This window comes from Pseudalkalibacillus salsuginis, from assembly GCF_021646685.1.
Taxonomy (GTDB): Bacteria; Bacillota; Bacilli; order Bacillales; family Fictibacillaceae; genus Pseudalkalibacillus; species Pseudalkalibacillus salsuginis.
The window spans coordinates 461372-518686 of record NZ_JAKJHW010000003.1 but is presented as its reverse complement, the minus strand read 5'-3'; the positions used below and the strand labels follow the sequence as shown (position 1 = coordinate 518686).

Here is a 57315-nt window from a genome sequence, read left to right as displayed (position 1 = left end):
CGTATGATCACCTTGCAGGAGCGTTTACGCAAATGGATTGATACGCATTCCTCCTCATTGGAAAGGGAAACAAAATAATCATTCAATCGAAAAAAAGGGGACAAGTAGGATTGTTCTTCAAACCTTTTTGAAAACAAGTGAATAAGACCGTTGATTTGCATTCTCTTCTCCCTCACTTATCAAAAGTTCCAAAAAAGATGATTCTGTATATAAATATTTTCTATAGATGTAACCAATTGTCCTTTCATAATCCTTCGACAGTTTCTCGCGCAAGTTTCGATAATTATTTAACTTTTTGGGGAATAATTTATGTTTTAGATTGTGGATTTCCATGTCTTATCCAACTCCCCATACTTTCAATGGATACAAAAAAAGCCAGACCTCCATCAATAAAGGAGCTTGTCTGGCACTTCATCTATTCGGCTATTATGTATAAACACTACAAAGTGTCATGGTTTTTTACCATGACTGCCTTTTTTATGTTTATCTTGTTGAGGATGTATTTTATTCTTTTCCGATTTCCCATTGCCTTTTGAGTTCTCATTGTTTTTTGAGTTTCCTTTGTCTTTTGAGTTCCCATTGGCATTGAAAATATTGACTTGCAGGCTTTCGATTAACCTCAATTCCCGAGGTGATAAATCCTCTTTATCCACTCCCCGAAGATTTGATTTAATTTTCACCTGCAAATCATCTTCATCGTCATTTTTTTCAGAAGTCTTTCCTTTGTCGGATTCACTTCGGCTTTCTTTCTCGTTTTCTTTTTTATTTTCCTCTTTAGAAGGAACTGTATTTTTTGCTGGTGGTTCGTTCAAAGGTTCTGTTAAGGATGCATTCTTTTCTTCTTCTTTTTCATCAACGGTCCCGGCCGTAGAATCCATTTTTTCTTTGATACCCCCAGTATCCTTAGCTGCAGGTTCTACTTTATCTTCTGTATCAGAAGTCTCTGTATTTGTTGTATTTGTGTAGGGGGGATTTTTAGTATTACTTGTGTGTTGAATAGACTTAGGACTATTATTAGTCTCTAAGACTTTCTCTGGATTTTCAGCGTTTTCAGCGATGTCTCTGTCTTTTGACATCAACTTTTTCAATTCAGAATAAGAGAATGAACCGGCCTGTTGGATCGTGAGTGTATCATCCTTTTTCAAAACATCTTTAAATACAAGAAATTTCCCCATGGATAAACCATTTTTCCTGGCATCATTTCTTGTCGCTTCCGTAGTTTCCAATACGGATAGAATAACATCTGTATTTTCGATATATTTGCTGGATTTAAGTTTCTCGATGGAATCTTCTAATCGCTTATGCATTTCAGGTGATACGTAGTCCTCATCTAAGGATGACGCGATCAATAAATCATCATGAGTATCGAAGTAACCGTATTCTTTCAATATTTTAAATAATGAATCAGAAAATAACAATAAAGACGAGTTTTCATAGTCAGTTGAATCATCAAACAGGTTTTGCGCATCTTCATTCAATGTTCGAACCTTGATGACATTCATTTCTTTATCAACTACTACTTCTATACTTGGATTAATATCGAAACTCACGTATGCTGCTGCCGATGCTTTATTTTGTTCGAAAGGCATGCCGCCGGCAAATAACACGAATACGATGATTGCTACTAAAGAAATAGAAAATGAAGGTATTAGTCCCTTTTTTGGTTGGAAATGGGCATCACAAACTTCGGGCGGACATATATATTCCTGTCCAACCTCAGGCTTTTCCCCTTTTTTCAAACGGACACGCTCAAAGCTGCCATCTTTTGTCAAAATTACAGCTTCTCGCCTGGAAACTTTCATGATCAAGCCGCGTTTCACTCATTGGTCCCTCCCTTCATAGGATATCAGGAGGGCTCAATGTAAGATCTAAGCGATGTATACCCTCCAATATAAATCAATGCAATCGCTATTATATACTTTCGATTTCGTTCAATCGTTTTACGACTGCAAGAGACCATATTTAATAAATCTTTTATCGGCAGTTGCTTCTTCTCCGTTAAATATCCAGCCAGCTTCTCGTCTTCTGCTAAAAGTTGGGCGATCTGCTTTGCATTTTCGCGAGCATCAATATGTTTTGGACAGTTCTTGCTCAGGACTTTGAAAGTAATGCCATAATCTTTGAGCAATTCTTGATACTCTTCGATTTCATACACACGATTCTCAACTTGCAACTGCTGATCATAGTGGCTGATTGCGGCTTGCTGCTCGGCAAAACTGTCTTCGAGACGACCTTCTTCATCGGTTTCCTCAGGCTCGAGAAAGACATACCTGTTTTGTCGAGCTTCCTTCCGGATAAAATCAATCACACGTCGGCGGATGACCATATCTGCGAATGTGAGGAACCTGCTCCCTTGTCCTTCTTGATATTGATTGATTGCTTCGTTGAAGGCCGTCAATCCTATACTGTATTCGTCACGAGAGTGATCAATATATTGGTTACAAACTTTAGACGTCACTTTTTTGATAAATGGTTGATAATCTTCAAGTAATTCGTTCCGGAGGTCTTCATCACCTCGCGCAATCCTTTTTACCTTATCTTCTATCGTAACTGTTTTGTTTGCCACTGTTTTATTGAATTTTGGTTTAATTAGTAAATTCATGTTCATAGATGTCATAATTGTATCCACCTCACTACGGACAAGTATTTTATACTTTTTTGTTTGAGGATATCCAAACGGAATATATATCAAAAGTTAGAATTTTTTATGCAAGGACAAGAAATCCATAACTCATTTATATCATTATTTCAGCTGTTTGGAGGATACAATTTGATAACAATGTTACAAGCTCTTTAATAATTGTAACATAACTTTATTCTGACTGACTTAACTAAACTTTCAATCTTTTTCAAGTTGAGCCCGGTTCATTCGACAATTGTCTCCATTATTAGAGTGTAAGCGTTTCCTGCATGTTTTCCAGTAAAAAAACTTATCTCTAGCCCTTCAGAGATAAGTTCGGCTTTGAAATATAACAGGGAAAATTAACCAGACAAAAATTAGTGTTATTTATAAAATTTTTTTATTTCTTGATAAATATAATCCACAGAACGGAACGAATAAAGCTTTTTCACCATTTTTCCATCATCTAAAAATGCCAGGCACGGGACGCTTTGAACCCTCCATTGCTTTGCAGCAGCTGGCATTTGATTGATATTGCAAGAAATGACATCTAATTTTTCAGGAACAGGGAAGACAGCTAATGCAACGTCTAACATTTGATTGGCTAGTTTACATGTTCCACACAGCGGGGTGTAGAAAAAAATGACCGTCCGCTCCCTTTTAAAAATACGTTCGGTCAATTGTTGATGGTTCACTTCTTGTATCAAATCCAGATTCCTTTCTTTAAAATTACTCTTTAAGTTGGAATTTTAATAACCGATCGTCTTCAGGTTCCGGATTACCCCTTCCATCCCGATTGTTGGTAATCGCATATAAGGACCCATCCACGATTTCTACATCTCTCATTCTGCCATATCCATCTGCAAAGGTTCGGCTTCCCTTTTCAGCAAAATCGAATTCCCTGATTTGCTTTCCTGCTAGAAAGGCCACATAAATCTTTGAGCCTGATATTGCTATACCAGAAGGGGCCCACGTATTCTCACCAGAATGGAATAAAGGCTTGATCATCCCTTCCTGTTCTTCATCACCCTGAATGACCGGCCAGCCATAATTTCCTCCTGCTACAATTTCATTGATTTCATCATGACCTGTAGAGCCATGTTCCGCACTGTACATTTTCCCATCTTCTGTCCAGTCGATCCCTTGTGGATTCCGGTGTCCATAAGAGTAGACGGGAGAGTCTGGAAATGGGTTATCAGCCGGAACGGATCCATCCAAATTCAAGCGTAATATCTTACCTGCCAAACTCGAGCGATCTTGTGCAAGGCCTGATTCACCTGCATCCCCTGTCGTTATATATAGCTTTTCGTCAGGTCCGACCGCTAAACGACCACCATCATGGATCGGTCCACCTGGGATCCCCTCAATAAGGATATCGGTTTCCTTCCAAGTCGATCCTTCCTGTTGGACTTTCACTACACGGTTAAGAAGCCTTCCTCCTTCTTCATATGTATGATATAAAAAAGCTTCTAACGGCTCTCGACTCCCATCTATAATATGAAATCCAAGTAATCCACTTTCCGTTTCCGAGACAACGTCTTTAGTAAGATCCACTGTTTGGGTTTCTTTAGAGTCCTCCTGGATCCTTATGATTTCGCCTGGACGGCCAGACAAATAATAGACAGTATCTTCAACGATATTGATTTGCCAGGGGACATCCAATTGTGTAGCCAATGTTTCAACCACTCGGTTTTGGTTGACAGGTTGGGATGAGGGATCGGTTGTCTTCTCATCAGGCGTTGTGGAGTCCTTATCCGTACAGCTAAATAACATTAGTATAGATAAGACGGGTATCAATAATTTCATGTGGTACCTCCATTCAATAGATAGCCACGGTTGATTTCAAAATTAGCATTCATTAGTATTTTGGCAAGGTACATATACGGGGTTTCTGACACTTCCTTATAAATGCTCTGGGTATAGAGATGCCTTGCATTCGGAAGTTCTCTTTTCAAAGTTTTTCTAAGCTTATGACCCGCATCATCTTCATCCACCAGTATATAGATATCCCTATGTTCAATAGATTCGATAAGCTCTTCAAGTTTATCAAAGCTAATCGTCCCATGTGTACAGATGATTTCAACAGGCTCATCCAAAAGTTCCCTTACTTTTTCACGGTCCGTTTTCCCCTCGACAATCAGTACTTTTGTATCTCTTTCCATTTGTTATTCCCACCTGTTCACATATCGTATAGCCATTTTAAATTTTGGATTTTTTTACATCTTGATATTGATTTAAAGAACATTTCTTTTAGAAAAAATTCGCGGCACTACTGCGGGAATAGAGAGCTAGGTGAGACCCCGCAGCGATTTAAGGAACCTCGACTAACAACCACCACGTCCCAGCATCCTGTGCAGTCAGCGAAGAGACTTGCGGATCGTCCATGGTAAGGGAGTGAATTCCGCCGGATATCCACAATGAAGAATAACAAAGCCTATATTATAGAAAAGCGGAAGCGCCCCTGGTCAGCCACCGGATTCAAAAAGTAAAGAAAAAAGCAGCGGATCACAGTGGACCGCTGCTTAGCACCAACCAAATTCACAATCATCAACAAGCTGCTGATTTTGAGCAGGCGGGTTCGAATCATGACGATAGAACTTGTCCGAGTCAAACTCGAAACCATCTCCCATTTCGTACAGATTGCCTTGATTAGTGAACGTGATTTTACCGATCTTATCTTTGTGCAAGTACAGAGACATAGAACCCTGGTCCATCTTCCCATAAACCTTATCCGTAATATCTGTTCTACGAATATCTTGGCCCAAACAGATCACACCCTTCTAAAATTTGTAGAAGTTATGCATCATTGTTATGTTCTGTCACTGTTGAAAAACTATTCTTCACTAACCATCTTTTGATAGTCATCAGCTGACATCAATTTCCCGAGCTCTGATTCATCAGAAAGCTCTACAACGATCATCCATGCTTTTTCATATGGTGATTCATTGACAAATTCAGGATTATCCTCAAGATCTTCGTTAACCTCTAAAACTTTTCCGCTGACTGGTGCATATAACTCAGATACAGTCTTGACGGATTCAACACTACCAAATGGCTCGTCCACTTCGATTACATCATCAACTTCAGGAAGTTCAACGAAAACGATATCCCCAAGCTCATCTTGTGCAAATGCTGTAATTCCGATAAAAGCTTTGTTTCCTTCAACTCTTACCCATTCATGCTCTTCTGAGTAACGTAGTTCCTTTGGATATTCCATTCTTATCCCTCCATAAATTTCATCTAAAGTTAGTTTCTAAAACGATTCTAATGTAATAGTAATATAAAACAGTTTGTTCGCGCAATTGTTCTATATCCAAGTTTGTTCAAACTGATCTTCTTTAAAACCGACTGTCACCTTTTCACCATCTGTTACAATCGGTCGCTTGATCAACATTCCATCTGATGCAAGCAATTCCAATAATTCTTCCTCAGAAGCAGTCTTCATCCGGTCCTTCATCCCAAGTTCCCGGTATTTTTTCCCGCTCGTGTTGAAGAATTTCTTCAGCTCAAGTCCGCTTTTTTGATATAAAGTTGTCAATTCTTCTTTTGAAGGGGTGTTCTCCACAATATGTACGTTTTCGTAAGAAACACCTTTTGCATCCAGCCATTTCTTTGCATTCTTGCATGTTGAACAGCTTGGATATACATAAACTGTTAGCGACAATAGGGACACTCCTTACTCTCAAATTCTGTATCTTCTGAAGAGCTCAGTTCTATTCTATCACAAGTCATTCGCGGACAAACGTAAAAAGCTTAATTTATAGGATCTGTTTCAGGCTTAAATAAATTCGTGCAAATAACTGTATTTGTATGAATTTATTTGAAAGTGATTCTTCTTAAACCTGACTATTAGCAAACATAACAAACTTTTCACCTTAAAAAACGCCGGGTTTTTAAGTAAAAGAGGCCCTCATCAGCATTGAGGACCTCTTTTGAGAGAGTGTGTTTTTATCTGGAAAAGAGAGTTTTAGTGAAAGAACAGTGACCATACATAAGTTTGAATAGGATTTGAACTTCTTATCTAAACGACGTATTTTTCTTCTTTTAACAAAACAGCAGCAACTTCACGTTTCTTTTTGACAACATTGATTGGAGTATAACGGGTCAATTTCTTTAGTGCTGAAAGCATCATACGGAGCTGGTCGCCGTCTTCAATCGCGACGATGGACTCTTTTGCGTGCGCTTCAATGCGCTCGAATGCTTCCTGACAATAAATTTCTGCCAATCGGATTTTTTGGGCAGCCTTTTCTGCACCTTTTTGTTGAATCGCCTTTTCTGTTCTCAAGACGACAGATTCAATTGCATAGGCTTCACTCACAATATCCGCGACATTCGAAAGGATTTCTTGTTCATGTTCGAGTTTTTCTCCGTATTTCTGGACAGCAAGACCGGCAATCATCAAGAAAATTTTCTTCGCATTTTTCACAAATTGCTTTTCTTGTGCGAGCGGCTCATCACTAAGCTCTTCCGGCATAAGCATCATCAGCTCGTTTTGAAGCTCTGTTGCTTTTTGGAGAAGCGGCAATTCACCTTTCATCGCTTTCCGAAGAAGTGTGCCTGGCACTAACAAACGGTTGATTTCATTCGTTCCTTCAAAAATACGGTTGATCCTTGAGTCACGATACATGTTTTCAACTTCATACTCAGACATGAAGCCATAACCACCATGGATCTGCACAGCCTCATCGACAACATGATCAAGGACTTCTGAAGCGAATACTTTATTAAGTGAGCACTCAATGGCATATTCAGCAATCCCCTTTGCAAGGAGCGAGCCATCTTTTTGCTCTTCCGGTGATAAGGCACCTAAGCGGTCTTCATACATTCCGACTGTGCGATAGACGGAGCTCTCGGATGCATACGCTTTTGCAGCCATCGTCGCCAGTTTTTCTTGGATGAGGGTGAAGCGTGAAATCGGCTGCTTGAACTGTTGGCGTTCATTTGCATATTTGATCGACACTTCAAGCGCACGTTTAGCTGCCCCTACACAACCGACCGCAAGCTTATATCGACCAATGTTCAAAATGTTGAACGCAATGACATGCCCTCGACCTGCATCACCTAAAAGGTTTTCTTTCGGAACCAACGCATCTTCAAGGATGAGAGTACGGGTAGATGAGCCTTTGATCCCCATCTTCTTCTCCTCTGGTCCGGTGGAAACACCTTCGAAATCACGTTCTACGATGAACGCTGAAAATTGCTCGCCATCAATCTTGGCATAGACTACGAACACATCTGCAAAAGCAGAGTTCGTGATCCATTGCTTCTCACCATTCAAAACATAGTGAGTTCCGACGTCATTCAGCTTAGCGACCGTTTTAGCCCCTAATGCATCAGACCCTGACCCTGGCTCAGTCAGCGCGTAAGCCGCAATGCGTTTTCCTGTCGCAAGGTCAGGCAGGTATTGCTGTTTCTGCTCTTCGTTTCCAAATAAGACGATCGGCAAGGAACCGATACCAACATGGGCACCATAGCTTAATGAAAACGATCTTGCTCTTGAAAACTTTTCCGTGATGAGAGAGGAGCTGATCTTGTCGAGAGCAAGACCGCCGTATTCCTCTGGGACATCGGCGCCTAAAAGCCCTAACTCCCCTGCTTTTGTCAACAGGTCTCTTGAAATGTCGAACTGATGGTTTTCAATTTTCTCAAGCTGTGGAACGACTTCTTTTACGACGAAATCTTCTGTTGTTTTCCCCATTAAAATCTGTTCCTCGTTAAAATCCTCTGGTGTGAAAACGCTTTGCGCCTCAACTTCTTCTATAAGGAAGCTTCCACCTTTGGCTGCTTTCTTATCAACACTGCTAGACATGCCTTTTACCTCCTTCTTATGAATGGATCAGTTCAAATACTCCAGCGGCTCCCATACCCCCGCCAATACACATGGTGACAACTCCGAACTGCTCATTTCTCCGTATCATTTCGTGCATTAGCGTTAATGTCAGTTTTGCACCACTGCAGCCAAGCGGGTGACCTAATGCAATCGCACCACCGTTTACATTGACTTTTTCTTCATCCAGGCCAAGCTGGCGGATGACCTGCAACGATTGTGATGCGAATGCTTCATTCAGTTCGAACAATCCAATGTCAGATTGCTCAAGACCAGCAAGCTTCAATGCTTTGGGAATGGCTTCGACCGGTCCGACACCCATGATTTCAGGTGCGACTCCCGCAACAGCGAAGGAACGGAACTTCAAGATCGGCTTCAAACCTTCTGCTTCAGCTTTTTCACGATTCATGACGAGCACAGATGCTGCTCCGTCACTCATTTGGGATGAGTTACCTGCTGTTACAGTTCCCTTTTCAGAAAACGCTGGTTTCAGTTTACCGAGAACTTCAAGTGAAGTATCTGCTCGTATTCCTTCATCCGTGGTGAAGGAAGTCTTTTTTTCTTGTAATTTATTGTTTTCATCAACCCAGCGCTTCGTTACCTCTACAGAAACGGTTTCATCCTCAAATTTACCTTCTTGGATGGCTTTCGCCGCTTTTTGGTGGCTTCGCAATGCAAATTGATCCTGCTCTTCACGTGTAATCCCGAATCGGTTAGCTACTTCTTCAGCCGTATAGCCCATCCCCATGTAGTACTCAGGTCTGGAATCCAGAAGGGCTGTATTCGGCTTGACGACATGTCCGGGAACAGGGACAAGACTCATGGATTCTGCTCCTCCGGCAAGGATCGCTTCAGCATGACCGAGCATGATCCGTTCAGCCCCATATGCGATACTCTGCAATCCGGATGAACAATAGCGATTAATCGTGATAGCTGGAACATTATCCGGCAATCCAGCGAGACCACCGATCAGGCGGGCCATGTTCATCCCCTGTTCTGCCTCAGGAATCGAACAGCCGATGATCAAATCATCGATAGGTCCTTCATAGCCTCCAGCACGCTTCAAGGTCTCTTTCACAGTCAATGCCCCAAGATCATCAGGCCTAACATTAGCGAGCGTCCCTTTTTTTGCTTTTCCGACAGGTGTTCTTGCACCTGCTACAATTACTGCTTCTTGCATCTTCACCCCTCCTTAGTTGCGTAGTGGTTTTCCTTTGACGAGCATATGCTGCATACGTTGTTGTGTCAGCGGTTCACCTGCAAGGCTCAAGAATGCTTCACGTTCAAGATCCAAGAGGTACTGTTCGTCAACGAGTGTTCCTTCAGGTACTTTTCCCCCAGCAATGACATACGCTAATTTTTTAGCAATTTTCAAATCGTGGTCGGAAATCAAATTCCCGAACTTCATCGTCTGAGCCCCGAGAAGCATCGTCGCATAACCCGCTTCACCTGGTACTGGGATCTTCTTACGTTGAGGCGGACGATATCCCCGGTTATATAAGGATAGTACTTGTTGTTTCGCATCATAGATGAGATGGTCAGCATTCACACTGATGCCATCCTGCGGTCGTAAAAATCCAGTTTCCTTCGCTTCATGAGCAGATGATGAAACCTTCGCCATAGCAATCGATTCGAATGTCTGGATGGCGAGCTTCTGAAGATCTGGCTTCATATCTTTCGGAACCTGTTCTAATAGGCGAGTATATAATTCCTTGTTGCCGCCTCCGCCTGGAATGATTCCTACTCCGACTTCGACAAGGCCCATGTAAGTTTCAAAGGATGCTTGGAGCCCAGCAGCAGGTAACGATACTTCGGTACCGCCTCCAAGTGTCATATTAAAAGGCGCAACGACGACCGGCTTTGCACTGTAACGCACTCGAGCCATCGTTTGTTGGAATTGACGGACCATGAAATCAAGTTCAAAGAAATTTTCATCCTGTGCCTCCATCATGATCAGCATCAGGTTGGCCCCGACACAGAAGTTCTTGCCCTGGTTCCCGATGACAAGACCTTTGTAGTTCTTCTCTACCTCGTCTATCGCATAATGGATCATTTGGATGATATCAGGTCCGATTGCATTGTTTTGTGAATGGAATTCGAGCAAGGCAACCCCATCATCTAAATCTATGAGACTCGCACCCGTATTTTTTTTGATAACGCGATTTTCATTTTTAAGACGACTTAAACGGATGATCTTATCATTCTCATTGGCTTGTTTGAACTCACCATTGTTGTAGAATTCAAGAGTTGTACCTTCTTGCCGGTAAAATTCCTTTTTACCTGATTCAAGCATTTCAGTAACCCACTCGGGAATTGTTTCGCCTTCTGATTTCATGCGCTCAACCGACTTTTCAACGCCGATTGCATCCCAGGTCTCAAACGGGCCAAACTCCCAGCCGAATCCCCATTTCATTGCGTCATCGATCGCTTTGATGTCATCTGCTATCTCGGACACCTTTTCAGCTGAATATAACAGGACTGGCTTTAATATCGACCAGAGGAAATGTCCTGCACGATCATCTGCATATACAAGCGCTTTCATTTTATCCGGTAGCGTTTTCGCTTGTTTACTCGTTTCGGTCGACGCAGTTTTCAACTTTTTCCTTGGACCATATTCGAATGTTTCAGGGTCAAGTTCAAGAATCTCGCTTTTTCCATCAACTTTCTTCTTATAATAGAAACCTTGACCTCCCTTGCTACCAATCCACCCTTTTTCATTCATTTTCTCCATGAAAGCCGGGACCTCGAAGACTTTCTTTTCTTCGCCTTCAACGAGTTCGTATACATTCCTGGCAACATGGATGAAGGTATCCAGACCGACTACATCCAGTGTTCGGAAGGTGGCGCTTTTCGGACGCCCGATCGCTGGCCCTGTTACACTATCCACTTCTCCTACTGAATAACCGTTCTTCAACATTTCTTGAACCGTGACCAACAAGCCGTAGGTTCCGATCCGGTTTGCGATGAAGTTTGGCGTATCCTTTGCTTCAACGACCCCTTTACCAAGTACGTCTTCACCAAATTGATTGATGAACTTGAGCACTTCAGGTTTCGTGTCACTGGTCGGTATGACTTCCAGAAGCTTCAAATAACGCGGCGGGTTAAAAAAGTGCGTTCCAAGGAAATGAGCTTTGAATTCCTCGCTTCTACCTTCTGCCATCGCGTTGATTGAAATACCTGATGTGTTGGAACTTACAATCGTTCCCGGTTTACGATATTTTTCAATTTGTTCGAATACTTTCTTTTTGATCGTCAAGTTTTCTACAACGACCTCAATGATCCAATCCACATCACCTAACTTCTCGAGATCATCCTCTAAATTCCCCACCTCGATCATCTCTAGGTGATCCTTCGCACTTAACGGAGCCGGCTTATGTTTCAACAGTTTCTGTTTGGCTGTTTCTGCCAATCTGTTTCTCACGAGCGGGTGCTCAAGAGTAACCCCTTTTGATTTTTCCTGTTCAGTTAGTTCTCTCGGGATGATATCCAGTAACACACTCGGAATTCCAATATTAGCTAGATGAGCGGCAATACCTGAACCCATGACCCCAGAGCCGATGACTGCTGCCTTACGAATCTGATACGACATGATGAACCTCCTTCACATGAATGAATGCTCATTCATTTTTTAAGCAAAAAATAGAGCTTAACCAAAAAGTATTTGTTCAATAATGAACCCCTCTATAAATACTATAAGGAATTTCAAGGCAAACTGCAACACAAATTTCTGAAAATTTTTATGATTTTGTCTTATATTTTTCAGTTTGCTTGTTTCAAGCTGATGGACGATTCCTTTTTATGATTTCTTTGATCTGATCAATATGTCTACGCTCGTGATAACCGATAAAGTCAATCCACTGGGTCAATTTCATAGGTCCGAAAACCGGATGAGAAAACGCCCTTCTTTCAAGTAATGTAGGGTCTTCAATATCCTCTAAAACCTGAATAAGTTTATTTCTGGATTGCTGTAAAGCGATTTTCGCTTCATCCATCGATCGATACCGTCCGATCGGGCGTACATACTCCGGTGCTTCCACAACCGGGTACCTTTTTCCGGAACGATAAACCGGGTGATCGGGTGTTTCTGTATCGACTCCCTGACAGATTAAGTGTTCACATTGTTTAGTAATGACCTTCTCGATCAAAACAAGGTGTTCCAATATTTCAAGGACAGACCAAGAATTCACCGAAACACGGGAATGAACCAGATCTTCTGGAATTTCATCAATGACACCCATCAATTCTTTCCTGCCTTCTTCAAAAACGGACACGCTCATCCCTCCTCAAAAAACGATTTGATTTCCACGATACCATTTTTCGACTCACCCGATGAAATCCCTTTATTTTTTTACATAATATGCTCGTGTGTCTGGTAATGGTGTTAGGACAATGTTTATCCAAAGGCTGTTTTTTAAAATTTTGTTGTTAATTGGATGCTGATAAGGGGATAAAAACGTATAACAGGAAAATTTCCGAGACTCCTACGGGGAAGCAAGCTAAGCGAGACCCCGCAAGCGAGGAACGAGACGAGGAAGCTCGAACCAAAGAAAGTTCGGTTCTGCGTGGGTTAAATCCCTTGACTTAAATCAATGTGTCGACTGCCGCAGGAGGACTGAACTGGGCCAAGTGGTTGGGCGTTGGAGCTGGACATTCCTTCATCGAATCTAAATCATACTTTCTTACCTTTAAAGAAAAATTGGCAAAGCCACGCCTTTAGCGCAGGCTGAGCCTTAGTTGCACTTATATTGAAGAAAGTATTTTATACTTTCTTCAAATGTAAAAATAAGGAACAGACGCCATCGCCTGTTCCTTTTATACGATTTACTTTCCAAATACACCCTTCAGCACGAAAGCTACATTAGCCGGGCGCTCTGCCAGGCGTCGCATGAAGTAGCCATACCAGTCATTTCCATAGGGTACGTAAACGCGCATTTTATAACCTTCATCACGCAGCTGCCTTTGTCTGTCGATACGGATTCCAAAAAGCATCTGGAACTCGAATTGGTCATACGGTATATTATGCTCTTTCACAAGCTCTTTCGTATATGAAATGATCTCATCGTCATGTGTAGCGATAGCCGTGTAGTTGCCATTCAATAAATGCATTTTGATGATTTTCTTGAAGTTCTCATCTACATCTTTTTTCTCTGGAAAAGCAACAGAAGGTGATTCTTTATAAGCACCCTTCACCAATCGTAAATTCGGATTAAGGGAGTCGAGATCCTTGATGTCCTCAACTGTTCGATACAAATAAGCTTGCAAAACCGTGCCGATATTTTCATATTCTGATTTCAGTTCCTTGAATATGTCTATGGTAGCCTGACAGCGTGCTTCGTCCTCCATATCAATGGTAACGAAGACACCATTCTTATCTGCTGCTTCCATGATACGTTTCATATTCCCTAATACTAATTCCCGGCCTATATCAAGCCCCATTGAAGTCAATTTCAATGAAAGCTGGGAGTTCAACTTTTCTTTTGCTATCGATTCGATCGCTTCAATACAGTGATCCGTCATCTCTCTAGCCTCATGTTCATTATCGACAAACTCACCCAGGTGGTCGATCGTAACGTAAAGCCCGTCCTCATTCAACTTTTTAATGGCTTCTATTGAACTTTCTAACGTGGCCCCTGCAACAAATCGCCCTGCACCAAGGCGGAGACCGTAACTCTTCGCCATCTTGGTTGCCAGCTTGTTTTTTGCCATGAATAAAAAGAAATTTTTCAGAATCTTTTCCATAAAAAATCCCCCTATACTAAAAACGAATGCAAAGATTATTTAACTATATGTGAACGAAAACTAACTTTCTTTAACTCCAACAGTATTTTAACATTTTTTCGACAACATTTTTACTTTTTTCAAAATTTAATTTTTTCTACTTTAAAATTGTAATCATTCTTATTAAAGTGTAAAATTACACAAAAGCACTTTAAGGGGTAATTCGTAATGAAAATGGATCAGATGATTGAAATTGTTTCCTCGAAATTGAAATTAATTCGAATCGAACATGGGTACACCCAGGATAAAATGGCGTCCACATTGGGAATTTCTAAGAAAACACTATTACAGATCGAAAAGCAAAGAATGCAAGCGAACTGGACGACTGTAGCAGCAGTAGCTGCAATATTCCGTGATAGTGAAATATTGAAAACCGCATTAGGCGGGGACCCGGTTGAACTTGTTGAAATTCTGGCGCACGAGGGAATTGAAAGACCAAAAGAACAAACATTAGGGGGAAAGGTATGGTGGAAGGATATGAAATGTGAGAACGGGTTCCGCCTTCAGCAGAATTTGATCAGCAAGCATTATAGAATTCTTGACGATGATAATCACCGCTGGTACAGTTCGTTTGATATAGGCGAGGCTTACGAACGTTTGAATGAATTAGTAAAGTCTTGAATCCTCCTAGTTTGTATAACATTCAGACATTGTGGAAACCTAACCTCGATATTAGTAAAATGTTAAGAGGAGGGAAGTCCGTGCAACAACAACCACAACAATCACCTCAAAATCAACAAGGCATTTTGCCTCAACCTCCGGATGTCATGACTGGAAAGGATCAGCTTTATATTACAGACATGATGGACTGGAACCTGCTTGCAGCAAAAAAGTGCAGCTTTTTTGCAAAACAGTGCAAGGATCAACAAGTAAAAGCAGTAATCGAACAAGCCGCACAGATGCATACTCGTCACTATGATCAACTATTGCAACATCTTCAAAGCCATTTAGGAGATCAAATGCAAAACCAGAACATGACACAATAAGGGGGTTTAAGATGAAAATTCAAAATCCAGAAACAAATATTCCGAAAACACCAGAAATGAATGATCGCGACTACATTAATGACGTACTGGCGACAGAAAAATATATGACAGATGCCTATTCGACCGCAATGAATGAAGCAAGTCATCAAGCACTTTACCAGGATATCTCATCGATTGCGAAAGAAACGCAAGATTGCCAGCGGAATGTATTGAATGTGATGTTCCAAAAGGGCTGGTACTCATTCGAACAAGCCCAGCCACAAAAACTCCAACAGGCCTACCAACAATTTTCCGGTTATAAGAACCAACTTCCTAACGGAGGAACAATGCAGTAAATCTCTTCAACTAGTGGGAATACAAAAATCGAGTATGAAAGCTAAAGGCTTTCTACTCGATTTTTATTATGAGATGCCATTTGGGTTTAGTGAACTTTTATTTATGGACATCTGTTCAGTTATCTTGACAAAATGGGGTGATTTGAAAAGTTAGAGGACTTCTGTTCCGTTGTTTGTATAAAAAGCAAGGATGTCCTCTACTTACGTAAGAGATCGTGTTTCCATGCAAATAAGGTTTCCTATATCCACAAAGGATCGTGTCCAGCCCTTGGTTACTTCTTCTGCTCATTCCGATATTCCTCATTATGTTCCCGAATCTCTTGAATGAGTTCTTTCATTCCCTCTTTTGCATCAGGATATTGATCGTTCCAATGCTTCACAAGGGGCGGCATCGACTTTGACATATACGTATAGAGTGCCCACATCTGAACCTTTTCTTTCAATTCATCGTCTGCCTCTCCTAACAACAACTCTGTATATTTGGTAAGCAATCCATCGAACTGTTCCCTAAGTTTCTGATCCATAATCAAATCACCGCCCTCCATGTTTGTTGCCATTCTATCATAGGAAACCTTTTTATAAAAACAGCTCAAGCTTCGAACCATTTATTCTTCATCGCTACGATCGCCGCCTGGGTACGATCATGTAACCCTAACTTTCCGAGGATATTGCTGACATGGGTTTTAACTGTCTTTTCTGTAATGAAAAGCTCGCTGGATATTTCCTTATTGTTCCGTCCAAGGGTGATCTGCCGGAGGACATCTTTTTCTCTGGCAGTCAATTGGTTGAAGCTTCGTTCTGCTTCTGTCGTTTTTGTGCCATTCGAAACATGGCTCAACAGTTGAGAGGTAGCTGTCGGGTGGAGGTGGGTTTGACCTGAATAAACAGCTTTGATTGATTTTACCAGTTCATCAGGCTCAATATCTTTCAATTGATAACCATCTGCTCCTGCCTGCAATGCAGGGACGACATGATCCTGGTCTGAAAAACTAGTAAGAACGATAATTTTCAAATCGGGATGTTCGCTTTTTATCTGTTTTGTGGCCTCGATCCCATCCATGACAGGCATAGTCAAATCCATCAACACAACGTCAGGCTGTAAAGCTCTTACTTGTTGGATCGCTTCCTCCCCATTCGAGGCTTCCCCGACCAGGTCAATATCAGTCTGGGTGCCGAGAAAGAATCTGAGCCCTTTTAACACCATTAGATGGTCGTCCACTAACAATACTTTAATCCCCATTGAAACTCCCTCTTTCCTGCTTGATCTGAAATCTTACTTCCACTGTCGTCCCTGTACCTGGTTCACTTTCGAGTTTCATCTGGCCACCCATGATTTCAGTACGTTCTTTCATACTCGAAAGACCGAACGACCAATTATTTTCCCGAATGGTGAAGCCACATCCCTCGTCCCGGACGCGCAAGATGATTTCATCTTTTTTGCGGCTTAAGAACAGATGGACCTCATTTACCCGTGAATGCTTATGGACATTATTCAATGCTTCTTGGCCGACACGCCACAACGTTTCTTCAACCATTCTAGGAATATTCCCTACTCCTTCAATCTGTTCGGTGACATTCAACCCTAAAGATTCACCATATTTTTTCAGGGATACGATGACCCCTTCTTCCAATCCTGCAGGCTTCAATTGCCAGATCATCGCTCTCATTTCACCGACGACCTCTTGGGATAAAGTCTGCATTTCACTTAACGATTCAACAATCATTTCATTTTCCGGCAATCGTTTCACGTATTCCTTGAGCCCCCGTGCAGTCAAGCTCAACGAAAACAGTTTTTGGTTCACAGAGTCATGTAGATCCCGTGCTAAACGGTTCCTTTCCTCAATTAATGCAAGTTCTCTGCTTCTCTCGAACAGGCGCGCTTTTTCCAAAACAAGTGCCAAATGATCACCTAACGCCCTGAGTACATCTTCATCAATATCGTTTGAGTTATCCGTCTCCAGATTTCCAATCAGACAACCGATCCACTCTTCTCCGATCAATAAAGGAATAATGAAAGGCTTGCCAATGGATAATCCATAGCCCTTCAATTCTTTGTATATTTTATGATTTTGAAGGGTGTCTTCTAACTCCTCATTAGGAGATATCGGATATCGCTTATGTATTTTTTGTGACGTGCCTTGAAAATAGATCGACCGTAAAGCAAGGACATTTTCCTCTTTTATGAACAAAGCCAGTGAATCCAGATCAAATAAGCACCCGAAATGTTCGACCGCACATTGAGGCAGATGATGGATATCATCCATTTTCCAAATTGCGCGGCTGAATTCATCCAGCTTTGCATATTGTTCTGCTTTTTTCTGTTGGGCTTCAAATAATTTCGTCCGCTTGATCGCTGTTCCAATCTGGAAGGAGACAGATTGCAGCAGGTCCAATTCATCTTCCGTAAATTCATTTTTTCCAGGTTCCGCCACATTCAACAGGCCGAATTTTTCTCCACCAGCAATAAGAGGGACTGTTGCATGATGAGTAATCCCCTTCGTATCACCACAATCAAACTCGATCGCATCTTCAATACGCTTGCAATTGATGATGTTGACCGCCTTTTGCAAACGGCCATCCCATATTTTATCCAAACACCAGCAACCACCCTGGCACATCGGCATCTTTTCATCCCGAGATAAAGCTGGAGGCAGATTAACATCCGCAACGAATGTGTAGTTAGGTTCTTCATTGGTCAAAAAAACCCAGCCAGTGGACAACCCTGTCACTTCCAGAAGCTTTTCCAAGACAGACTGGAGCATCTCTTTCAAATCATTTGATTGATTCAACGTCTCGGCAATCACTTTCAATGTATGGACTCTCGACATGAAACCCTACCCGCTTTCTCTTTATCCGAAAATTTGTACTGGAGACGATATATGAAAATCCGCCCATCTATGCCCTCACATAAAAAGACGGATCCGGAGCACTTTCACCCGGTTTTCGCACTCGAATGTCCGTATAGAGCATTTTTCTAAAAAAGCAGGTCCAAAAAACGACAATGCGTCTATTTGAACACTTTCTTTATCATTCTGCTATCGAACATCCTGTTCCTGCTTAATACCAAGTTTTTCTGTCAATTCGACAAGCAGACCCGCAATCACTTGCAAACGTTCCACTGATTCTCGATCGACCAGATCATAATTTTCATCGTAACATTCAGGGTTAGAAACGTATTGATCAGGCAATACGACAGCATATAATCCACGAAGCACTGTTCTCATATTGTTCAATGCGTTTATGCCGCCTTTACTGCCACCTGAGGCTGCTGCAATGGCCGCTGGTTTATGTTTGAAGTAAGTACCACCAAGGAAATCCAATGCATTCTTCAAAACACCGCTCATTCCATTATGATACTCTGGGGAAGCGATGAAAAATCCATCTGCCTCTTGCGCACCTTTATAGAGTTTTCGAAGAGGAGCATTTTCCTCATCACCAGGGAAAAGCGGTAATTTTTCTATTCCAAGGTCATAGTAAGTTACCATGACACCTTGCTCTTCTAGTAGTTCTTTCACAAGCTTGGCAATGCCGCGAGTCCTCGATTTTTCCATCGGACTCCCATTGATTACTAGGATATTCACAAAAGATCACACCTTTTTATATTATTTATCATCAGTTTAAGCAAAATGGCATGTTTCCTCATCCGTTTATGGATTGAATGATCACTCATTAAATAGTCGTAAGAATCTCTACGATTCCTGAGACTAAAGTTGTAGAAATCAGACAACTCCCGACATTAATGCGAAATAGAATAAAGTAGAGGTAATCAGACCAAGTCCTACACTGATGACAACTGGAAGCCGTTTGATAAGACTGAATAAGGTCACCCCTGCCATAACAGTTCCTCCTGCGCCCCACAACAACGTTTCATTAGTGATATTAAAGGAAATCACTGATTGAGGATCAATCTTCCCGTCAAAAAAATACAAGAATAAAGGTGAAGGCGGCACTTGCTGAATCGTCCGCCATACTTCATGTGGAGGAACCTGCTGAGACAAGAATGCCGTGACCGAAAAGACAAAAAGCACAAGGATGGTTTCACCTTGGAGCGACCGTTTTACATGCTTGTTTCCATTCCGTTGAATCGACTTTTTCAAATAAAAGCCATGGATACACGCATACAGAAGAACCGGGATCAACAACAGATGCTTGATCACAAGGGCTTGACCGTATGGCAAGACCCAGGAATCCACATATTGCGGTGCTACGATTTCATTGATTAACAGACCGCCGCCAGTCAATATGAGAACAGCGCCGATTGAAAATGGTGTGTACCAATTCAAGAACGGAATCCAATACGAATCACGGGCAGAACCCCATGCCACGTATAAAAGGATACCGATCCACCCTGCTATCGCGATCACATGAAAGAAGTGTGCGAGAAACCCGACTACTGGGTAGAGGGATGCAGGATGACTGGCAAACGAAAACGAACTGATCAAAACGACACATAAAAACAAACCAAGTCGGGCATAAAACGTTGTATTCTTCAAATCATTCTTATAGACAAGCAAAAACAATACGACAGCGATCAAAAGGTTTGCAAACCATGCTTTTCCGACGCTGAAGTTGAACAACACTGAGGTAAATGTCTCCCAATAACCGATGCTTTTAGAAAGATACTGGATGATTTGCAGAAGCTGGACGAACATAAGAATCGGAATGGAGACGATGATCCATAACAGCAGTTCTTTTGGAACCGTCACTTTCGGTTTGTGTTTTTCCGGGATTGACTGAAGTGACAAACCACCTAAAAGCAAAGAGAATGCTAAATACAAGATTCCTTTGAAAAAGATGATCATTCCCCAGCCTTCTTCCTTAGTAGCCACCATATCAGGCCTATTCCAGCAAGAACAGCAATCGAAGCGATTCCGATGATGACTGGGGATAATCCATTTTCTACTTCACCCTTGTTCTTTTCCCCTGTTGCTGAATCATCGGCTTTGTCAGGCTGTTGTTCGGCTTTTTCCTTATCTGTATCTTGATTTTCTTCAGAGTCACCAGCTTCTTTTTCAGATTCTTCCGGCTCTCCTGCTTCTACTGAAAATGAAAATTCTCCCTCAACAACGTGGGAGTCCTCTGAAACGATCTCATATGAAACAGTATACGATCCGGTTTGTAAAGGTTCAGATAACTGACCAAGCATGACATCATCCTGAATGTCCGCTGACTCAACTTCTTTAGAGACTCCATCTTGATCTGTAACCGTGAATGTACTTCCTTCTTTGATTGTTGAATTGAACTTGAAAGTGATGATATCCAGAGAATGCTTTACAACTTCTCCGTCCTCAGGCGATGAACTTTGAAGAGAAGAATGCGCATATGAAGATGAAGGATTGCTCATCATTGTCAAAATGATTACAAAACAAATGATCAAATATTTGTGCATAAGATGTTCGATCCTTTCTTTTCAATTATCGAATCCATCTTACCACCTGTGCATTCCTGTTTCTACTTTGTTCACATATCTTTTCTATATTGAATACGGATATCATTCTAAAAATGCCCGGACCAACAGCCCCAAACGGGTTCTATTTCGGAGTACACACAGGGTACAATGCATACATAAAATCGCAGGTGGATTCACATAGGAAATCACCTGCGATTTTACTTGATATTTAAAGGTCTTGGTTTTAAAACCGCTCCAAATTCACAACGCAATTCACAGGGTAAGAAATAAATATTGTAGAGGACCCAGGCAAAGTTATTAAGTAATATAGGATTTAATTCGCTCTTTTTCTTGAAATGGGGACAAGATTCCGAAGGTTGATAGGCAGTTTCTTTAACGTGATCGGAAACCACTCCTTCATGATGAAGTCTTGGAGCTATATGACTTCGCTTTTTCAATATATTGATAAATCTTCAAGTCCATCCCATGATCTTTCTTTGTCGGATTTTCAAGATGAAACCGCTCTACGGCTTTTTCAATCTCAGGATCCTCATTATTAAAAACAGCTTGTGACTCCGCTAAAAGTTTGGCTAACCTTATAATCTCTGTATTTTCTGGAGGTATCCCCTCCTCGAATCCTGTAATTAGTTTAGAGAGGACTTCGTTTGACTCTGTCCTCATTTTCATCAATTCCTCTTGGCTGAACTGTTCCATTCTTTTCTTTAGCTTTTCTTGTTGTTCAGGCGTGAAGTAATCCCAAACACCCATACTTTTCACCTCATTTTGTGGAATGTCTTTCATCATGGACGATCAACCTTCATGAAACACCTGATATCCGCACTCTTTAACGGCTGTCTCGATTTTTTCCAAAGAAACATGATGTTCATCATACTCGAGACTGACAGTAGCCCTTTTTAGATCTACGCTTCCTTTGACTCCTAGTTCTTGTAAAACATTTTCAATGGTAATAGCGCAAAGACCACAACTTAATCCTTCTACTTTCAAATTGATTTTAACTATTATCCAAACCTCCTCCATCATCAATCATTAATCAACATGAATGTTGATTAATGATCACGTTTGTATATTATAATAGGAGAGTAGAGTATCGGATTCAATAAGCAAGATTTATAGAACTGTCGAGAATTCAACACATGTATAAGAACCTGTTGTTTTTCTCTATTTTTTTATATAAGGAGGTTTTACAATGTCAATGGATCGCCGAAAAGTAAGGACCAAGGCGCTTCTTCGGAAAGCTTTAATTGAAGTGATGGAAGAGAAAGGACCTGAACGTATAACCGTTCGTGATCTGACTGACAAAGCGGATATTAACCGGGGAACCTTCTATTTACACTATACGGATTTACCCGCTATGCTCCAGCAGGTAAAAACAGAGATGTGGGACGGATTAAAGCAAAGGATGGAGAAACTGAATCCTTATGACTACTTGTCTTTTGCCACCAGAAACGAACCTGATCCTATGATGGTTAAGGTTTTCGAATACTATGCAGAGCATGCCGATTTTTTTCGAGTCATTCTCGGTCCGAAGGGAGATCCAGCATTTCCCGTGCTTATCAAGGAGTTTCTAAAAAAGCATCACATCACAAAAATTCTCAATATTCAGCCGGAATTGGCAGAAACCATTCTGCCAAAAGATTATATGGTAGAATATTTTGCTGCATCTAACCTTAGTATTGTTCTTCATTGGATAGAGACCGGCATGCAGGAATCAGCAGATACAATTGCATTGTTGATAACCAATATCCTCGGCATTAGTGTAGAACGACTATATGGCATTAAAAATCATAATCACGGCAACAAAAGAAAAACCCATGTCCGTAAAACATGAGTTATTCTAATAGTTGGTTCGATTGGGTATTGCATCATTATTTTTTGGATTTTTATTTACTTTGATCTTGGTCAGAACCCGTAAAGTTTTTAATTTTTGCATACATGGTCAAGTCGATGAATCCTTGACCACTATAGGCATAATCCTTCAAGACGCCTTCCCTTTCAAATCCCAATTTTTCAATCAAACTAGAGGAAGCTTTATTATGAGGTGAGATGAGGGCACCTACCCGGTGGAGGTCCAAATGCTCAAATCCATATTCGATAATCGTTTCAATAGCTTCCTTCATATAGGCATTGCCCCAATATTCCGGCGAAAGTTCATAACCGATTTCAGCCCTGTAATAACGATGGTTCCAATTATGGAAACCGCATGTCCCGATCAGTCTTCCATTTGACTTTAAGAAGATTCCCCATCGGATGACCGTATTATGTTTCAAGCCGACACGAAATTTCTGAATCAGTTCTTGAGCTTCTGAAATGTCGGTCATCGGGTCCGAACCGTAAAATTTCAGGATTTCTTTATTCGTAAAAAGATCAAATAGGATTCCGGCATGTTCATCTTGAATTTCTTTCAAAAGAAGCCGTTTCGTGCTCAATTCAGGAAATGATTCCATATTATCCATTCACCTTTCTGCGTTCAGTTCGTCGATTCAAGATAGTAAGGGCATAAATACAAGACAAAAGCCAGACTCCTCCTGCTGAATAACCGGCGATCACATCGCTCGGATAGTGAACATATAAATATATCCGCGACAATCCGATCAGAAAAATCCATAAACTTACCACCAGGACGACAGGCCAATATTGTTTTCCTTTTCTTCGTAAATACTGGACCAATAAATAGCCCATGATTCCATAAGCAGCGATCGAAACCATCGCATGACCACTTGGAAAGCTGTATCCCCCAACCTCAACGAGATGTTCAAGTTCAGGCCTTTCCCTTTGGAAAAGCCCCTTGAGTACTGTGTTTAATCCCCACGCTCCAAGTACTGCAATGAGCAAGATAAACGCTTCCCACTTCAATTGTTTTCTTAATAGGAAGATAAGCAGGATCGAGACCAAAACGACGTATGTATACGTATCACCTGCATGTGTCATAAATATCATGAAATTTGTCATCCACGGTGTTTGCAAGTTATAAATAACATTCGAAATGAACGTATCGAATCCCTGCAACTCATTTTCCAGAAGCTCATTCGACAGCCCGGCAAAAACCCATATAAAAGCCAATGCAGCGAGAATACCTGCTATCAATTCAAGACTGATTTTTTCAAATGCTTTTTTTGTTTTAAATGTATTGTGATCAACCACCGAATCTCCCCTTCCATACCCTATGTATCCTGTTTGCTCTTATTTGAAGAATGAGCCGAACTGCTCAATAAAGCGCCCATTTACCTGTAAACTTGCATAAGAAGATATACCACTAAATAATAGTATTTTATCATGAAAATCCCGCTTGCTATAGATAAAGAAAATACTTCCAATTTCAAATTTAAGAAGGGGTTTTAAAAAGTTAACAAGAAATAACAACATCACAGAAAAATAATTTCCTTTGAAAACATTTGAGGTGGTTACGTGAAGTGGTTAATGGAAAAACCGCGTAAACGGATTTTAACAAAACCGACTAGAGATGTTGAGTACACGCTTGTCTTCATTGGAAGCCTGATCGGATTCTTCTCATCGTGCCTCTATTTTGTGTTATTTGAGCATATTTTCTTTGGTAATCCAACTGACCTGAATAGTGCAATCGCCGGTAGTTTTTCAGGTGTTATCGCCTCATTTTCAGCATTTATGTGCCTGAAGCTTGTAGATTATCAAACACGGAAATTCGCCATATGCATTGCCATCTGTGCGATTTGGGGGTTAATCAGCGTCAGCTACTTTTACACTATCCCTGCTCTCTTGTTATTATCGTCCACTTTCCTTTGTTTTTGGAGGAAAAACAGGGAAATACGTATCATTAAGTAATATAAAGAAAATCACTGAAAAGTTATACTTTCTTAACGTATAAAAAGAAAAAAGGGGTGACAAGATCGCCAGCCCCTTTCCCTATTTCTTTACACGGTCGAACGTCTTTTTCCTTCAAACGAAATATGATCTTCCTCATCTTCATGGTTCGAAGTCTTCAATCTTACTTCTTTTAAGAATACAACAAGAATGACTGCCAAAATCATAGTAAAAGCACCAAAAAGGAATGCACCACTCAGAGCATCACTTAACGTATTTCTCATCGAACCGAGTAACTGGTTCATTAATTCACTCTGTTCAGCCGGAATTTGTTCTTTAAAAGCCTGTAGTTGTTCAGGATCCATAAGAATTTTAGGATCCGATGCCCCTTCCATGTTTCCTGCAGAACCAGTCATTTCTATATTTTTCATATTCGAACGCATGATCATATTCATGATAGCCCCCATTATCGATACCCCGATCGTACCTCCTAACTGTCTAAACAGTTGGACAGATGAGGTAGCAACACCAAGGTACTTATAAGCGACTGAATTCTGGATGGTTATCGTGAAAATCGGAAAACTGCAACCCAGTCCAAGACCGATGATCATCAATCGATAAATAGCATCAAGGTTTGTACTATTGACGTTTAACGTAGTCAATGAGAAGATCCCAATCCCCATCGTCATTAAACCGAGTATAGCCAGTTTTTTATATTTTCCAGTCTTTGTGATCAACTGACCAATAATCGTACTTGAAACGACCATGCTCAACATCATCGACATCATGATGAAGCCCGTTTTAGTGGCAGATGTCCCAATTACGCCCTGGATGAAGAATGGCATATACATGATGGCACCGAACATGGCTATGCCGATCAATAATCCGATAAGATTGGATATCGTAAAGACACTGTTTTTAAAAAGATCCAACGGGAGAACCGGATTAGAGACCTTCCGTTCGGTATATAAGAATGCTAGCAAAGCGATGATAGATATTGCAAACAGGCCGTTCACCTGCAAGGAACCCCACGTATACTGGTTCCCTGCCCACGATAATGCGAGCAGCAACGGAATGATCGTACCTGCGAGAAAAAGCGAACCGAAATAATCGATTCTCCCATAGTCTTTACGCGGTACACTAGGAAATAAACGCATGATCAAAATGAACGCGACAAATCCGACAGGAAGGAATATCCAAAATATCCATTTCCATGAAAAGTGATCGACAATGTACCCACCGAGTGTCGGGCCGAACACACTTGACAGACCGAATACGGCAGCCATCAGTCCTTGCCAACGCCCCCTCTCGCGTGGGGAAAACAAATCACCGATCGACGAAAAAGATGTGGAAAAGATCATCCCGCCTGCCAACCCCTGGAAAGCTCTATAGATGATGAGCATTGTCATCGTATGGGCTGTTCCACATAAGAAACTCGCAATGATGAATAAACCTAATCCGAACAATATAAATGGTTTACGACCGTACATGTCAGACAATTTTCCGACTAGAATCGCTGTTACACTGGAGGCAAGCATATAAATGGTAAAGATCCAGCTGAAGTAATTCATCCCTCCAAGATCGGAGACGATTTTCGGCAATGCCGTTCCAATGATGGTCTGGTTCAATGCAGCAAATAACATAGACGCTAACACCGCAACCATAATCGTAATCTTCTGTTTTAAAGGTAAATGTTCCATATTTCGCTTCCCCTAACTTTCATTAAATGAATAGTTCACTTTGTGAATCAATAAACAAAAAAGAAAACTTTGGGATATACCAATGTTTTCATTCTTTTTCAACTCAAATCCATACCTCTCTGTTTACTTATGTTTAGAGGAATCAGTGATTTTCGAGAAAAGATGCACAAGAGTCTGCATTTCATCATCAGAGAGGTTTTTGAATTTTCCTTTCATGTAGCGATGCTTTTTTTCCTCAAGGGAATTCACTAGCTCCCGTCCCTTTTCGGTCATACAAAGATAAATCACTCTTCGATCGTTTTCCGCTCTTTTCCTTGTGACGAACCCCCGCTTGACCAGTCGATCAGTCACCGCTGTGATATGACTTGTAGCCACATTGAATTCTTGAGAAAGCATCGAGGTCATGACCTCTTCCTTTTCCATGATGAATTTCATATAAGTAAATTCAGTTGATGTACATTTATCTTCAAAAAGATTGTTGATTTCCTTCCGAAACATCCTGAATGTCGTTCGAAAGCTTTTTTCCAACTTCCATATTAATTGTTGTCGATTATTCATTACACTACACCTAACAATCCATGCATTTAGTTAACCAGGTTAAGTATATCAGATAATAAGTGATATTAAAACCATTGGAATTGTTTAGAATAGTAAAAAGGAATTTAATCCTCCTTAAATATAAGTATATTTATACATATTTTGTGAAATGCATAGCTTCCTATTATCAATTTTGATGGATTTATACTATACTGTAAGTGGAGTTTTGTTTGAAAGGAAGAGTCATATGAATATTGGCTTTTACTTACTACCAAAAAGTGAAGTGAAATACTTGAATCCTGAATCGACTATTCGGCAAGCCTTGGAAAAGATGTCTTACCATAAGTATACATCTGTTCCACTGGTCGATGATGAGGGTAAATATGCAGGAACCTTGACTGAAGGTGATCTTCTTTGGAGATTGAAAGAAGACCTTGATGGAGAAGAAGATTATGATGAAATTCAAAGAATCAAATTGAAGGATGTGCCAAGAAGAGTCAAGAACATCCCGATATCCATCAATGCCAATATGGAAGATCTCATTACATTGGCCACGGACCAGAACTTCATTCCGATTACGGATGATAATGGACATTTTATCGGAATCATCCGACGCAGGGACATCATCAAGTATTGCGCAAGTGTGATCTGGGAAAAAAACGAAGCATGAAACGAAGGCGGAGCTGACAATGATTAGCTCCGTTTTTTATATTCAGGTAAATACCATATTGTTTTACCGTCATTTGCACCTTGATCATTGTAAAATCAACTGGAGGTAGAACTTCCCTTATGATAACACCGTTCCGTAAAAATCGTTGCGCCATATTTCAACAGCAGATAAGGTTACGATTGAAATCAGCACTTTCCTATGATTTCTCCCCCTCGTTTTTCTAGGTATATTCAAGGGTATTATAAAGGATAGCAATATGAGAGGGTAATGTGTATGAAACGTATTAGACAGTTTTTCCTGTGCTTGATTATGATCCTTTGTGTTGGAATCATCCTTTCTGTTAAACAATCGACAGATTTAAAAATACTTGCAGGGATCATCTATTTTAGTATTGCATTATCGGTTTGTTATGTATTGATGCTTGAAAACCGCTCACCATATAAAACACTCTTATGGATGTATGCCATACTGTTCGTCCCAATCTTTGGCTACATCTTTTTCATTTATTCTGGACAGTTGGAAGTAAAAGGTCATTTATTCAAGGCAAAACGGATGGATAACTATGAAAAAGCACAGGAAATGCAGCTCGAAAACAAACCTTCAGAAAAATGGACACACCTGAATGATACAGAACGGGAATTTTCGAGGTTAGTTACGACCCTCAGTGATCAAACGATCAGTTTCTACTCTTATACGGAAGTCTTACGGAACGGTGCTCAAAAATTCCCCCGGTTGCTAGCTGAATTAAGAAAGGCCAAAGATTATATTCATATGGAATATTACATTTTCCGTTCAGATGATATCGGCCGGGAAATCATGGACGTCTTGTGTGAAAAAGCGGCGGAGGGTGTTGAGGTACGCTTCATTTATGACGCGATCGGGAGTCTGAAACTTTCTGATCAAGATGTATCAAGGATGAAAGAAGCGGGTGTACAGGTTCATAGTTTTCTTCCTATAAAGAAAGGGTTTTTCAATCAAAAATTCAATTTCAGGAACCACCGGAAAATCGTTGTGATTGATAATAGGATTGGTTTCGTAGGGGGATTGAATGTCGGTAATGAATATCTCGGGAAGGGTACAAAATTCGGCTATTGGCGTGATACCCATCTCATTGTAAAAGGCGAAGCTTTACTTGATTTGCAACGCGTGTTTTTACTCGATTGGAGTTACGTAAACAACGAATCTTTATTTGGTGAACGGTATCTGGCAATGGAGCCGAGTGAAGAAAGTGGGGGTGTCCAGGTCGTACCTAGTGGTCCAGATACTTCTCAAGGGGTCATGAGCTATTTATACTACAGTATGATCACCTCCGCCCAAAAATCAGTATGGATCACGACACCTTATTTCATACCGAGCAAGGAAATTCGTACTGCCCTGCTCATCGCCGCCGTAAAAGGAATCGATGTCCGGCTTATAGTCCCTGAAACGAATGATGGTTTCTTGACGCAATATGCCACCCGCTCCTATTTCAGTGAACTACTGCATTATGGGGTAAAGGTTTATCTGTATCAGAAAGGGTTCCACCACCAAAAAACGATTATCATTGACGGAAATTATGCAACACTAGGTACAGCTAATGTAGATTTACGGAGCTTCCATCTAAACTTTGAGGTGAATGTCTTCATGTTCCGAACTCCAACGATCGCAACGTTGGTTTCGCAATATCAAGAGGACCTCGAAGACAGTATGGAGATTGAGATGGAAACCCATCAAAAGCGGGGTCTGTTACTGCGGACAAAAGAATCATTTTGTCGATTATTTTCGCCGGTATTATAACTTGGTGGACTTAATATTTTGAATGGCAGACAAAGGAATACGAGCCACGCAAATGTACTTAGAAGCTTTCCTTAAGCACCTTACACCCAGTTTTCCGACCCGTAAAGTACTCAAAAGCCTTCGCTGAGTACCTTACTCCCAGTTTTCCGACCCGTAAAGTACTCAAAAGCCTTCGCTGAGTACCTTACCCCCAGTTTTCCGACCCGTAAAGTACTCAAAAGCTTTCGCTGAGTACCTTACTCCCAGTTTTCCGACCCGTAAAGTGCTCAAAAGCTTTCGCTGAGTACTTCCATATAGTTTTTCGAACAGCAAGGGACGAGCGAGGCTGCTTATGGACGACCCGTGAAAAAGGGGTGTATTCCACAAAAGCCTATGAAATATAAATTCCATTCCGTGCATACTAAACAAAAGATGTTTGTATAGGAGGATACAGGTATGGGATGGATATTTCCAATTGGTTTTTGGTTTGTTGGCACACTTTTCGCAGCAAGCCCAGAAGTTCTTTTCCGTCTAATTGAGAAGGAGAAGGAAAAATTAAGGAAGGTAGCAGATGAAGCGAGGTTCCGTGATCAAAAGGCTTCTGTTTTCTTCAAGGTTGAAGAGAAGTTGATGAGTTCGATCCCCTGGTGGTCTTTTACATTGATATGCTCTATAATGGCCATTTTTTGGGTTACGTTTGGATTCGTCGCATTAAGCTTTGTACTTGTCTGGTGATTATTAATCATCTGCTTCAAGCAAGGTTTCAAAATCCACCGTCCAACGACTGGTCAAGCTATCTCTTTCCAACCGCATGATGGCATCATGCTTATCAAGCCCTTTTCTATTGTTTGTAATGACTTCTACTGAATATTCGGTAACAAGCAATGTAGAGGGTTCTTTGTCTGATAAAGGCTTGTTTGGATGAACAAAAAATAGTTTCTTCAATATCCTTTTTTTAATAGGATGGCTGACCAACTTGTTGATGATCGTGAAATCCTCCTGATTGACAGCATGGATGAAGATACTGGCCAATTCATCACTTGCTGCATTTTCAATAAATTCGTCCAGCCTGCCCGATGCCTTCAGAATCATCAATTGATGAGATGGATCCTCTCTGTTCGTCCTATGGGTAGTACTGTTTGGTAGATGAATGCAAAAATGTCCCGGAAAGTTATTGGCTAATGTGCCAGCACCATGTGGCATTCCGTGCATAGAGGCTGGGATCATCTCAGAGCCATTCCGTATAAATATGGCCCTCCTCTTCCAACTCCAGTTCCCGCCATAAATCGCTTTCATGATTTCCGTATCGGTCTTCGTAAGAGGCTGTACATCGGCATGTCGTTCCCCTGCCCTTCTTTGGACAGTAAAAGATAAACCTGTTTCAATATCCACAACTTCAAAGGTACTTTTCCTCGGGAAAATCTCATCAGTTTCTTCCCACGTCCTCCATCTGATTCGTTGGGGTATCCGTGTACCATCATCAAAAATCGAAGGCAAATACTCCACCTTGATGTTTTTGGCTAAAGCATCTCCTATCGTTAAAAGATTAGTTAGAAGTCCACAAAAAACCACGACAAGCATCACAAAGGTTCGTATCATCTCAATTTCTCCGTTTCAAAGTATTTCCTCTCCAGTTTAGTGTGGCATGGAGGCATGGAACACTATAACAGGTAATTTTTGTACCAAAAGGGTTTGATTTACCAGTATCAGCAGGACCATATGATAGGGAATGCTATTGAAGTGAGGAGGGAAAATGATGAAAAGAAAAAACAACCGATTGATTGAAATCGAACATCCACACATTAGGGAAGTCGAAGAGCATACTGTACACCCAGGGGTAGATGAAGAACGTACCGGAGACCTTTTGCAAAATACGGCTGATGTAGAAGACGATCAAGCAGGACTAGCTCAGGGTTAGGCAGTTTCTATAATAAATAAGAGAACTTTACTAAGCCAATACTTTGGGCTTTATTAACGTGGTATTGAAGAAATTTTCAAAGGTTGATCCATCGGGTCAACCTTCTAACCTCATCTCTTCTTGCTTGCCACCTCGATTTATAGGCTGGAACTTTTGAGGTGCCTATATTGCGTATAAGAATTGGTATACTTGGTAAACTCCTGTACACTAAAGGATAATACATAATCGTATGGAGGAGATTCCTTATGCACCCCTTGTTGAAAAAATTGAATTATAAAAATCAACCTGAAATCTGGGTGATCAAAGCACCAGCAGAATTTGAAGCTGTAATGAAGGAAATGGCTGAAGAAGTGACGATCATAGAAGATGTGATATCTGGTAACAAAATCCATTTCGCCCTCGTGTTCGCATACGAACAAGCCGATGTCGCTCCATTCGTCGATGAATTGCTTCCACAACTTGAGGAAGATGCTGTCATATGGTTCGCCTATCCGAAGAAATCTTCAAAAAGGTATAGTTCTGATTTGTCACGGGATAATGGATGGCAACCATTAGGAAATTCTGGTTTTGAAGGTGTCAGGCAAATTGCCATCAATGAAGATTGGTCCGCACTTCGTTTCAGGCATATAGATTATATCAAAACATTGACACGTAATAAGAAATTAGCAATGAGCGAACAAGGCAAAAAGAGAGAGATCTAACCGTTTAATGATGAGGATCAAAAATGGGGATGATCCACTCGGACCAACCCCATTTTCTTATTTCTCGCTTTTTACGTATTCATTTTCTTCACTGTTTTCTTTTTGATTGGTTGGAAACCCTTCTCTTGTTCGGGTAATTTCTCTCGTTAATTCATCAACGCTAGAACGGACATTTCCTTTACCAGAGAAGTTCTCGATGAGTTCTTTTACATCTAATCCAGAAGAAGCTTTCAATGACTCCTGCAAGGTCGACATCAAGTTGGTAGCATATCCTGTAACCTTGTTGGCTCCTCCACCTTCACCGCTTCCGGTATCAACGACTGTGATTTTATCTATGTTAGACAGCGGGCTTGCAATTTCTTTTGCATAAGATGGCAGCATAGTGATGATCATATCGAGCATTGCAGCTTGGCCGTACTGTTCGAATGCTTCTGCGATTTTTTGTTTCGCTTCTGCTTCGGCAAGACCTTTCAAACGGATAACTTCAGCTGCAGATTCACCTTGGGCTCTTTCCGCATCAGCTTTTGCAATACCGTCGATCCGGATTTTCTCAGCCTCTGCCCTTGCCATTGATTCAATGCGATATTGTTCAGCATCTGCAGAAGCGATTTGTTTACGTTTATCCGCTTCTGCGGATTGTTCAACTGCATAACGATCGGCATCTGCTTTTTTCTTGACCTCGGAATCATACTGCTTCTCACGCCGGGAAATTTCTTTTTCCTCAAGTTCAATTTGCTTTTGACGCTCAATGATCTTTATCTGCATCTGATGCTCGGTAACCTCTTGCTTCGAGCGTGCTTCTTCAAGATGGTATGCTTGGTCAGCACGCGCTTTAGCCCTATCTTGCTCTTCCCTATATTCCGCGATTTTCAACTGGTTGATCTTTTCTGCTTCCGCCACTTCAGTTCCACGTTCAAGTTCGGATTTTTTCGCCTCTTTATCCGCTTCTGCACGTTTAATGCGGGTTTCCTTTTCAGCTTCAGCAGTTGCAATATCAGCATCGCGTTTCACTTGAGCGATCCTTGGCTTACCAAGGGACTCTAAGTATCCATTTTTATCGCGGACATCTTTAATTGTAAATGAAACGATATTGAGACCCATTTTAGCAAGGTCTTGTGAAGCGACACGTTGGACTTCTTGAGAAAATTTTTCACGGTTCTTGTATATCTCTTCAACTGTCATCGATCCGAGGATTGATCGCAGATGTCCTTCTAGCACTTCACGCGCTTCATTCTCCCGGTCACTTTTCGTCTTCCCTAAAAACTGCTCTGCAGCAGTAGCGATCTCGCCGATTGAACCGCCGATTTTGATGATGGCCGTCCCATCAGCCATGACTGGTACGCCTTGTTCTGTGTAAACTTCCGGTGTTTGCACATCGATTTTACTGGATAACAGACTTAACGATTCAGCCTGTTGGAACACAGGAAGCACGAATGTACCGCCCCCGCGTACGATTTTGATCCGGTTACCGCCTTCGTCAATGTTGACATTCCTTGAACCCAGGTAACTACCTGTAACGATCAAGGCTTCATCTGGACCAGCAGTACGATACTTTGAAACAAAAACCCCAATTAAAGCAATCAATAAGAATACTACGATTCCAATTACAATGAAAAGTGGACTTAGACTCATATTTCCCTCCTGAAATTTGAAATATTACACGTTGAAAGAGGATGACTCATAAGGAGTAACGTGCAGGACTCCATCTTTAATTTCAATGATCAGAATCTCCGAATCAGCCTCTATCGGCCTGTTGTCAAGACTGATTGCAGACTTTGCGATGTTTCCGCTGTTCCCGCTGATCAAGACCTCACCAAAACCATCAGAAGGGATGGAAGTAATAACTTTACCGATCCGACCTTGCAAGTCTTCCATTGCATACGTATTTGATTCCTCCGCTGAGGAAAGCGGAATCAAAACAAAAATGTTCAAGAGCGTGACAAAAAGGAAGGCTAAAAGTCCTGAAATGATCAAGATCATCCAGCTATGCACCCCTGTCATGATTTCAAATAAATACCCGCACGCACTGAATATCGTGATAAAAGACAGGATCAATGTCGGATTGAAGAAAGTCTCTGACAAGACTTCAAAAATCCCTTCTAATATGTCGCTCAGTAAAATGTAAATGAGCGTCAAGCACCCTCCTATGATGAGTCCATAGAGATAGATCATCTCTATGGAAAAACCAAACAGTTCCATATGGATCCCCTACTCGTTCGTTACATTCGTTTGGTTTGCCATTCGTTCTTTCAGTAAACGTAGTTCTTCATCTATGCTGCTTTTTTGCTCCATTTCTTTCAATTCGTCGTCTAATGTTCTGCTGGAGACATTCAAGTCCTCACTCGTTTCCGCTTCTGCCTCGAACCGAAGAACCTTTTCTTCCATACGTTTAAACCCTTTCTTCGTGCCTTCACTGTTATGCATAGACATGGAACGATTGATGTTCGTACGTGCCTTAGCAGATTGGGCACGGGATTTCAATGTTGCTTTCTTCATCTCCATATCACGGTATTCCGATTTCATTTGTGCCAGCTTTTCCTTCAGATCAGCTGCAGTTTTGGATGCATCGATGTATAAATGTTCCAATTGACTAGCTTCTTGTTGAAGACGCCCTTTATCCTCCAGGGCCCTTTTCGCTAGATCTTCGTTGTTCTCCTGAAGGGCATGGATCGCCTGTTCTTCCCGTTTTCCAACCATGGATTGCGCTTCTTCCCACTTCATCTTCAACAGCTTTTCTTCTGCCATGATTTTTGCTGTCGCTTTCTCGGCTTCCTGGATATCGGATGCCATTTCACGCAGGTACTGCTCGACCATCTTGATCGGATCCTCAGCTTTGTCGATCAGACTGTTCAATTCTGAATTGACAATTGTCTTCACCCGTTTAAAAAGCTCAAACATTACAACCCCTCCATTACCTGAAAAATTGTTGAGACGTTCAATTCCTGCTCATTGTTTATTACGGTTAGGTATGTAAAAAGTTTCATTTATTTGTAAAATTAAGAAAATCCAATTTTTCATATGCACATTCCTCTCTTTATTTAAAAGTTTATAGTACTATTTATTCAACGTTAAAATATATCCGATGAGGTGATCATATGAGGAGTTCCAATCCAAGTTTGAATGATAAAACATTCCGCAGATTCCAAGGAACCGCTTCTGAAGGGAATGCGATGACAATTGGTGGTGCGGTAAATCGAACCTTCATTCTTCTGGTCGTATTGATGGGAAGTGCCTTTTATTCCTGGAACCAGTATTTTTCAGGGGAATCTGTTCAACATCTGTTATGGATTGGCTTGCTTGGCGGGCTGATAATGGCATTCGTTACAATATTCATTCCTAAAATCTCCCCTATAACAGCTCCGGTCTATGCTTTGCTTAAAGGATTGGCGATTGGTTCTCTTTCTGCAATCTATGAATCACTATATAGCGGTATCACATTACAGGCCGCTCTACTGACAATCAGTACTCTGCTAGCGATGCTTTTGTTATATAAGACGGGTACTATTAAAGTTACAAAGAACTTCAGAATCGGGGTTATATCTGCTACCATGGGGATTTTTTTCGTATATTTGATTAATATCATCTTGAGGTTTTTCGGAATGAACGTTCCTTTTCTCCATGACACAGGAACGGTGGGAATCATCATTTCTTTGGTGATCATTACGGTAGCTGCATTGAATCTAGTCCTGGATTTCGATTTCATTGAGGCAGGTGCCCGACAACAAGTACCGAAATATATGGAGTGGTATGCCGGATTCGGATTATTGGTCACACTCGTCTGGTTATATCTTGAGATGCTAAGGCTGTTAGCTAAGATCAGAAGAAATTGATATGGGGGCATCAGAATGAGCAATTTGAGAGTCGAGCATGCGAAATCTTGGTTTCACGACGTTTTTGGTAGTGGAGATCTAGATCGGTTAGATGAAATTGCTATTGCGGAAGTAAAAATTGAAACTGCAGGACGTCATTTAGTGGGAAAACAGGAGTTTATTGGTTTCCTTGAGTGGTACCGATCGACTTTTACGGACAGTCAGTGGGAATTACATGACATCATCACAGGAGATGGAAAGGTTGTCATCCGCTATACTGGGACAAGTATTTATGCAGGTGGATGGCTTGATCTGCCTGCACGTGAAGAGCCGGTAAAGGAGACAGGCGTATTGATTTTTGCTTATAATAGAGATCTGATCAGCAAAGTATGGTGTGAATTGAGCGACCTTGAAGTATATAGTGACTTAGGAGGTCTTGCCCATATGAAGAATGCTGAAAGCTGACATTATCAGAATCATTTCTGATGATATTAAGGGTTTTTAACATAAGGGTGATCCGAAATCATCGGGTCAACCCCTATTCAGTCCATTCTTCATGCGAATAAAACAACAGTCCGACAAAAGGATATACATTTGTCAGATGAAACATCGACCCATTCCATATATAATTAAGGCAGTGAACCTCGGTGCCTGGCACCGCTCAGGAAGCTCCTGAAAACATGAAAAAATGAAATCTGGAGTACTCTGAAAAGGTTTCTGAGGTACTGAAAACTCGAAAAAAGGGATTTGAGGTACTCAGAAGAATTTGGGGTACACCATTGACTTCTAAATCGGTGCCTGGTACAGAAACCGTAGCATTTAATAAAGGATGATGTAGATGAAGCGCATTTTATTAACGGGTGGCGGCTCGACCGGTCACGTTGCTGTCAACCTTGCTTTGATCCCTCACTTGAAACGTAACGAATGGGAAATCCATTATATAGGATCACACAACGGGATTGAACGTGAACTGATTGAACCTATACCTGAAGTAACCTATTATCCGATCTCCACCGGGAAGCTACGAAGGTACTTTGACATCAATAACTTTAAGGACCCGTTCCGTGTCATCAAAGGGATCGGCCAGGCTTATCGGATCATCCGGAAGGTAAAGCCAAGCATTGTTTTCTCAAAAGGCGGATTCGTTTCTGTCCCAGTTATTCTCGCCTCTCGCATTACGAAGACACCCGTCATCTCTCACGAATCAGACATGAGCCCTGGTCTTGCGAATAAAATTTCTATGCCTTTTGCTTCAAAGGTTTGTGTAACTTTCCCTGAAACCCTCAAGCATCTTCCTGAAGATAAAGGGATTTTACTTGGATCAATTGTGCGGGAAGAACTGAAAAAAGGGTCAAAACGAAAAGGACTCCATTTCTGCGATTTCACTGATTCGAAGCCAGTCATCCTCGTAATGGGCGGAAGCCAGGGAGCGAAGAGAATCAATGAAGCGATCAGAAGCCTGGTACCTACCTTGACGAAAAAATACCACATCGTCCATCTTTGTGGAAAAGGTAAAATCGATGAAACAATGAACGTCCATGGGTATAAGCAATTTGAATATATAAAAGAAGAATTGCCGGACATTCTAGCCATGACAGATTTAGTCGTCACACGAGCGGGTTCAAATTCAATTTATGAATTCCTCGATTTACAAATCCCGATGATTCTTGTTCCACTGCCTCTCAGTCAGAGCCGAGGTGATCAAATCCAGAACGCAGAATCCTTTAAAAAGCAAGGTTTCGCTGAGGTGATACAAGAAGAAGATGTCATGGACGAATCCCTTCATCAGTTGATCGAGAAAACATACAGTGAACGGAACAAGTATAAAGGTAGTATGCAGCGGAGCGAGCAAAGCAACCCACTGGAAAAGCTGTACGAATTACTAGAAAGGTTCAGCAAATACTAGCTATCATTTGATTTTATACGAAACAATCATTAAACTATAAATAAGGAAAACATTATAGGCTCATTCCTTAAAGGGGAGTAGCTTGACACAACAAAGTCGTCATTACAGGAAACCATTCCTCGGCTTTGTTGGCAACATTTGTTGTTAGCGAGACCTTTACCAGTTGTTCGAAAGTCCTGGTGGTCTCTTTTTAGATAGACGTGGTCACCAGATAAGGTGGTCACGTTTTTTTATTCCTATGAAAGGAGAGGAGAAAATGGCTATAAAAAAACTGATCAAAGCGCTAATCCTGAAAAAGGGATATCGGTTTGCAAAGAATCATATCATCCCTATAGCAAAGAGAGAGCTTAAGAAGCGACGGAAAAGATAAAATAACCCATTAAAAAAGGAGAAAAGGTCATGAAAAATTGGTTGCTTTACAGTATGATGGCGTTCATGTCGATCATGGTCCTAAGTGGATGCTCATTACTTCAAGGGGTCAACAATACAGTCGAGTATGTAAACGGGGCTACGGATTATATCAATACGGCAAGCACCTTTGCCGATGAAGTCCCTGCACTTGCTGAACAAGCAGTCTCAGATAAGAATGCACGCGCCGAACTCGAGGAAAGACTCAATCAGATGAAATCAGATATTGCAGCCTTCAACGAGTTGGATCCACCAGGGGTAGGTGAAGGTGTTCATAAGAAAATAGTCGGTTACAACGACACCCTCGAGCAAGGCATTGACGGTTATTTAAGTAAGGTTGAAAACGGAGAAGTAGACCCGAAGCTGCTTGAAGATTATAAAATCCTAAAAACGATCAATCAATTGACTAGCATAAAGGAACAGCTTGAACAGCTGGGCTCATGACATATATAAAAGGACTGACCCGTCTTTAAATGACTGTGGTTAGTCCTTTCTTAATATGGACTATTTCTGCACTTCGAAGTGTTTGATCTCAATGACATCAGCTGCAACGTAGTGCTCATTTCCAATGTGGATCAAATGCGGCGGGTGAGGAGACAATGGGGGGACTTCTATTTTTTCCTCGGTCTCCCCTCTTTTTGCAGGATCATTTCTGGGAATGGATGAGAGGAGAGACTTTGTATAAGGATGTATTGGTTCCTTGTAGATTTCCTCTTTCCCGGCAATTTCTAATAGATGTCCTCTATTCAAGATGGCCACACGATCGCTCATATGGTGGACGACACTTAAATCATGAGATATGAAAATGGTTGTCAGGTTGAATTCTTTTTGTAAATCCTTCAATAAATTCAATATTTGTGCTTGGACAGAAACATCCAAGGCTGAAACTGGTTCATCCGCAATAATCAGCCTTGGATTCATGACCAAGGCACGAGCGATTGCAATCCGTTGCCTTTGTCCCCCGGAGAATTCATGGATCGTCTTATGGTAGGAGCTTTTTGCCAATCCGACATTTTCCAGCATCCGATAAGCTTTTTGCGTTCTTTCTTCGGGAGAAAACATTTTCTGTATGACCAATGGCTCTTCAAGAATATCCCCTACTCTAAGCCGCGGACTGAGCGACTCATAGGGATTCTGAAAAATCATCTGGAAATCCTTTCTCATTTCCCTCAACTTTTTCCCTGTTAACTTGGAGATGTCTTCCCCATCAAATTTCAGCAGTCCATAATCAGGCTGTAATATGCGTAAAATTGTTCTTGCAAGTGTTGTTTTTCCAGATCCTGATTCTCCTACAATGCCTAAAGTCTCACCTTCATATACATAAAACGAAACCCCTTCTATCGCTTTTTTTAGATTGATACCATCATGATAGGATGTCGAAAGGTTCTGAACTTCAACGAGCTTATTCATCTAATCAACACCTCAGAACTTTCATTAAAAAACCTGACATGATGTCCAGGTTCCACTTCAATCAACGTTGAAGGGGAATGATATACTTTTTCATCTGCTGAAAACGTCTCAGGTGCAAATATTCTTCCTTCATAGGCCGTTTCCTCAATTACAGCATCCTTTATCGTCTGTAGATGATTCCTTGGTTCTTCAATCTTCGGGATACTATTCATCAATCCCTTTGTGTAGGGGTGAATCGGCTTTTTAAAAAGTGTAAATACATCGGCTGCCTCTACGATTTTTCCTCCAAACATCACCATAACCCGGTCAGCATACTCTGCAACTAATCCGAAATCGTGTGTAATAAGTAAAATGGATGTATTAGTTGATTGCTTGTAATCATTCATAAGGTCTAAGATTTGTTTTTGGGTCGTGACATCGAGTGCTGTAGTCGGCTCATCTGCGATGATCAATTGAGGGTTGCAGGAAATTGCCATCGTGATGAGGACGCGTTGCTTCATCCCTCCAGAAAGCTGTCCTGGATATTGGTTGAAAACTTCTTTCGGCTTATGGAATCCAACTTTCGCCAATAGGCGTAGAGCTTCTCTTTTTAGTTCTTTACGGGCTATAATCCGATGATAAGCCAAACCCTGCGTGATCTGTTTTCCTATTTTCATAGATGGATTTAATGAAATTGATGCATCTTGAAAAATCATTGAAATTTGTTTACCACGAATTTTCCCTAATTCTTTTTTACCTAGCCGTAACAAGTCTTTATTTTCGTAAAAAATGTGTCCGCCGACAACCCTACCGTTCTTAGGCAATAATCCCAAAACAGAAAGTGAGGTTACGCTTTTCCCAGATCCAGATTCACCGATCAAAGCAACCGTTTCACCTTTATTGATCGAAAAACTGATATCATCAATTGCATTCAATTCCTCCTTCCGTGATCTGAAAGAGACTTTAAGATTTTGAACCTCTAATAGTTTCATGACCCGGCCCCCCTTTCTATCTTTTTCATTGTATTTTGCATCCCATTGATAATCAGATTCATAGAAAATATCGTTAATGAAAAGAAACCTAACGGAACAAGGATCACATGCGGACTATGGACGATTTCTTGAAAGTTATTACCGATCAAACCTGACCATTCTCCTGTAAGCGAAACGAACACTTCATGTGTACTCAAAAGATCCCCATCCAAGATTGTTTTTACCCCACCAAGAAAAATAAGTAAAACGCCTAGATGAGCAAGTAAAATCAAAACTTGTATGATTTGTTGGGCAATCACCAATAAAAAACGGCTCCCCATTTCGGGTAATACATGTTTAATATATACATAGCGGTGTTTCGCCCCCAATGATAAGGTGCTGACAATGTGCTCCTTTCTCGTAATCCTTCCCATATCCTTTGAAAAAATAGAGATAAGGGGTGGTACACCGATAAAAATTAATATGATACACTGGATGACCACAATTTCAAAGAAGCCGATCCCTTCTTGGGCTTGTTTCACCGCTAAAGGTGCCAGTAACAAATAGGCTAATATGGAAGTCGGCACAAAGATGGTAGACTCAACCAAATCTTCTAACAAAGGACGAAGCTTCACATTGTAATGATGATAAACGATTGCAAACAGACCTGATAAGAACACTCTAAATACAGCAATCACAATAGCGATAAGCAATGTATATTTTGCGCCATTGATGAGGAGGGTCAATAAGTTCCTTCCAAATTTGTCCGTCCCAAATGGAGGGACCTGAGATGGCGAAAATGGTGCCACATCAACCAACTTCCCATCTTCGTACAGATACTTAACTTCCTGAGGCGGGTCAAAAAACAATGGGGACATGAAACTCAATATGATCATTGAAAGAAGGATAAAGCTTCCAATCAAGAACTGCGGTTGTTTCCATATAGCAAGTCTCATGCTGTTTCCTCCTTTTTTTCTCCAGTTGATTTATCGATCCTCGATTGTGCCAGTTCGAACAGGAATAAAAAAGGAATCGTAATCATGATCGTACCGACTATAAATACGAAGATGTTCGGGCTGAGCATGATCCTCATCAAACCATGGATATTGAACACATATTCCATAATAAAGAGATTAGATAGCATGAATACAAAAATCGTTTTAAAATAGAGAAAAAGATTGAACAGCACGTTCCTGAAAACATGTTGAAATAAAATATAGTAGTCTCCTAGACCCATTGATTTCGCAACAGTCACGTAGGGTTTGTCCCTCTCTTCTTCAAGGAGAAGAAAGGATATTCTGAAGAGTTGGACTGTCGGCAGGACAGATAAAACCAATATTGGAAGCAGATAGATTTTATCATCATAAACGACAGTGACATTACTAATAAGCCAGCCAGTCTTTTGATATATGTAAACAATCAACAATTGCAAAGATATGACAATGAACAAATCTGGAATAGATTCAAACAATGTAAGCATCCCATAAACCATCATCTTAAATAGACGCGGTAATAGCGTCGTACAGAATGTAAACAAGATGGCTAGAAATAAACCGAGTAATAATGCCCCGAAGAAAATCGTCATCGAGTAAACATATTTATCAAAAATGCCTGGGAACAAATCATACGTTTTCCTATTGAATATGTAGGATTGAAAATTGATTGTCTGGTCGAACCCATATAGAAGGCTTGGCAAAAAGCCGATAAAAATAATTCCAATCATAATTGATTTTAATCTTTTAAAGTAACCACCCAACGACACCCCTCAGTCCCCCTTTATTGTTAATTCTATAAAGAGCACAAATACGATTGCCAATATTCTGAAATAATCGTACCAATGAAGACAAATGTTGTAAACATATTCCATTTTAAAAGAACAACTCAGGTAACCTGGACTTCCAGATAGGCTTTTGATGTTTTGAACAAATATAAAAAAGCGACCAATATGGCCGCCTTTTCATTCCTAGTTTCGATACTTTCTTTTCTTATAGATGACAAACCAAACATCACACTTGGTACAAATATTTAATTTTTCATGAGTTTGAATTTGATATCTTTGGTATTTTTGTTGATTGCGCCTTCATCGTTATTGAAGATCTCCGACTTGTTTTCTTCTGTAGGTTCGATGTGGATATCAAACACATTTTCGCCATCAGTTAGATCAACCTCTCGGATCCAGGTCATATCGTGTTTGACAATAACCCGTTCACCATTGAGTGTGAGTACACCTTCTTTGATCGCATTTCCTCTCAAAATGACCTTGTCATCTGTTACAGATTGACCGTTGGCGTGTGAGGTGATGACGACAGGCTGATCGATCCAGCGGAGGATCGTATCCTTTACAACCATTTTATTATTCCCCTGGTTTTCAACGACCACCTTCATGTCTGTTCCAGGAGCACCATAACCATAATAACTGATGTCATCATCATTCGAGTCATAAGGTGTGTGATCAGCCAGACCTTCCTGATCCCAAGAATTCCCCTTCACATATTTGTAAGTCAATACTTCACCGACCTGCATATCTACTGTATATTCCCAATCAGGTGTTACTGCTCCATTACGGCTCATTTCCCAAGCACTTGTATTCCAACCGTTCAAGCTGTTCGGCATCGTAATTTTTGTATCCAGCGGAGTATAATCGGGTGCGTTCACCTTGAATGTGACTTCGACCATGACGATGTCTGGCTTTACGGCAACAGAATTGGAATCCACATAGTTTCCAAGACGATCATAAACACGTACCACATACGTATATTCCTTCCCGTTCTCCACACTCAAATCCCGATAGCTCGTCACTTCTGGATCCCAAATTTTATCGATCACTAATCCATCACGTACAATCGTAATCATATAAGGATCATCTGGGCTTTCTAAACTCCAATCCAAATTGACCTGGCCAGACTCCTGGACCGGTTCCTCTAAAAGAACTGCATCTACCGGCAGTGTTTCATCATCCGCTTTTGTAATCGTAACTGTCTGTGTATCAGAATACACCCAATACCGGCCAAGGTCTGTCGTAAACGCATAACGGTATTGATAGTCCCCGGTTTCTAATGGTAAAAATTCAGCAGAAAACGTATTCCCGCCATCCTTTTGACCTGAATATCCGGCATCCACACTTTCCCACTTATCAGAACCAGGAGAAAGTACTTGCAAGTCCGCCTCTAAACCTTCAACTAAGCCCTTAGACGAATGATTTCCAACTTTAATGGTCGCTTCCACTATTTTCGACTCAGCCAAATCCAGAACGGAAGGTTCAAGTTCCGTCATACCTTCAATCGAGTACGATCCCTCTGTCAACGGAATGTGCGGAATGACTTCCCCAGTAATGGTCTTTTCCGATTCATTCCCGTATCGATCGACCGCGACAACTGCAAAGTAATATTTCCGGCCATTATCCAGGTCATCGACTTTCACAGTGGTGTCCTCTGTCGTTTCCACCTTTTTATAAAGTGACCCTTCAATATTCGTCACATAGACATTGTATTTTCCTGCACTTTTTCCACTCCAAGAAAGGGTTGCTTCTCCAATGCCTTCCTCAGCTTTCAAATCTTTGACCGGTGAAGGTGCTTTAACATTCGTATTTTTTGCGACGAATATTTGACCGCTCATGGCTGGAATCGTCAATATTACTTTTCCATCCTTCACCCTCACAGCATTCTTATCTGATAGCTGATCTTTAAAATCAACGCCATTAAGAGCGAAATCCTTCACATCTAGTTCCACTGTTTTCTCTTCACTACCGCGGTTGATTGCCACAAGGCCATTCTTTTTATCCAAACTGCGACCGTAGACGAATATATCACCATCCGCATGAAGATTCTTCAAATCACCATAGGCAAAAAGGTCCTGATGTTGCGTTCGTATCTTTCCAAGCTTCTGATAGTGCTTGATCAGCTTGTCATTCTCTTCTCCCCATGGGTATGTCCGCCTATCATCCGGATCCTTAGAACCTGTAAGGCCAGCTTCATCCCCATAATAGACCGTTGGAGCCCCCGGATACCCGAACTGGAAGATCGCCGCCAGCTTCAGTCGTTTCAAACCAAGCTCATGGTCATAATTTTGATCCAGTTCCGCGCGTTCAGCATTTTCCGATCCATTTCCAAGTAAAAAAACCGCTCGGGCTGTATCATGTGAACCCATCAAGTTCATCAAGTTATAGAATGCTTCTTCCGGATAATCCTCCTGGATGGCGGTCAATTGCTCAGCAGCTCCTTCCGCATCCCCGTTTCGCAAATAATCGAGCATCGCCCCACGGAATCGGTAGTTCATTACTGAATCATAAAGATCGCCAAGAAAGTATTTGGAGGCATCATCCCAGATTTCTCCGAGAATCAATGGATCATCATTCGTCTTAGTTTTGGTCTCTTTGATCTCTGTACGGAATTCTCGCCAAAATTGTGGATCCACTTCGTTCGCTACATCCAATCGCCAACCGGACCCTCCGCGCTTCAACCATGATTTCGACACGGAATCCTCGTCATACATGATATAATCTGCAAATTCCTTATTGTTAAGTTCTGAATCATAAGGAACTTCCTCACCAGGAACCGAGGCGATTTCTGGTAAACTGTCAAATCCCCACCAAGCCTGGTAATCATAACGCTCATTCGGTGTACCTTCCTCTACCTTATTATTCTCTAGGTTGAACCAGTTGTGGAAACCATATTCGCTGAACACTTGTCCTTCTGCTAAAAAGTCTTTCTCAGCTTTGGCTATTGCATCACCCTTGGACATACCATGTTCATTCATATAATCATAGATTCTCGCCCAATACTCGTAAGCTCCTACTGTTTCATATTTTCCATACCGGTCAAAATAAATCGAGTCATCTCCGACATGGTTGAACACCCCATCCAATATGAGATGCATATCCCGTTTCTTCAATTCTTGGGTAAACTTCTTGAACTCCTTCGGTGAACCGAACATCGGGTCGACCGATTTGAAGTCTGTTGCATCATATTTGTGGTTGGAAGCAGCATGGGCCACAGGGTTGAGATAAATGGTGTTTACACCAAGTGACTGGATGTAATCAAGCTTTTTATGAATACCTTTTATATCTCCTCCAAAGAAATCATTGCTCCAGATCCCATCCCCTTCGTACCCTGAGGTGTTTTCAAGCCTTGGATTATCAGGGAGCTCACTCCATTCCTGTTGTTCGATCGGCTCGACACCACGCGCATTTTCTTTTGCATCATCATTTTCCAGGTTACCATTATAAAAACGGTCAGGGAAAATTTGATAAACAACCGCTTCTTTCATCCAATCAGGGGTTTTGTAATCCGGCTCGTATACTGTAAGCTGGAAGAAATCAAGCACGGAATCACCAGCACGCCCCGATTTTCCTTGTTTCGTGTCTTCTCCATATTCTTTGACTGCTTTACCATCTAAAGCGATAAATTTATAGCCATAGACGCCTTTTTCTTCAGGTTTGAACCTCGCTTCCCAAAATTCACGTTCTCCTTTTCCCTCGACGTCAGTCCATCCGATCTTATCCATTTTGATCAACTTGGAATTGCCAGTGGTTTGATTCTTTAAAAGAAGGTTTGCCCCTGACAAATCGCCTTTCTCTGCATGCAACCGTAGTTTTACTTCTTCACCCGATTTGATCGCACCGAATGGTTTACGGTAGACTTCATTCCACGTATCATGATATAGCTTGTCTCCATTTATGGTGCCATCCGGTCCTGAACCTGTGTTGCTTGTCGTCACTTCCTTTGTTTTGTGATTATAGTAGAACGTCACCTCTTGATCTTTTATTGTGTTCAATTTCGCGTTTTCGCCAGGGTACTCTTCGCCCCATTCTTTTCCAAGCACAACCTTGAACTCAAACTCACCCTTTGGAACATTTGCTGTATATTCGTAAATGTTATCGTAATTTTGATCTTCTAAAATGGCCGTCGATGTCTCTGGCGACCAGGCCTCACCTGCTCCGATAGCAGGTTGTAAGGATCCAGCTAACCTTGGTAACCGGTCCTCGGTCATCATCGTCGTTATATGTGTCTCGTCATTATAGACGAAGAGAACTTCCTTTTCCTCATCTAAGCTAAGATCCATGTTTTGACCACCCGCTTCACCGTTTTCACCGTAATTTTCATCCCAGCTTCCATTGATGGCGATTTTGAATTCATAATCGCCAGGCGGTAATGTCTTTTTCAAATAATATTTTCCATTCTCTGCATCCGTCATCTTTAAATCATCCGAGGCGGGGTTCCAGTATGTAGGGCTACCCTCATCCCCAAAACTACCGACTACACGAACAGTCCGTTCTTCGGTATCAGCTTTTGCCGGCTGCACACCAGAAAATAACTGCACCATCAATAGAAAAATCAAGAACAACAAGAAAGTCTTCGAACCTCGTATTCCCATACTAACACTCCTTTCAATCTTTGGATTAAAAACGTCACACTTGTTGTGAAAACGTTTGCACAAATATGTAAAAAGAATGGCTGCGATTGTTGAATACTCTTGTGCAACCGTTTTCATTCCATTATACAAAATATTCTAAATACTTTATATGGGACTTTTTTCATAAAAAAGAAACTTGGCAAAGTCGTACCATATGAATTCCACGAAAGCAATGCCTCTGTAGGATGCTTTGCTTTCAAGGTTCCAAGCTAGTGGACTTATACCAAGCTTCTAAACTTTTCCGCTATTTTACAACGATTGAGGGCTTCATAGTACAACTCCGTCATGTAATATCGGGTAAAACGTCCGTATAAGGGTCTTATAGGACAGATCAGACATGCCCTTATTTAGCAACAAACCTCGTCATTATCATTGTCGCAGCATGAATTTGTGCTTCCACAGCAAGAGTCATTGTTCTCTTCTTCTTGCTGTACTTCCTTAATTTCGACTCCACAACAATCTTTGTTTTTCTCTTGCCCTTTTCCTGATACCTTTTTGATCAATTGAATCATCATCTTCATCTCCTAAATCAATTTTTTTGATTATATAAAAAATTAGCAGGTGCACTGACATTCGTAATTTGTACGGCAATCGACAGGTGTTTTTGGCGTGATGAATCTCGTATACAATTCCTTAAACATGGACCAGACCGTATTTTTTTCATTAGTTTCAACCTTTGGTAAAGCTTTGTTCATTTGTTCTATACGATACTTTACTTCTGTTTCGATCGAGTAGAAATTCAGCATTTAAAGTCCTCCTTAAATCAAATTTTATTGATTAATTCTAGTATATTCTTCCGGTTTCAATTTCGCAACTATAAAATCAATTTTTTTTGATTTAATAATTGCATTTCTAATTTTCCCATAATATACTGAGATTAATCAAACATTTTTGATCGAGGTGATTGAACGTGAAGGAAATTGAACTTGTTGATGAATCCCTTCCTCGTACTTTCGAAAGATATGAAACGAAATTCAAAGCGATCGCTGATAAAAAAAGACTCCAGTTGATGTATCTACTCACTCAAAATGGTGAAATCTGTGTGTGTGACCTCGTTGATATGATGGGAATGCCACAGTCTAAGCTCTCCTACCATCTGAAGATCCTACTGGATGCCGGCCTCATCTCAAGAGAAACACGAGGGACTTGGAGTTATTACAAATTGAATCAAGACGAAGTGAATCACTTGTTATCAGCTGAGCTTTGCTGCTTATTCAGACCTTCTTGCTGATAGAAGGTTTTCTTTTTACCAAGTTAATCAATTTTTCTTGATTAATAAAACTTAATAAAAAAGGATGATCTGTATGTGGATGGAAATGTTGGAAAGCTTTTTGTGGATCGCATTGGAATTAACCGTTCTTTTCGTTGGAATATCATTTGTGATCAGCCTGCTCCAAGGGTATATCCCTTATGAAAAAATCGAAAAGAAGCTAATAGGTAAAAACAAACTGCTGGCTGCATTCTTCGCACTATTCTTTGCCTTCATCACACCTTTTTGCTCGTGCTCGACTATTCCTGTCGTCGTCAATATGCTTAAGAAAAGACTACCTTTCAGTATTGTGATGATTTTTCTATTTGCATCACCAGTCCTCGACCCTACAATACTAACCATCATGGGTGTCATACTCGGCTGGAAAGTGACCATCATCTATACCATTCTGACAGCGACCTTCTCCGTCATCATTGGTTTCACACTTAGCGCTCTAGGGTTTGAAAGAGCAATCAAAAACGTAGTGATGTCAGGGGATAATGAGAAGAATCAGAGGTTCAATTTCAAATTGGCGTTTCAGGAAACATGGGACCTTATGAAAAGTGTCTATCCCTATTTGCTACTTGGTGCAGCGATCGGAGCAATCATTCACGGAACAGTACCTACAGAATGGATTTCAAGCGCCTTCGGAAAAGATGCCTGGTGGCTCATCCCTTTAGCTGCCATCATCGGGGTTCCCCTTTATATTCGATTATCAAGCATGATTCCGATTTCTCAAATATTGATTGCAAAAGGGATGGCTCTTGGACCTGTGATGGCTATGATGATCAGTTCTGCAGGAGCAAGTCTCCCAGAGGTCATACTGTTGAAATCGATCTTTAAAAAGGAGCTCGTCATCACTTTCGTCCTCTCTGTTATCGTAATGTCGACAATCTCCGGCTTCGTGTTCTATCTGGTTTAATTTTGAAAAAGGTACTCAAGTCGGTCGTTTTACAAAATCGGCCAAGTGTCTTGCAATTTTGACGATTCGTTTTGCAAAATCAGCTAAGTATCTTGCAATTTTGGCGCTTCGTCTTGTAAAGAAAACTCGGGCTTTGCCAAGCGAAGGCTGAGCCTTAGCCGCAGTTCGTAAACTTACCCGCTACGTCGGTTAGCTACATCGCTGACTTTCTTAACGTACAAAAAAGACCGCTCTCTCATTGAGAGGCGGTCTTGATTACTAACAGCATTCATCCTGGCCAAGGAATACCAGGCCGGCTCCTTGAGGTGTTTGCTGGAAATCCACTGTTATACCCTCAGTCACTGAAACCATCCGTTCGTCGATGGATACACGGATTCCATTCAATTCCTTTACCTTATCATTCTCTTGAGGCTCATCCAGAGCCATTCCCAATTTGGGACCGCCTCAGCCCATGCCTGCAAAATAAATACGGATCCCATTTGCATCATGCTGATGGAGGATACCCTCGATGGCTTGCTTTGCACGATCTGTAATTTGCATCAATCTCTTCCTTCCAATTAAAACATTTCATGCCTTAGTCTAGAGTATTCCTGTACTATACTCAACCGTTACTGTCTACTTTTTAGGTGATGTCATTTCAATTGTAATCGGTTGTGGTTGTGGCGGTGCACAACATAGGGAAAGATCACGTGCGTCACCAGCCGATTCGAATTCAGAATCCTCTTTTGTATAAAAGATCTCCCAGGCATTGCCATCTGGATCATATACCCAGACTTTATCCTGGACCGCATAACAGCAAGTCGTATTCATTTCGTCGATTAAAAGCAATCCTGATTCACGAAGGCGTTCGCCCATTTTCAACACATCATCGGTATTGTTCACCTGGAAGCCCAGGTGGTTCAATACGCCTTCCTTTTTGAAATCGCGGATATTCAATGAAAAATGCAATGCTGGTTCTTCAAGCTCGAACTTCGCGTAGTTGTCCTTCACTTTCGTCGGTTCTGCCCCGAAAAAGCTTTTGTAAAACTCAATAGATTTTTCCAAATCACTGCAGTTCACAGCGACATGCATCCGATTGATCATGACGATTCTCCTTCCAATAACGAGTGATTATTTTCCTTCTTTCGCAAATCTATGGATCCGTTCACTGATTTCATCACGCACACGTTGGAAAAATGCCCACTTCTCTTCTTCTGTCCCTTCTGCTTTTGCAGGGTCGTCAAATCCCCAGTGGTCACGTTTTACATGTGGAGGCGTCATTGGGCATTTGTCATTTGCGTCTCCACATAGCGTAACGACAAAATCCGCTTTGTTCAACAATTCCGGATCAATGGTATCTGATGTTTGATCAGTGATATCGATGTCTACTTCTTTCATCGCTTTCACTGCATTCGGGTTCAAGCCATGTGCTTCTATCCCTGCTGAATAAACCTCATATTGATCCCCAAGATGTTTTTTTCCGAACCCTTCAGCCATCTGACTTCGGCATGAGTTCCCTGTACATAGAAAATAGATGATTGGTTTAGCCATTTTACTAACTCCTTTTAAAGGTTTTTAGGATATGATCAACAACCAGATGTAAAGTCCGGTCAGGGTAATGAACAATGTCGGTATGGTAAGGATGATACCGATTTTAAAATAATAGCCCCAGGAGATTTTGACCCCTTTCAACGAAAGAACATGAAGCCATAACAATGTGGCTAATGAACCGATCGGTGTGATTTTCGGTCCTAAATCAGATCCTATGACATTGGCATAAATCAATGCTTCACGTATTGTACCTGATGTCGTAGTGTCTTGAATGGCAAGGGCATCAATCATGACAGTCGGCATGTTATTCATAACCGATGAAAGAATCGCAGCAATGAACCCCATGGAAATGGTTGCAATGAACAAGCCTTGATCTGCGGATGCTTCAATGACAGCAGCCAATACATCCGTCAAACCTTCATTCCGTAGTCCGTAAACGACGACATACATACCGATCGAGAAAAAGACGATTGCCCAAGGTGCCCCTTTGACCACTTTCCTTGTTGCGACAGCCGGGCTTTTCTGCGCCATGAACAGGAAGAAGATGGCGACAACACCTGCAATGATCGACACTGGGATCCGGAAAAATTCACTGGCAAAATAGCCAATCAAGAGTATTGCCAGTACTAGCCAGGAAAGACGGAACATCTTATGATCCCTGATCGCTTCCACCGGTTTTTTCAGTTGACTCAAGTCATAATTGGATGGTATATCTTTTCTGAAATAAAGATACAAGACAAGGATACTTGCCCCGATGGCGAAAAAGTTCGGCACGATCATCCGGGAAGCATATTCGACAAATCCGATGTCAAACACATCCGCCGATACGATGTTCACCAGATTACTCACAATCAGCGGTAAGGATGTCGTATCTGCAATGAAACCACTGGCCATGATAAAAGGTAATATCATACGTTCTTTAAAGTTGAGCGCTCTTACCATCGCAAGGACGATCGGAGTCAAAATCAATGCTGCGCCATCATTAGCGAAGAATGCCGCTACAATTGAACCGAGGATCGTCACATAGACGAACATTTTCAGCCCGTTTCCTTGTGCAATCCTGGCCATATGCAGCGCCGACCATTCGAAAAAACCGATTTCATCTAGAATCAGGGAAATGATGATGATTGCGATGAAGGCAAGCGTTGCATTCCAAACGATATCAGTTACGGCTATTACGTCGCCGAAATCAACAACTCCGACGAGCAGTGCTAAAATGGCTCCCCCGCATGCTGACCAGCCGATCCCTAATCCTTTCGGCTGCCAAATGACGAGAATTAATGTAATGATAAATATGAATAATGCTAAAATGACCGATAACAATTCAAAACCTCCAATTTTCATATAGAAAACTTGGTGAAATCAAGCTTTAGTGTAAATTAAGCCTTAGTTGCCCTTATACTGAAGAAAGTTTATGTACTTCCTTCAATTGCATCGGATACGGAGCCCTGCTTTTTCTAGTGCCTCGAAATGATGGGCACCATTAGGGACATGTTTCAAAATTTCTTTAATCATAGAATAACCTTCAAACGCTTTGTTGATGGAATAAAAGATCCATTGTCCTCTTCGTTGTTCCTTTACCAACCCAGCATCCCGCAATTTTCTGAGGTGTTGGCTGATTGCTGGTTGGCTCATTTGCAAAATCTCGACGAATTCACATACACAACAGTCCTGCTCATTGACTAGAGCGATCATCGTGAGACGGGTTTTATCGCCTAACAATTTTAAAATTTGAGCAGCCCTCTCCGTTTCAAGCATCGTAGTTTCCATAGGGATTCACCTCCAACCCAAAATCATTATATAAGTATATACTTATATATGCAACAGTTAATTATTGAATTGCCTCATATTATGGTACATTAGGGATAGTATTTAACAAAGGTCCTTCCTAAATGAATGAGGTGCACGGATTTGAATCTCTTACTTGTCATGATCGGAGGATTTTTCGGTTCGATCAGCAGATACACGTTGGGTGAATGGTTATATATGGAGAACGGTTTTCCGATTGGCACTTTATCAGTCAATTTGATCGGTTGTCTCTTTCTTGGCTGGTTCACCGCATTCATCATGAAAAGAAAAAAGATAAGATTAGAAATCCCTCTACTGATCGGAACAGGTTTTACCGGTTCTTTCACCACATTTTCTACATTTTCTGTTGAGACTGTCCAACTAATCGAGCAGCAGATGATGTTGACAGCCATTACATATATACTGATCAGCGTATTTGCTGGTATCGGATTCGCGTACACCGGCTATAAGATAGCTGGCTACAAGAAAAAGAAAGTAGGTGGTCCCCAATGATCGCATTGATCGGAATTGGCGGAGCACTAGGGGCTGCCACAAGATACTGGATTGGTATGGCTATGCCCAAACACAGCATTATCAATGGAATCTGGATTGCTAACATCACTGGCTCTTTCATCCTCGGTATCCTTGCTGATCTTTTCTTGTCTCAACAACTGGCAGAATGGGCCTGGGCTTTTTTTGGTATCGGTTTTTGCGGGGCGTATACGACGTTTTCAACCTTCAGTGTTGAAGCTCTCGAAATGATACGAACACAGCAGTTAAGAAGCGCTGTCATCTATATCCTATCGTCTGTAATTATTAGTGTAACGTTTGCTGCCATCGGATTCTTCATGTAGGCTGTTAAATTGTAATATTGATTTTTGCAGGAAATTTTCTAATCGAAATTAACGACACTCCAGCAGTAACCGAGCCAGGCGAGACCCCGCAGCGCTTTAAGGACCTTCGACTAACAACCACCACATCCTGTTGTGAACGTCGAAGCCTTTTCCAGTGACCTACGTGACTAGACGGGCAGCTTCCCCTTTTCTTTCGCCAGCGGAAAGAGAGTGTTTGCATATATCAACAATGAACTATAAAAGAGACTTTATATTAAGAAGGTGACCTCAGGCCACCTTCTTTTATGGGTTATTTACTTTTTCTTAATCGTAAATTGATCTTCCAGCATCGTCCAATTTTCTGGGAATTCTTCTCCAAGAACCCAATAGGCAATGCCCCGTAGATTGTACTCTTTCACCAGATTGAACTTCGCTTGCATACTCTGTTCATTTTCAAACCAGACTTCATGTTTTTTCCCTTGGTCATCTGTATAGTTGAAATGCGGTGCTTGAGATTTGTTATCAAATTGGACTTCTACATTTTGCTTGATGGCTAGATCTGCAGCCTCTTTAGGTGATAAGCGTTTTGCAAATTTGCCTCCCTTTTCATAAGGTAAAGTCCAATCATAACCATAAAGCGGTGCTCCCATGACAACTTTCTCCGGTGGAATTTTTGATAAGGCATATTCGACTACTTCTCTCACTTGAGGAATTGGAGAAACCGCCATCGGAGGACCACCCGACCAACCCCATTCATACGTCATCAGAATGACAAAGTCCGCCAACTCTCCGTGACGTTTGTAATCATGAGCCCCATGCCAGGGACCTGCTTCCTCATCACTCTTTTTAGGAGCAAGGGCAGTAGAAACTGTGTAACCAGCCTTTTTTACCTGTGGAAAAATGGTTTCGAGAAATCCGTTGTACAGCTTGCGGTCTTTTTCACGGATATGCTCAAAATCAATGTTCAACGCTTCATATCCTTTTTCTTTCATCGTATTCAGGACGTTTTGGATCAGCGCTTTATTCGCTTTCTTGTCAGTAAAAATCGTATGAGCGACATCCGGGGAGAAATTTCCTTCCGTAAAATTTGTCAGCACCATCATCGGGGTACCGCCCGCCTTTTTCACTTCCGCAATCGCTGCCTCATCCTTGATAGGGGTAAGGCTGCCGTCAGCTTTGACCTGATAGCTGAAAAAAGCAACATTGGATAGATGATTCTCCACCTCTTTAACCTGATTAACAGCTCTATTAGGATCAATCGGTTCAAGGAATCCAATCGTTTCGATTTGCTTCTTCCCATGCTGGGTCTCTTTCGGATTGACTTTCTGGATTTTAGCCCCATTGGACTCAGGTTTCGGATGCGGATTCACTTCTGTCGTTTTCTGGCCCTCATTCGCTCCAGGATTATTATTGTTATTCCCTGCACAAGCCGTCAGGATCAGCGAAAACGAAAATAATACGATCAGCAATTTCTTCACATAGAACAACTCCTCTAACATTTCATGGTCATAGGTTTTGTAGCGGTTAGAAGAGTTATGCAAATAAAGAAAACTTGGCGCGGCCAAGCCTTGTGAATGTCGAGCCTTAGTTGCCCTTATATTGAAGAAAGTATTTTATACTATCTTTAAATGTAAAAAAGACGCTAATGAAGAATTAACGTCTCTGATCACTCGGTCATTTCTTTCGCTCGGAACGGCACAACCACTTTTTTATAATAGAGTGCAACAAGTTCAATGATCGATTTTGGTATCTTTTTCAAGAAACTTTTTTTATAATAACGGTGGTATCCACGTTTCAGATCATCCCATTGCCGACATTTCTTATTCTGGGTGAATCGGACGACATCAATAACTTTTACCATACCCTCATTTGTCAAAATAAGATTGCGCAGGTGGATATCTGATGGATTCAAGCCTACTGAGCGTGCAAAATCCAGCGCTTCATCCACTTCCTTTATCATTTCGTCCGTAATCGGAATGCCCTTTTGCAAGCATTCGTAGAACGTATTTCCTTCTATATACTCCATTACAATATAATTCGGGCCTACTTCATGAATATTAGGGAAGTATGAACAATCTCCAAGCTTCTTATAAATATCGCCTTCCTGTTTCGCTAAATCTGCAAATTGGTCGAAAAAAACTTTTACAGCATGATGACTTCTTTCGTCTCTAAAAACGAACGCACTTCTTCCTTTGCCGATTACAGTAAACTCTGGTGGCTTTCGGACCAATTGATCTGATTTCGTGACAACCTGCCCTGCTGGATTTGGAGATGTGATTTGCATGGCAAAAACCTCTCTCTGTTTAGATATCTTCATTTAAAAAGATATGATAGGAACGGATTTTTCCTGACATAGAATTCGTCATCAACCAGTATTTTTGGACTATTGTAATACTGTCACATCCAGGAAGGATAGGCAAATGTCCAATTCTTAGAACGCTCCTCCAATTACCCAAACAAGCCTTGTTGTACAAGCATAGGATAGTACTATCTTATGGTAAATAAGGAGGTTTTTTCATGAGTGATTTAGTTGGAGGTATCGATTCAAGAAAGTTGGCAGTTTTGATTATCATATTGTTCATCCTTCTTGTCATAGTTGGAGCAGCATTTCCTAGGAGGAGAAGAAGACGCCGCGGCTTTTGTGGCGGTGGATGCGGCTGGGGCTGGTAAAATAAAGGGGTAAATGTCTACCCCTTTATTTTATTAATTTTTACATATTGAACAATGTAAAGCTACTTCACAATCATGACGGGACACTGGACCCGTTTTGCGACTTTATGGCTGACACTCCCGAGCACCATTTCCTGGAACGTATTCAGTCCTCTGCTGCCGATTACAACCAAATCAAACATATTTTCATTTGAATATTTGACAATCGATGGTCCAGGTTCGCCCCTAAGGACCTTTATTTCGTATGGGACATTATTGTTTATCAAGATTTCCTCAGTGTTTTGCAGCCTTCGTTTGCGTTTTTCTTCGATCGCTTCCTTACTTCCCTCAGATAAAACATCAGTTTTTGAAGTTGCACCATCAATTACATAGACAATCGTAACTTTAGCTGTTTCGTCACCCTTTGCGATGAAGCACGCTTTTTCTGTTGCTCTCATTGCGTGATCAGATCCATCGGATGCAAGTAGAATTTTTGTGAACATGTTCTCCTCCTAACTACCCTCAAGTAAAAGCGATTTATGCTATATTAATTTTCTCACTTTTTATATAAATTTACAATTTTCTAACATTGGCTTTCAAGCAAATTTCTTATATCACCCTCTTAATCGAAGGATTTGCTCGAAAATAAAAGTATTTACGAGAAGAATGCGTTTTCCCGTAATTAACACTCCTTTATGAAACGGTGTTATAATCCGTATGTTCACAACGGCCCCGACTTTCATGAGAGTTGAAAGTCAGTTTCATCAAAAATAAACTAATAGAGAGGTGCTTTAAGTCTTTGAACGTACAAAAATTACAACAAGAATGGTTTAGCAACGTCCGAGGAGATGTTCTTGCAGGTATTGTCGTTGCACTAGCTTTGATTCCTGAAGCGATCGCCTTCTCAATCATAGCTGGGGTAGATCCGATGGTCGGTCTTTATGCATCGTTTTGTATCTCAGTTGTCATTGCTTTTATAGGTGGTAGACCAGGGATGATATCCGCTGCAACTGGTGCCATGGCTTTGCTTATGGTGACACTGGTTGCCGACCATGGATTGCAATATTTACTGGCTGCAACCGTATTGACTGGTATCATCCAGGTTTTGATGGGTGTATTTAAGCTAGGAAAACTGATGAAATTCATTCCTAAATCCGTCATGGTCGGTTTCGTAAATGCTTTAGCTATTTTGATTTTTATGGCTCAACTTCCACACTTTGTCGGTGAAACTTGGGTTATGTATGCAATGGTCGCTGGAGCTTTAGCAATCATATATATTTTACCGAAGTTTACGAAGGCTGTTCCGTCCCCACTTATCGCCATAATCGTGATGACAATCATTACAGTGACATCTGGCCTGGGTGTACGGACAGTAGGTGATATGGGACAGCTGACACAAGCCCTACCGATGTTCTTGATTCCTGAAATCCCACTTA

The 57315-nt window shown here is 41.2% G+C and carries 65 protein-coding genes (2 of these 65 only partly in view); 20 read left to right on the top strand and 45 right to left on the bottom strand.

Annotated features, from left to right (window positions below):
• The 14 genes from L1611_RS11770 to L1611_RS11705 form a co-directional block, all read right to left on the bottom strand.
• On the bottom strand, positions 1-161 hold the 5' portion of the coding sequence (locus L1611_RS11770; protein WP_236313268.1) for a hypothetical protein. It extends 193 nt beyond the left edge of the window; only the first 161 of its 354 coding nucleotides appear in the window; the start codon lies at positions 159-161; its stop codon lies off the left edge, out of view.
• A 288-nt stretch (positions 162-449) separates the two neighbouring features.
• Positions 450-1820, bottom strand: a complete 1371-nt coding sequence (locus L1611_RS11765) for an anti-sigma factor domain-containing protein (RefSeq protein ID WP_236313267.1) — start codon at positions 1818-1820, stop codon at positions 450-452.
• A 26-nt stretch (positions 1821-1846) separates the two neighbouring features.
• On the bottom strand, positions 1847-2617 hold the full coding sequence (gene sigI, locus L1611_RS11760; RefSeq protein WP_322972546.1) for an RNA polymerase sigma-I factor: 771 nt from the start codon (positions 2615-2617) through the stop codon (positions 1847-1849).
• 386 nt (positions 2618-3003) lie between these two features.
• A complete protein-coding gene (locus L1611_RS11755) occupies positions 3004-3327 on the bottom strand; it encodes a thioredoxin family protein (protein ID WP_236313266.1) in 324 nt (107 codons plus the stop codon).
• Positions 3328-3349: 22 nt separating this feature from the next.
• Positions 3350-4426 carry a PQQ-dependent sugar dehydrogenase gene (locus L1611_RS11750; RefSeq protein ID WP_236313265.1) on the bottom strand — a complete coding sequence of 359 codons (1077 nt, stop codon included), beginning with the start codon at positions 4424-4426 and terminating at the stop codon, positions 3350-3352.
• Positions 4423-4782, bottom strand: coding sequence for a toprim domain-containing protein (locus L1611_RS11745; protein ID WP_236313264.1), 360 nt, complete (start codon positions 4780-4782; stop codon positions 4423-4425). The genes L1611_RS11750 and L1611_RS11745 overlap by 4 nt, the downstream gene beginning before the upstream one ends.
• A 360-nt stretch (positions 4783-5142) precedes the next feature.
• Positions 5143-5385 (bottom strand): YusG family protein, encoded by a 243-nt coding sequence (locus L1611_RS11740; RefSeq protein ID WP_236313263.1) that lies wholly within the window; start codon positions 5383-5385, stop codon positions 5143-5145.
• Between the two features lie 68 nt (positions 5386-5453).
• A complete protein-coding gene (gcvH, locus tag L1611_RS11735) occupies positions 5454-5837 on the bottom strand; it encodes a glycine cleavage system protein GcvH (RefSeq protein ID WP_236313262.1) in 384 nt (127 codons plus the stop codon).
• 90 nt (positions 5838-5927) lie between these two features.
• The gene (locus L1611_RS11730) at positions 5928-6284 is read right to left on the bottom strand and encodes an arsenate reductase family protein (RefSeq protein ID WP_236313261.1); all 357 of its coding nucleotides are present in this window, start codon (positions 6282-6284) and stop codon (positions 5928-5930) included.
• A gap of 357 nt (positions 6285-6641) precedes the next feature.
• Positions 6642-8429 (bottom strand): acyl-CoA dehydrogenase family protein, encoded by a 1788-nt coding sequence (locus L1611_RS11725; RefSeq protein WP_236313260.1) that lies wholly within the window; start codon positions 8427-8429, stop codon positions 6642-6644.
• A 16-nt stretch (positions 8430-8445) separates the two neighbouring features.
• Positions 8446-9627, bottom strand: a complete 1182-nt coding sequence (locus L1611_RS11720; RefSeq protein WP_236313259.1) for an acetyl-CoA C-acetyltransferase — start codon at positions 9625-9627, stop codon at positions 8446-8448.
• Positions 9628-9639: 12 nt separating this feature from the next.
• Positions 9640-12036 (bottom strand): 3-hydroxyacyl-CoA dehydrogenase/enoyl-CoA hydratase family protein, encoded by a 2397-nt coding sequence (locus tag L1611_RS11715; protein WP_236313258.1) that lies wholly within the window; start codon positions 12034-12036, stop codon positions 9640-9642.
• A gap of 184 nt (positions 12037-12220) precedes the next feature.
• The gene (locus L1611_RS11710) at positions 12221-12718 is read right to left on the bottom strand and encodes a DinB family protein (RefSeq protein WP_236313257.1); all 498 of its coding nucleotides are present in this window, start codon (positions 12716-12718) and stop codon (positions 12221-12223) included.
• Between the two features lie 550 nt (positions 12719-13268).
• Positions 13269-14186 (bottom strand): proline dehydrogenase family protein, encoded by a 918-nt coding sequence (locus tag L1611_RS11705; RefSeq protein WP_236313256.1) that lies wholly within the window; start codon positions 14184-14186, stop codon positions 13269-13271.
• 207 nt (positions 14187-14393) lie between these two features.
• Here L1611_RS11705 and L1611_RS11700 point away from each other — a divergent pair, with 207 nt between their 5' ends.
• The 3 genes from L1611_RS11700 to L1611_RS11690 all read left to right on the top strand — a co-directional run bounded on the left by L1611_RS11700 (position 14394) and on the right by L1611_RS11690 (position 15546).
• Positions 14394-14846, top strand: a complete 453-nt coding sequence (locus L1611_RS11700; RefSeq protein ID WP_236313255.1) for a helix-turn-helix transcriptional regulator — start codon at positions 14394-14396, stop codon at positions 14844-14846.
• An 80-nt stretch (positions 14847-14926) separates the two neighbouring features.
• Positions 14927-15211: a hypothetical protein gene (locus tag L1611_RS11695; protein WP_236313254.1), complete on the top strand. Its 285-nt coding sequence runs from the start codon at positions 14927-14929 to the stop codon at positions 15209-15211.
• An 11-nt stretch (positions 15212-15222) separates the two neighbouring features.
• Positions 15223-15546, top strand: a complete 324-nt coding sequence (locus L1611_RS11690; protein ID WP_236313253.1) for a spore coat protein — start codon at positions 15223-15225, stop codon at positions 15544-15546.
• A gap of 272 nt (positions 15547-15818) precedes the next feature.
• Here the strand turns inward: L1611_RS11690 and L1611_RS11685 are convergent, their stop codons facing one another.
• The 8 genes from L1611_RS11685 to L1611_RS20815 all read right to left on the bottom strand — a co-directional run bounded on the left by L1611_RS11685 (position 15819) and on the right by L1611_RS20815 (position 21973).
• Positions 15819-16070: a YusU family protein gene (locus tag L1611_RS11685; protein ID WP_225065957.1), complete on the bottom strand. Its 252-nt coding sequence runs from the start codon at positions 16068-16070 to the stop codon at positions 15819-15821.
• 65 nt (positions 16071-16135) lie between these two features.
• The gene (locus L1611_RS11680; RefSeq protein ID WP_225065886.1) at positions 16136-16786 is read right to left on the bottom strand and encodes a response regulator; all 651 of its coding nucleotides are present in this window, start codon (positions 16784-16786) and stop codon (positions 16136-16138) included.
• Entirely contained in the window at positions 16776-18374 is a 1599-nt protein-coding gene (locus L1611_RS11675; RefSeq protein ID WP_236313252.1) for a GAF domain-containing sensor histidine kinase, read from the bottom strand. Before L1611_RS11675 ends, L1611_RS11680 begins: the two co-directional genes overlap by 11 nt.
• A 207-nt stretch (positions 18375-18581) precedes the next feature.
• Complete coding sequence (locus L1611_RS11670) at positions 18582-19127, bottom strand: NADPH-dependent FMN reductase (protein WP_236313251.1); 546 nt, start codon at positions 19125-19127, stop codon at positions 18582-18584.
• A 138-nt stretch (positions 19128-19265) separates the two neighbouring features.
• Positions 19266-20348, bottom strand: coding sequence for a copper resistance D family protein (locus tag L1611_RS11665; RefSeq protein WP_236313250.1), 1083 nt, complete (start codon positions 20346-20348; stop codon positions 19266-19268).
• Positions 20345-20935, bottom strand: a complete 591-nt coding sequence (locus L1611_RS11660) for a copper resistance CopC family protein (RefSeq protein ID WP_236313249.1) — start codon at positions 20933-20935, stop codon at positions 20345-20347. Before L1611_RS11660 ends, L1611_RS11665 begins: the two co-directional genes overlap by 4 nt.
• A 417-nt stretch (positions 20936-21352) precedes the next feature.
• Complete coding sequence (locus L1611_RS11655) at positions 21353-21739, bottom strand: TipAS antibiotic-recognition domain-containing protein (RefSeq protein WP_236313248.1); 387 nt, start codon at positions 21737-21739, stop codon at positions 21353-21355.
• Positions 21740-21745: 6 nt separating this feature from the next.
• Positions 21746-21973 (bottom strand): heavy-metal-associated domain-containing protein, encoded by a 228-nt coding sequence (locus L1611_RS20815; RefSeq protein ID WP_236313301.1) that lies wholly within the window; start codon positions 21971-21973, stop codon positions 21746-21748.
• A gap of 169 nt (positions 21974-22142) precedes the next feature.
• Here L1611_RS20815 and L1611_RS11645 point away from each other — a divergent pair, with 169 nt between their 5' ends.
• On the top strand, positions 22143-22784 hold the full coding sequence (locus L1611_RS11645; RefSeq protein ID WP_236313247.1) for a TetR/AcrR family transcriptional regulator: 642 nt from the start codon (positions 22143-22145) through the stop codon (positions 22782-22784).
• Between the two features lie 52 nt (positions 22785-22836).
• On the opposite strand, the gene L1611_RS11640 is transcribed toward L1611_RS11645, so the two are convergent.
• The gene (locus tag L1611_RS11640) at positions 22837-23400 is read right to left on the bottom strand and encodes a GNAT family N-acetyltransferase (protein WP_236313246.1); all 564 of its coding nucleotides are present in this window, start codon (positions 23398-23400) and stop codon (positions 22837-22839) included.
• Position 23401: 1 nt separating this feature from the next.
• Positions 23402-24097, bottom strand: coding sequence for a phosphatase PAP2 family protein (locus L1611_RS11635; protein ID WP_236313245.1), 696 nt, complete (start codon positions 24095-24097; stop codon positions 23402-23404).
• Between the two features lie 264 nt (positions 24098-24361).
• Here L1611_RS11635 and L1611_RS11630 point away from each other — a divergent pair, with 264 nt between their 5' ends.
• A complete protein-coding gene (locus tag L1611_RS11630) occupies positions 24362-24754 on the top strand; it encodes a hypothetical protein (protein ID WP_236313244.1) in 393 nt (130 codons plus the stop codon).
• 89 nt (positions 24755-24843) lie between these two features.
• Here L1611_RS11630 and L1611_RS11625 read toward each other — a convergent pair whose 3' ends face one another.
• Both L1611_RS11625 and L1611_RS11620 read right to left on the bottom strand, forming a co-directional pair.
• Complete coding sequence (locus L1611_RS11625) at positions 24844-26433, bottom strand: MDR family MFS transporter (protein WP_236313243.1); 1590 nt, start codon at positions 26431-26433, stop codon at positions 24844-24846.
• A 123-nt stretch (positions 26434-26556) separates the two neighbouring features.
• The gene (locus L1611_RS11620) at positions 26557-26991 is read right to left on the bottom strand and encodes a MarR family winged helix-turn-helix transcriptional regulator (RefSeq protein WP_236313242.1); all 435 of its coding nucleotides are present in this window, start codon (positions 26989-26991) and stop codon (positions 26557-26559) included.
• A 226-nt stretch (positions 26992-27217) separates the two neighbouring features.
• On the opposite strand from L1611_RS11620, the gene L1611_RS11615 reads away from it, so the two are divergent.
• The 3 genes from L1611_RS11615 (at position 27218) to L1611_RS11605 (ending at position 30130) form a co-directional block, all read left to right on the top strand.
• Positions 27218-27640: a CBS domain-containing protein gene (locus tag L1611_RS11615; RefSeq protein WP_236313241.1), complete on the top strand. Its 423-nt coding sequence runs from the start codon at positions 27218-27220 to the stop codon at positions 27638-27640.
• Positions 27641-27913: 273 nt separating this feature from the next.
• Positions 27914-29416: a cardiolipin synthase gene (gene cls, locus L1611_RS11610; RefSeq protein ID WP_236313240.1), complete on the top strand. Its 1503-nt coding sequence runs from the start codon at positions 27914-27916 to the stop codon at positions 29414-29416.
• A gap of 435 nt (positions 29417-29851) precedes the next feature.
• Positions 29852-30130 (top strand): hypothetical protein, encoded by a 279-nt coding sequence (locus tag L1611_RS11605; protein WP_236313239.1) that lies wholly within the window; start codon positions 29852-29854, stop codon positions 30128-30130.
• Positions 30131-30133: 3 nt separating this feature from the next.
• Here the strand turns inward: L1611_RS11605 and L1611_RS11600 are convergent, their stop codons facing one another.
• On the bottom strand, positions 30134-30994 hold the full coding sequence (locus L1611_RS11600) for a hypothetical protein (RefSeq protein WP_236313238.1): 861 nt from the start codon (positions 30992-30994) through the stop codon (positions 30134-30136).
• Positions 30995-31151: 157 nt separating this feature from the next.
• Here L1611_RS11600 and L1611_RS11595 point away from each other — a divergent pair, with 157 nt between their 5' ends.
• Together L1611_RS11595 and L1611_RS11590 are read left to right on the top strand one after the other, a co-directional pair.
• A complete protein-coding gene (locus L1611_RS11595) occupies positions 31152-31313 on the top strand; it encodes a hypothetical protein (RefSeq protein WP_236313237.1) in 162 nt (53 codons plus the stop codon).
• Positions 31314-31558: 245 nt separating this feature from the next.
• A complete protein-coding gene (locus L1611_RS11590; RefSeq protein ID WP_236313236.1) occupies positions 31559-32014 on the top strand; it encodes a DUF3052 domain-containing protein in 456 nt (151 codons plus the stop codon).
• Between the two features lie 57 nt (positions 32015-32071).
• Here the strand turns inward: L1611_RS11590 and floT are convergent, their stop codons facing one another.
• Genes floT through L1611_RS11575 form a run of 3 tightly spaced genes read right to left on the bottom strand, consistent with a single transcriptional unit; the run spans position 32072 to position 34912 of the window.
• Complete coding sequence (floT, locus tag L1611_RS11585; RefSeq protein WP_236313235.1) at positions 32072-33646, bottom strand: flotillin lipid rafts scaffold protein FloT; 1575 nt, start codon at positions 33644-33646, stop codon at positions 32072-32074.
• Between the two features lie 24 nt (positions 33647-33670).
• Complete coding sequence (locus tag L1611_RS11580; protein ID WP_236313234.1) at positions 33671-34213, bottom strand: NfeD family protein; 543 nt, start codon at positions 34211-34213, stop codon at positions 33671-33673.
• A gap of 9 nt (positions 34214-34222) precedes the next feature.
• A complete protein-coding gene (locus L1611_RS11575; protein WP_236313233.1) occupies positions 34223-34912 on the bottom strand; it encodes a PspA/IM30 family protein in 690 nt (229 codons plus the stop codon).
• A 197-nt stretch (positions 34913-35109) separates the two neighbouring features.
• Here L1611_RS11575 and L1611_RS11570 point away from each other — a divergent pair, with 197 nt between their 5' ends.
• The 4 genes from L1611_RS11570 (at position 35110) to L1611_RS11555 (ending at position 38581) form a co-directional block, all read left to right on the top strand.
• Positions 35110-35844 carry a Bax inhibitor-1/YccA family protein gene (locus tag L1611_RS11570; RefSeq protein ID WP_236313232.1) on the top strand — a complete coding sequence of 245 codons (735 nt, stop codon included), beginning with the start codon at positions 35110-35112 and terminating at the stop codon, positions 35842-35844.
• A gap of 15 nt (positions 35845-35859) precedes the next feature.
• Positions 35860-36288, top strand: a complete 429-nt coding sequence (locus L1611_RS11565) for a nuclear transport factor 2 family protein (protein ID WP_236313231.1) — start codon at positions 35860-35862, stop codon at positions 36286-36288.
• A gap of 373 nt (positions 36289-36661) precedes the next feature.
• On the top strand, positions 36662-37729 hold the full coding sequence (locus L1611_RS11560; protein ID WP_236313230.1) for an undecaprenyldiphospho-muramoylpentapeptide beta-N-acetylglucosaminyltransferase: 1068 nt from the start codon (positions 36662-36664) through the stop codon (positions 37727-37729).
• Positions 37730-38128: 399 nt separating this feature from the next.
• A complete protein-coding gene (locus L1611_RS11555) occupies positions 38129-38581 on the top strand; it encodes a DUF6376 family protein (RefSeq protein ID WP_236313229.1) in 453 nt (150 codons plus the stop codon).
• 60 nt (positions 38582-38641) lie between these two features.
• Here the strand turns inward: L1611_RS11555 and L1611_RS11550 are convergent, their stop codons facing one another.
• The 7 genes from L1611_RS11550 to L1611_RS11520 all read right to left on the bottom strand — a co-directional run bounded on the left by L1611_RS11550 (position 38642) and on the right by L1611_RS11520 (position 47654).
• On the bottom strand, positions 38642-39547 hold the full coding sequence (locus L1611_RS11550) for an ATP-binding cassette domain-containing protein (RefSeq protein WP_236313228.1): 906 nt from the start codon (positions 39545-39547) through the stop codon (positions 38642-38644).
• On the bottom strand, positions 39544-40518 hold the full coding sequence (locus L1611_RS11545; RefSeq protein ID WP_236313227.1) for an ABC transporter ATP-binding protein: 975 nt from the start codon (positions 40516-40518) through the stop codon (positions 39544-39546). Before L1611_RS11545 ends, L1611_RS11550 begins: the two co-directional genes overlap by 4 nt.
• Positions 40515-41453 (bottom strand): hypothetical protein, encoded by a 939-nt coding sequence (locus L1611_RS11540; protein ID WP_236313226.1) that lies wholly within the window; start codon positions 41451-41453, stop codon positions 40515-40517. The genes L1611_RS11545 and L1611_RS11540 overlap by 4 nt, the downstream gene beginning before the upstream one ends.
• Positions 41450-42259: an ABC transporter permease subunit gene (locus L1611_RS11535; RefSeq protein WP_236313225.1), complete on the bottom strand. Its 810-nt coding sequence runs from the start codon at positions 42257-42259 to the stop codon at positions 41450-41452. Before L1611_RS11535 ends, L1611_RS11540 begins: the two co-directional genes overlap by 4 nt.
• A 263-nt stretch (positions 42260-42522) precedes the next feature.
• Complete coding sequence (locus L1611_RS11530) at positions 42523-46869, bottom strand: alpha-amylase family glycosyl hydrolase (protein WP_236313224.1); 4347 nt, start codon at positions 46867-46869, stop codon at positions 42523-42525.
• Positions 46870-47255: 386 nt separating this feature from the next.
• Entirely contained in the window at positions 47256-47420 is a 165-nt protein-coding gene (locus L1611_RS11525; RefSeq protein ID WP_236313223.1) for a hypothetical protein, read from the bottom strand.
• Between the two features lie 42 nt (positions 47421-47462).
• The gene (locus tag L1611_RS11520; protein ID WP_236313222.1) at positions 47463-47654 is read right to left on the bottom strand and encodes a hypothetical protein; all 192 of its coding nucleotides are present in this window, start codon (positions 47652-47654) and stop codon (positions 47463-47465) included.
• Between the two features lie 164 nt (positions 47655-47818).
• Here L1611_RS11520 and L1611_RS11515 point away from each other — a divergent pair, with 164 nt between their 5' ends.
• Together L1611_RS11515 and L1611_RS11510 are read left to right on the top strand one after the other, a co-directional pair.
• The gene (locus L1611_RS11515) at positions 47819-48139 is read left to right on the top strand and encodes an ArsR/SmtB family transcription factor (protein ID WP_236313221.1); all 321 of its coding nucleotides are present in this window, start codon (positions 47819-47821) and stop codon (positions 48137-48139) included.
• Between the two features lie 73 nt (positions 48140-48212).
• The gene (locus L1611_RS11510; protein ID WP_236313220.1) at positions 48213-49079 is read left to right on the top strand and encodes a permease; all 867 of its coding nucleotides are present in this window, start codon (positions 48213-48215) and stop codon (positions 49077-49079) included.
• Positions 49080-49337: 258 nt separating this feature from the next.
• Here L1611_RS11510 and L1611_RS20945 read toward each other — a convergent pair whose 3' ends face one another.
• From L1611_RS20945 to L1611_RS11485, 5 genes are all read right to left on the bottom strand, one after another.
• Positions 49338-49622: a HesB/IscA family protein gene (locus L1611_RS20945; RefSeq protein WP_407681726.1), complete on the bottom strand. Its 285-nt coding sequence runs from the start codon at positions 49620-49622 to the stop codon at positions 49338-49340.
• Positions 49623-49694: 72 nt separating this feature from the next.
• Complete coding sequence (locus L1611_RS11500; protein WP_407681728.1) at positions 49695-50159, bottom strand: ArsI/CadI family heavy metal resistance metalloenzyme; 465 nt, start codon at positions 50157-50159, stop codon at positions 49695-49697.
• Between the two features lie 30 nt (positions 50160-50189).
• Entirely contained in the window at positions 50190-50609 is a 420-nt protein-coding gene (arsC, locus tag L1611_RS11495; RefSeq protein WP_225065919.1) for an arsenate reductase (thioredoxin), read from the bottom strand.
• 24 nt (positions 50610-50633) lie between these two features.
• Complete coding sequence (locus tag L1611_RS11490; RefSeq protein WP_322972545.1) at positions 50634-51932, bottom strand: arsenic transporter; 1299 nt, start codon at positions 51930-51932, stop codon at positions 50634-50636.
• A gap of 102 nt (positions 51933-52034) precedes the next feature.
• Positions 52035-52379: an ArsR/SmtB family transcription factor gene (locus L1611_RS11485; protein ID WP_236313216.1), complete on the bottom strand. Its 345-nt coding sequence runs from the start codon at positions 52377-52379 to the stop codon at positions 52035-52037.
• A gap of 141 nt (positions 52380-52520) precedes the next feature.
• On the opposite strand from L1611_RS11485, the gene crcB (L1611_RS11480) reads away from it, so the two are divergent.
• Positions 52521-52910, top strand: coding sequence for a fluoride efflux transporter CrcB (gene crcB, locus L1611_RS11480; protein ID WP_236313215.1), 390 nt, complete (start codon positions 52521-52523; stop codon positions 52908-52910).
• A complete protein-coding gene (crcB, locus tag L1611_RS11475; protein ID WP_236313214.1) occupies positions 52907-53251 on the top strand; it encodes a fluoride efflux transporter CrcB in 345 nt (114 codons plus the stop codon). The genes crcB (L1611_RS11480) and crcB (L1611_RS11475) overlap by 4 nt, the downstream gene beginning before the upstream one ends.
• 293 nt (positions 53252-53544) lie before the next feature.
• Here the strand turns inward: crcB (L1611_RS11475) and L1611_RS11470 are convergent, their stop codons facing one another.
• Both L1611_RS11470 and L1611_RS11465 read right to left on the bottom strand, forming a co-directional pair.
• The gene (locus tag L1611_RS11470) at positions 53545-54708 is read right to left on the bottom strand and encodes a glycosyl hydrolase family 18 protein (protein ID WP_236313213.1); all 1164 of its coding nucleotides are present in this window, start codon (positions 54706-54708) and stop codon (positions 53545-53547) included.
• A 188-nt stretch (positions 54709-54896) separates the two neighbouring features.
• The gene (locus L1611_RS11465) at positions 54897-55514 is read right to left on the bottom strand and encodes a protein kinase family protein (RefSeq protein WP_236313212.1); all 618 of its coding nucleotides are present in this window, start codon (positions 55512-55514) and stop codon (positions 54897-54899) included.
• A gap of 233 nt (positions 55515-55747) precedes the next feature.
• Here L1611_RS11465 and L1611_RS11460 point away from each other — a divergent pair, with 233 nt between their 5' ends.
• Positions 55748-55900: a YjcZ family sporulation protein gene (locus L1611_RS11460; protein ID WP_236313211.1), complete on the top strand. Its 153-nt coding sequence runs from the start codon at positions 55748-55750 to the stop codon at positions 55898-55900.
• A gap of 62 nt (positions 55901-55962) precedes the next feature.
• Here L1611_RS11460 and L1611_RS11455 read toward each other — a convergent pair whose 3' ends face one another.
• Complete coding sequence (locus tag L1611_RS11455; RefSeq protein ID WP_236313210.1) at positions 55963-56382, bottom strand: universal stress protein; 420 nt, start codon at positions 56380-56382, stop codon at positions 55963-55965.
• 296 nt (positions 56383-56678) lie between these two features.
• On the opposite strand from L1611_RS11455, the gene L1611_RS11450 reads away from it, so the two are divergent.
• Positions 56679-57315, top strand: the 5' end (the start) of a protein-coding gene (locus L1611_RS11450) for a SulP family inorganic anion transporter (RefSeq protein WP_236313209.1). 836 nt of this gene lie beyond the right edge of the window; 637 of the gene's 1473 nt are visible here — the first part of the coding sequence; its start codon is at positions 56679-56681; its stop codon lies beyond the right edge, outside the window.

Bases quoted from the DNA above. Each gene is read 5' to 3' on its own strand.
- sigI (WP_322972546.1), bottom strand. From the start codon at position 2,617: ATGACATCTATGAACATGAATTTACTAATTAAACCAAAATTCAATAAA.
- L1611_RS11750 (WP_236313265.1), bottom strand. From the start codon at position 4,426: ATGAAATTATTGATACCCGTCTTATCTATACTAATGTTATTTAGCTGT.
- L1611_RS11745 (WP_236313264.1), bottom strand. From the start codon at position 4,782: ATGGAAAGAGATACAAAAGTACTGATTGTCGAGGGGAAAACGGACCGT.
- gcvH (WP_236313262.1), bottom strand. From the start codon at position 5,837: ATGGAATATCCAAAGGAACTACGTTACTCAGAAGAGCATGAATGGGTA.
- L1611_RS11725 (WP_236313260.1), bottom strand. From the start codon at position 8,429: ATGTCTAGCAGTGTTGATAAGAAAGCAGCCAAAGGTGGAAGCTTCCTT.
- L1611_RS11720 (WP_236313259.1), bottom strand. From the start codon at position 9,627: ATGCAAGAAGCAGTAATTGTAGCAGGTGCAAGAACACCTGTCGGAAAA.
- L1611_RS11715 (WP_236313258.1), bottom strand. From the start codon at position 12,036: ATGTCGTATCAGATTCGTAAGGCAGCAGTCATCGGCTCTGGGGTCATG.
- L1611_RS11705 (WP_236313256.1), bottom strand. From the start codon at position 14,186: ATGGAAAAGATTCTGAAAAATTTCTTTTTATTCATGGCAAAAAACAAG.
- L1611_RS11700 (WP_236313255.1), top strand. From the start codon at position 14,394: ATGAAAATGGATCAGATGATTGAAATTGTTTCCTCGAAATTGAAATTA.
- L1611_RS11690 (WP_236313253.1), top strand. From the start codon at position 15,223: ATGAAAATTCAAAATCCAGAAACAAATATTCCGAAAACACCAGAAATG.
- L1611_RS11685 (WP_225065957.1), bottom strand. From the start codon at position 16,070: ATGGATCAGAAACTTAGGGAACAGTTCGATGGATTGCTTACCAAATAT.
- L1611_RS11680 (WP_225065886.1), bottom strand. From the start codon at position 16,786: ATGGGGATTAAAGTATTGTTAGTGGACGACCATCTAATGGTGTTAAAA.
- L1611_RS11675 (WP_236313252.1), bottom strand. From the start codon at position 18,374: ATGTCGAGAGTCCATACATTGAAAGTGATTGCCGAGACGTTGAATCAA.
- L1611_RS11665 (WP_236313250.1), bottom strand. From the start codon at position 20,348: ATGATCATCTTTTTCAAAGGAATCTTGTATTTAGCATTCTCTTTGCTT.
- L1611_RS11660 (WP_236313249.1), bottom strand. From the start codon at position 20,935: ATGCACAAATATTTGATCATTTGTTTTGTAATCATTTTGACAATGATG.
- L1611_RS11655 (WP_236313248.1), bottom strand. From the start codon at position 21,739: ATGATGAAAGACATTCCACAAAATGAGGTGAAAAGTATGGGTGTTTGG.
- L1611_RS20815 (WP_236313301.1), bottom strand. From the start codon at position 21,973: ATGGAGGAGGTTTGGATAATAGTTAAAATCAATTTGAAAGTAGAAGGA.
- L1611_RS11645 (WP_236313247.1), top strand. From the start codon at position 22,143: ATGTCAATGGATCGCCGAAAAGTAAGGACCAAGGCGCTTCTTCGGAAA.
- L1611_RS11640 (WP_236313246.1), bottom strand. From the start codon at position 23,400: ATGGAATCATTTCCTGAATTGAGCACGAAACGGCTTCTTTTGAAAGAA.
- L1611_RS11625 (WP_236313243.1), bottom strand. From the start codon at position 26,433: ATGGAACATTTACCTTTAAAACAGAAGATTACGATTATGGTTGCGGTG.
- L1611_RS11620 (WP_236313242.1), bottom strand. From the start codon at position 26,991: ATGAATAATCGACAACAATTAATATGGAAGTTGGAAAAAAGCTTTCGA.
- L1611_RS11615 (WP_236313241.1), top strand. From the start codon at position 27,218: ATGAATATTGGCTTTTACTTACTACCAAAAAGTGAAGTGAAATACTTG.
- cls (WP_236313240.1), top strand. From the start codon at position 27,914: ATGAAACGTATTAGACAGTTTTTCCTGTGCTTGATTATGATCCTTTGT.
- L1611_RS11605 (WP_236313239.1), top strand. From the start codon at position 29,852: ATGGGATGGATATTTCCAATTGGTTTTTGGTTTGTTGGCACACTTTTC.
- L1611_RS11600 (WP_236313238.1), bottom strand. From the start codon at position 30,994: ATGATACGAACCTTTGTGATGCTTGTCGTGGTTTTTTGTGGACTTCTA.
- L1611_RS11595 (WP_236313237.1), top strand. From the start codon at position 31,152: ATGAAAAGAAAAAACAACCGATTGATTGAAATCGAACATCCACACATT.
- L1611_RS11590 (WP_236313236.1), top strand. From the start codon at position 31,559: ATGCACCCCTTGTTGAAAAAATTGAATTATAAAAATCAACCTGAAATC.
- floT (WP_236313235.1), bottom strand. From the start codon at position 33,646: ATGAGTCTAAGTCCACTTTTCATTGTAATTGGAATCGTAGTATTCTTA.
- L1611_RS11580 (WP_236313234.1), bottom strand. From the start codon at position 34,213: ATGGAACTGTTTGGTTTTTCCATAGAGATGATCTATCTCTATGGACTC.
- L1611_RS11575 (WP_236313233.1), bottom strand. From the start codon at position 34,912: ATGTTTGAGCTTTTTAAACGGGTGAAGACAATTGTCAATTCAGAATTG.
- L1611_RS11570 (WP_236313232.1), top strand. From the start codon at position 35,110: ATGAGGAGTTCCAATCCAAGTTTGAATGATAAAACATTCCGCAGATTC.
- L1611_RS11565 (WP_236313231.1), top strand. From the start codon at position 35,860: ATGAGCAATTTGAGAGTCGAGCATGCGAAATCTTGGTTTCACGACGTT.
- L1611_RS11560 (WP_236313230.1), top strand. From the start codon at position 36,662: ATGAAGCGCATTTTATTAACGGGTGGCGGCTCGACCGGTCACGTTGCT.
- L1611_RS11555 (WP_236313229.1), top strand. From the start codon at position 38,129: ATGAAAAATTGGTTGCTTTACAGTATGATGGCGTTCATGTCGATCATG.
- L1611_RS11550 (WP_236313228.1), bottom strand. From the start codon at position 39,547: ATGAATAAGCTCGTTGAAGTTCAGAACCTTTCGACATCCTATCATGAT.
- L1611_RS11545 (WP_236313227.1), bottom strand. From the start codon at position 40,518: ATGAAACTATTAGAGGTTCAAAATCTTAAAGTCTCTTTCAGATCACGG.
- L1611_RS11540 (WP_236313226.1), bottom strand. From the start codon at position 41,453: ATGAGACTTGCTATATGGAAACAACCGCAGTTCTTGATTGGAAGCTTT.
- L1611_RS11530 (WP_236313224.1), bottom strand. From the start codon at position 46,869: ATGGGAATACGAGGTTCGAAGACTTTCTTGTTGTTCTTGATTTTTCTA.
- L1611_RS11525 (WP_236313223.1), bottom strand. From the start codon at position 47,420: ATGATTCAATTGATCAAAAAGGTATCAGGAAAAGGGCAAGAGAAAAAC.
- L1611_RS11520 (WP_236313222.1), bottom strand. From the start codon at position 47,654: ATGCTGAATTTCTACTCGATCGAAACAGAAGTAAAGTATCGTATAGAA.
- L1611_RS11510 (WP_236313220.1), top strand. From the start codon at position 48,213: ATGTGGATGGAAATGTTGGAAAGCTTTTTGTGGATCGCATTGGAATTA.
- arsC (WP_225065919.1), bottom strand. From the start codon at position 50,609: ATGGCTAAACCAATCATCTATTTTCTATGTACAGGGAACTCATGCCGA.
- L1611_RS11485 (WP_236313216.1), bottom strand. From the start codon at position 52,379: ATGGAAACTACGATGCTTGAAACGGAGAGGGCTGCTCAAATTTTAAAA.
- crcB (WP_236313214.1), top strand. From the start codon at position 52,907: ATGATCGCATTGATCGGAATTGGCGGAGCACTAGGGGCTGCCACAAGA.
- L1611_RS11465 (WP_236313212.1), bottom strand. From the start codon at position 55,514: ATGCAAATCACATCTCCAAATCCAGCAGGGCAGGTTGTCACGAAATCA.
- L1611_RS11460 (WP_236313211.1), top strand. From the start codon at position 55,748: ATGAGTGATTTAGTTGGAGGTATCGATTCAAGAAAGTTGGCAGTTTTG.
- L1611_RS11455 (WP_236313210.1), bottom strand. From the start codon at position 56,382: ATGTTCACAAAAATTCTACTTGCATCCGATGGATCTGATCACGCAATG.